The organism is Aliiroseovarius sp. S2029 (genome assembly GCF_023195575.1).
Classification (GTDB): Bacteria; Pseudomonadota; Alphaproteobacteria; order Rhodobacterales; family Rhodobacteraceae; genus Aliiroseovarius; species Aliiroseovarius zhejiangensis.
This window is the reverse complement of the sequence record NZ_JALPQE010000005.1, coordinates 1-57671: the sequence shown is the minus strand read 5'-3', so window position 1 is coordinate 57671 and position 57671 is coordinate 1. Positions and strand designations below refer to the sequence as shown.

Below are 57671 nucleotides of genomic sequence, written 5' to 3'. Positions count from 1 at the left end.
GCAGGCCCGCTTTGCTGGTACGCGAGACTGACCGACCCGGCATATTCATACCGGATGTGGCGGGTGCCATGCGCATCCGCACCACATATGGCTTTTCTCTTTCCTTTCCGTCCAAACGGGCTATCTTGACGTTAGCAGAACAATAACCGGGTGTTTTCACCGGAAAGATGGGTATCAAGGGCAGCAACAAAGTGACGATCGCTAAGGGTAAGCCACGGCCGATACGGCTTTCGCTTGGGGACAAGCGGTCCGTGCGCACACAGTTCGGTGCCCTTCCCTATCGAGTGAAAGACGGCAAGGTCGAAGTGCTGCTGATCACAACGCGCGGGTCGGGCCGTTGGATCCTGCCCAAGGGCTGGCCGATGGATGGGGAAACCCCTGCCGGCTCGGCAGCCAAGGAGGCCTTCGAAGAAGCCGGTGTCGAAGGCAAGTTGAGCCACGAGGTGCTGGGCTTTTACTCCTATACGAAATCGCATGAGGGCGAACGCCTGCCCTGTGTCGTCGCGGTATTTCCGCTGAAGGTGCGCAAGCAGCACAAAACCTTCCCCGAACACGGGCAAAGGCGGCGCAAATGGGTGTCGCAGAAGAAAGCTGCCCAACTGGTGTGGGAGCCGGAACTGCGCCGCATCATCCGTGGCTTTGACCCGTCCACGGTCAAGCGCGGCTTGTAAAAACAGCGGCTTCGCCTGCGATGGCTTGCACCCGCCCTTGCGCATCGCCATATATATTCGGTCAGGAAACTTCGGAAAAGACGATGATCCGCTATGCCTTGAAATGCGACCGGAACCATACATTCGAAAGCTGGTTCCAGAACGCCGCAGCCTATGACGGGTTGCGCGCGGCGGGCCATGTTATCTGCCCGGATTGCGGGTCGACCAAGGTGGAAAAAAGCCTGATGGCCCCCAAAGTACGCCCGGCCCGAACCGCGGCCACCTCACCCGGGTCGACAGCCCCTGACAAGCCCACCCCCCTCGCCGCCCCCAATTCCGAGATCGAGGCCGAGATCGCGCGGCTGCGCGCCAAGATCGAAGCCGAAAGCGAATATGTGGGGGGGTCATTTGCCCGCGAAGCGCGCGCCATGCATCTGGGCGATGCACCCGAACGGTCCATCTATGGCGAAGCCAAACTGGCCGACGCGCGCGAATTGCTGGAAGATGGGGTGCCGGTGATGCCCCTGCCGTTTACACCGACGCGCAAGGCAAACTGAACCGCAGGCTGCCTGCCCCGTCACGCGCAGCCTTGCGCTTTTGCGCCCCACGCCCTAAACACGCGCAAACACAGGAAAACGGACGGGATTTGGGGCCAAGATGCCAATTCTGGTGATGAAATTCGGCGGCACTTCGGTCGCCACGCTGGACCGGATTCACCGGGCCTCGAAACGGGTCGCACGCGAAGTGGCGAATGGCTATGACGTGATTGTCATTGTCTCGGCCATGTCCGGGCGGACGAACGAACTGGTGGGCTGGGTCGAAGAAACCTCGCCGCTGTTCGATGCCCGTGAATATGACGCGGTGGTCAGTTCGGGCGAGAACGTGACCGCGGGTCTGATGGCCCTGCGGCTGCAGGAAATGGACGTGCCTGCGCGCAGTTGGCAAGGCTGGCAGGTGCCGGTCAAGACCACGGGCGTTCATTCCGCCGCGCGGATCGAGGAAATCCCAAGCGAAAACATCATGGCGAAGTTCGGCGAAGGCATGCGCGTGGCCGTGGTCGCCGGTTTTCAGGGCATTGCCGATGATGGCCGGATCACGACGCTGGGCCGGGGTGGATCAGACACCACCGCCGTGGCCTTCGCCGCAGCCTTCGGGGCGGAACGCTGCGACATTTATACCGATGTGGACGGGGTTTACACCACCGATCCGCGCATTTCGGACAAGGCGCGCAAGCTGGACCGGATCGCGTTTGAAGAGATGCTGGAGCTTGCCTCGCTGGGGGCCAAGGTGCTGCAAACCCGATCGGTCGAGCTGGCCATGCGCTACAAGGTAAAGCTGCGGGTGCTCTCGAGCTTCGAGGAATACGACCCCAATGCAGGCACTCTGGTCTGCGACGAGGAGGATATCATGGAAAGTAAAGTTGTTGCCGGTGTCGCCTATCAACGCGACGAAGCCAAGATGACGCTGATCTCGGTCGCCGACCGCCCCGGCATCGCCTCGGCGATTTTCACACCTCTGGCCGAAGCGGGCGTGAATGTGGACATGATCGTTCAGAACATCTCGGAAGAGGGTCGCACGGACATGACGTTTTCGTGCCCCGTCGATCAGGTCGCCCGCGCCGAGAAGGCAATGACCGACGCCAAAGCGCGCGGTGACATCAATTTCCACGACATCGTGGCCGACAAGGATGTGGCCAAGATCTCGGTCGTCGGCATCGGGATGCGCAGCCACACAGGCATCGCCGCCAAGATGTTCGACGTGCTGTCAAATGAAGGCATCAACATCAAGGTGATCACCACATCCGAGATCAAGATCTCGGTCCTGATCGACCGCAAATACATGGAACTTGCCGTGCAGGCCCTGCATGATGCGTTCGAGCTGGAAAAAGCGTAACGGTTTACGTTTCGTTGCGCGGTCGCGCCGGGTGGGTGGGCCGTGCGTGTGTGTGTGAGGAAAGTCCGGTTTGAGCCCATACTACCGAATGCTGCGCAGCGCTCGAATGTCTGCTTCTGACGCAAGCGATGCAAGTTGCGAACGGTGGTCTTATCCTTTCTTTACAAATTGTAAGTAGAACCTGTCTCGCACGTACTCGGAGATTCCATGCAACACGGTTTCAGCGATTTTCTCCGGCATGGCGGTGACAGCCAGTACAGAATAGAGCAGCGACATGGTCGTCTGGTTGGCTACCGCGTGGGATTGTCGCTCAAATCCACTTTCCCAAACTATTCCGCTTTACGAGCCGATTTCAGCGAACGCCTCGACAAGGTGACTTCCGAAAACACTTGGATGCTCCTGAACGCGCTGACACCGCCTGACACAGTGCCAACTGTTTCGGTATCCGATTTGCGAGATGTTTCAGACGCCAAAGAGGAAGCCCTCAATGCTAGGGATGCGCGACTTAAGAGCATATTCAGCCAGTATCAAAACCACCCGCAACGGCTTCGACCGCTTCGAACGGCCATGGAAGAACGCCTTTTGCGGGCCTTCGCCGGGCTGATCAACCAGCTTCGGCAGGAAGACCTCGGGATTAAGCATCATATCTGGCGCTCGTAAGATGATGCCAAGGTACGTGATGGCCACGCCGCATATGATGACCGCGTTTTCCGATGGGATAATCCCCCAGAAGGCGGGCATCCCGGCACTGCACACAATTGCCGATGCTATGCCGAACCTGTTTGCCGGGAGTTCAGAGCAATGTGGTGCTCGCCGATTTTGCACCCACGGCAAATGGTGCCCCTGCTCTCGACCTAACTGACGTGATACGTGGCATGCGCGCTCTGACTGGTGTTGGCGCGGCGCTCCTTGCATCTAATGCGTTACTGGATTGGACGGAGGCCATGCGTGATCGGCGTGTGCATGATGCAGGCGCACGACTAGGGGTCGATCTGACAGCTGTCGAAGGCCGTCTGGCCGCGACCGCGTATGCCCTCGTGCAGGAAGGGATCAGTAGCGGCGGGTATCCAGTCTTGCCCAAGAACCCCGAATTTGCGCGCATCGGAGCTGAGGCAGCAGCGCTTTACGAGTTGATGAACCCTGGCACCATTCTCGAAACGGGCGTGGGCGGCGATCCCGCAAAGCAGCGCGCTTTACAGGAATTCATCGAGGCTGCTGGAGCAGCGTTCGCGCGCGGGGATTTACGGTTTCAGGAGGGTGAACTGGCGCAAGGCTGGGTCGAGATCTTCCCCGAATTGACGGAGGATGAGCGCCGTTTAGGAGAGCTCCGAGGTTTCACCCCGGAAAGGATCGAACAATGGTTAGAAAGCTATCCCATTGAAGAGCTGGGCCCGCCGAACAATACCGGCACACCAATTCCCGGTGATCCGACCGACAACGTCATTTCAACCCCGATACCTGACGAAACTGGGCCAAATATTGTTGCAATGGAAAACCCGCATTCGATTGAAAGCATATCCATTCCGGAGGATCGCGCACGGCATATTCTGGACGGAGATGGTCGCAGTGGTGGCCACAGGTTTGGGACCGGAACACCCGGTAAAACTGAATTTCCCGAAAGCTGGTCAGATGATGACATTCTGGACGCAATCAGGGAAGTTGCGGGGAATGGCACGGTGGACCGTCCTGCACATCGTCCAGGTGATCTCGTTATCGTTGGCGAGGTAGACGGAGTGACAATCAAAGTCATCGTCCGACCGAACGGTGAAGTGCGAACAGGATATCCTGTTTCCGGTGACGGCGTTTTAGACAACCTGAGGCGATTCATGAATGACAAAGAAGCAATTGACCTATTAGAAAAGCAACTCGATGCGCTTGAGAAGGCAGAGAAAATCATACCTGGAGATAGAGAATTCTTTGATGTCGGGGAATATGATCTTGCATTGGAAGGTGTGTATGTCGCTCACAAACGACATCCCGGCGTCCTCGATGATGCGGAAGTTCGGGCGCTTGTCGATGATTTCGGAATGGATACGGCCGAGTTTGACCGATAAACATGAACGCGCGATTTGAAAAGCTCATAGAGCAGGCTCAGACGGGCGCTGGCACAGAGTGGCTTTCCGAGGCTGAACTTCTGGAATTCAACGAATATCTTGCTGCGCGCGGTTTTGGCGTCTCGCGCATGGAAGTTGCGCGGGCCAAAGGCGGAACCAAGCCGCCAAATTTCGGCTACGGTGTGACCCCACAACCTTTTCCCGGCGATGATGAACACTGGATGCACCACTTAGACCCCGCTCGCTCTGCCATTTATGTCCGCGAGCAAGTTCAATACGCTAAGGCCGATGGCGCATTGTTCGACTACAAGGTCTGGGCGGAGCAACCCTAGAAACAACGAAGAGCTTGGTCAAAACCACATGGTTTCTGTCCGACCGACCGAAATCAGCCATTGGTGCAGCCGCAGCGAAAGCTCACAAGTCCCGCACTACGGACCTTTCGCCAGCACCGCTTTTCAAGTGCTTACACCGCTTTACCTGAGCACAGGATATCAAGGCCATTCCCGTTTGGAAGTCGCCCATATTCTGCTCCATATGCGCAATTCCCCGCCACCAAACCCAATATCCCCAAAAAGAATGTAAGGAGTTTCTGGAAAACAGATTGCGCAGACATTACGGTAGGGTTCGTCCAAGTGGTTCGCCGCTCTGCCCGATATCGGATGGATCGGCAACACCCGCAGGAACAGGGAAAGGTATGTATGGCAGAAAGCCAGCAAAGTGACAGTCGCAAACTTCTGGTCAAACTGCGTGAAACGCTTGCGTCGGCGTCGCAGGGGCAAGAGCGGCTGGACAGGATCACCTCTCTGATCGCGGAAAGCCTGGGGGTCGAGGTCTGCTCGATCTATCTGTTTCGGGACAGCGAAACTCTGGAACTGTGCGCGACCGAGGGGCTGAGAGCAGAGGCCGTTCACCAAACGCGCCTGCGCGTGGGTGAGGGTCTGGTCGGACGCGTTGCCCGCCGTGGCCGCCCGATCAATACCAAGAATGCCCCGTCTGAGCGCGGGTTCCGCTACATGCCCGAAACGGGCGAGGAAATCTACTCCAGCTTCCTGGGTGTGCCGATCCAGCGTCTGGGCGAAAACCTTGGTGTTCTGGTCATCCAATCCAGGGATGAACGTGAGTATTCGGCCGACGAACTCTACGGGTTGGAAGTCGTCGCGATGGTGCTGGCCGAAATGACCGAGCTGGGCGCCTTTGTCGGCGAAGGCGAGGCCATGGGGGCGCTGCACCAGCGTCCAACCACCTTTACCGGAGGCGTCGGGCAGGAAGGGGCGGCCGAAGGCCATGTCTGGCTGCATGATCCGCGCGTTGTCGTCACCAATCCCGTGGCCGATGACCCCGAGGCGGAAAAGATACGCCTGCATGAAGGAATTGAACAATTACGGGTGTCCGTGGACGAGCTTCTGGCCAACACGCTGACCAAGGACAAGGACCAGATGCAAGTCCTTGAAGCCTATCGGATGTTTGCCAACTCCAAGGGCTGGCTGCGGCGCATGGAAGAGGACATAGATCGCGGCCTGTCCGCCGAAGCCGCAGTTGAAAAAGAACAATCCGCCGCCCGCGCCCGGATGAGCCAGGTGCCCGACGCATACCTGCGCGAGCGTCTGCATGATCTGGACGACCTGTCCAACCGTCTGCTGCGGATCCTGACCGGTCAGGGCAAGGAAACCGGCGCGGAAATGCCCGAAAACCCGATCCTGATCGCCACCAATATCGGGCCAGGCGAGTTGCTGGAATACGGGCGCGGATTGCGCGGGATCGTGCTGGAAGAAGGCTCGATCGCCAGCCATGCCGCGATTGTGGCCCGCGCACTGGCCATCCCGCTGATCGTGCAGGCCGGTCGCATCTCGACCGAGGCGCTGAATGGCGATCACATTCTGGTCGATGGCGAACACGGCATTGTGCATCTGCGACCGGAGGAAACCATCGTCAACGCCTTCCGCGACAAGATGGCGATGGAGGCCGCGCAACAGGAACGCTATCGCAGCCTGCGGGACAAGCCGGCCATGGGCCTGTGTGGCACCGAGGTAAAGCTGCATATGAACGCGGGGCTGATGGCCGACCTGCCCTCGCTTGAAAACTCAGGTGCGGCCGGGGTGGGCCTGTTCCGGACCGAGCTTCAGTTCCTGACCGTTGATCGCGTGCCACGGCGCGGAGATCTGGCGGCCACCTATGCCCGTGTGTTGGATGCCGCAAAGGGCAAGAAAGTAGTGTTTCGCACGCTGGATATCGGGTCAGACAAGGTGCTGCCCTACATGAACCCTCTAGACGAGCCGAACCCGGCACTGGGGTGGCGTGCGATCCGGGTCGGGCTGGACAAGCCCGGCGTCATGCGAATGCAGTTGCAGGCGTTGATCCGGGCGGCCGCCGGTCGCGATCTCAGCGTGATGTTCCCGTTCATCGCCCAGACCGACGAGTTTCGGGATGCCCGTGAAATGGTGCTGGCCGAATTGGAGCGCGAACGCGCTCTGGGCCATATTCTGCCCGAGAAAACCGAGATTGGCGCGATGCTGGAAACCCCGTCCATGGTGTTTGCGCCGCAGCATTTTTATGAGTTGGCGGATTTCATTTCGATCGGTGGCAACGATCTGAAACAGTTTTTCTTTGCCGCCGACCGCGAAAATGAACGTGTGCGGCGGCGCTATGACACTTTGAACGTGTCATTTCTGAACCTGATCGAAGAAATCGTGACGCGCTGCGACGCCGCCCGAACGCCGCTTAGCTTTTGCGGCGAAGATGCGGGTCGCCCCATCGAAGCGGTCTGCTTTGCGGCGCTTGGCGTGCGTCATCTGTCCATGCGGCCAGCGTCGATTGGACCGGTCAAGCATTTGATACGGCGTACAAATATTCTGGAACTGCGCGATGTCATCGACGAAGCACGGCTGTCCGGTGCCCAGTCGGTTCGCCCTGCTGTGCTGGAAATGCTGACCCGCAGAAAACCCGCGCAATCGTCGGTCGCCGTGTAGGGATTGATGAAAATTTTCGGCAGTTATCACTTTGTTCACCAGTTTGGAACAAAACTGGAACGAAACAAGGAGACCCCTCATGCCGATCAGTTTCATCATCACCGGAATCTTCACGGGAACCGCAGCCGCCGCGCTGGCCCTCAGCTTTGACATCGGCGCTATCTGGGCGTTTCTGTCCTATGCCCTGTCCGGCGCCCTCGCCATTCTGGGCGCTGCGGCGATTACGTCGATCCGACACAATTTCTGGCCGCGCAAGGGCTGGCATGACCGGCTGAGCCAGATGGCCAGCCAGTCGGGCGGTGCGCCGCAGGTCGGCCTGTTCGGGGGCGTCAAGCGGGGGCGTCAGGTGCGGATGTAACCCGTGAGACCTTGCCGGTGACACCCTCCCATCCGCCATCCTGAAGCCGATAGGCCAACACGCGGTCCGGGTTGGTGGGTGGCGGCATTTCCACACCATCCAGTCTGGAAAACCCAAAGCGCGCATAATACGGGGCATCACCCACCAGCATCACCCGCTGCCCGCCCAGATCCTGCGCCACCAACAGGCTTTCGCGGATCAGGTGCCCCCCAAGTCCTTCACCCTGCCGGGTAGGGTGGACGGCAACGGGGCCAAGCAACAGCGCGTCATGTGACCCATACTTGCCGCAGATCACGACCGGCCAATACCGGATCGCCCCGGCCATGATCCCGGCATCGTCCCGCGCGACCAGTGACAGGCGCGCCACCGGGTCGACGCCATCGCGCAATCGATACGAAGACAGGGCCTCGCGCCCCGGCGCAAAGCACAGATCGTAAAGCGCTTCGACCTCCCACCAGTCCTTGTCGGTTTCTTGTGTCAGGTGATACACCTGCCGCCCCTCGCCATTTGCCGTTCTTTGCTGCTATCACGTCAACACGCAGAAAAGAAAGGGAGAAGCAGGTGTTCTATGAACCGAAAAACGGGCACCGGCTGCCCCATAATCCGTTCAACGCGCTGATCGTCCCGCGCCCCATCGCGTGGATTTCAACGCGGGGGTCTGACGGGACGGACAACCTTGCGCCCTATTCTTTTTTCAACGGCGCCGCCTATGACCCGCCACAGGTGATGTTTGCCTCGACCTCAGGCAAGGGTGATCGCGAACTGGGCAAGGACACGTTGGACAACATCAACGCCACCGGGGTGTTCTGCATTCACATGGTCGGGGACACGCTGACGGATGCGATGAACCTTACCTCGGGCAGCTATCCCCGCGATGTGGACGAAATTGCCTTGGCAGATCTGGAGCGAGTGGAGTGCAATACCATCGCCGCCGCGCGCCTGCCCGCCGCCCCGGCCGCGCTTGAATGCAAGCTGACCCAGATAACCCGCCTGCCCGGCGACGAGAATCTTGTCTGCTTTGGCGAGGTGACGGGCATCCACATGCGCGATGACTGCATGGTTGACGGCGTGTTTGACATCACCCTCGCCCGCCCCTTGGCGCGGCTGGGCTATCGTGATTACACGATCGTCACCAACAAATTCACCCTGAACCGACCGGGTGAATAGACGCGGGGCCATCCGCCTGCTAATCTGGCTTCGCAACCATGGAGGGTGACATGAACAATTCGGCCTGATGTCTTCAATGCTGTTATTTCAGGAGGTCACATGCCGTTTTCCATGCCCGACGCCGCGCGCGTCCACCCCGTCACCCTGCCCGATGGTTCGATCCACGAAGGCACGGTGTTCCTGTCCAACGTCATAGATCAGCCCAATATCGACGCGGGCGACTATACCTATGCTTCGGATTTCGATCCTCCGCCCGCCGAAGGCTGGGCCGCGCGGCTTGCGCCCTATCATTTCCCGATGTCCGAGGGGCAGTTGATCATCGGCAAATTCTGTCAGATCGCCCATGGTGTGCGGTTCATCACCGCCGCAGCAAACCATGAGTTTGCCGGGCTGACCAGCTTTCCTTTCGGCATCTTCGCCCTGAATCAAGAGGTCATGGGCCAACCCGACAGTCGCGACACGATGATTGGTCACGATGTCTGGCTGGGCTTTGGCGCGATTGTCTGCCCCGGCGTAACCATCGGGAATGGCGCGATTATCGGCGCAGGCGCGGTGGTGCGTTCGGACGTGCCGGATTACGCCATCGTCGTGGGCAACCCGGCGCAGGTGGTCAAGATGCGCCTGCCGCCCGACGACATTGCGCGGATGAACCGGCTGGCCTGGTGGGACTGGCCGGTCGACCTGATCGCCCGCGCGCGGGTTGCGCTGGAAACGGGCGATCTGGATGGGTTGGAGGCGTTGGCCCCCGGCGCCTAGTGGCTGCCCAGGATCCCCGTGCGAACGGAGTAATCGGCCGCGACCTCGTAATCGGGGTCGTCGTCACTGTCGACCATCAGGTGGCCGGCTTTGGTCAGCAACCGGTGGCAATCGCGGCTCAGATGACGCAATTGGACTTTCTTTCCAACAGCCTCGTATTTGGAGGCAACGGCTTCGATCGCTTGCAAGGCCGATTGGTCGACCACGCGCGAGCGGGCAAACTCGATGATCACCAGATCGGGGTCGTTCTTCACGTCAAACAGTTCGACAAACCCGTCGGTCGAGCCAAAGAACAACGGACCTTCGACGTCATAGACCTTGGCCCCGTTTTCTTCGCGCGTGACCGCGTGAATGCGCGCCGCCGCGTTCCACGCATAGGCCAGCGCCGAGACGATCACGCCCACGACAACCGCAACCGCAAGGTCTTCGTAAACCGTCACGGCCGTGACCAGCAGGATGACGAACGCGTCGGTCTTGGGCACCCGGCGCAGGATGGTCAGCGAGTTCCAGGCAAACGTGCCGATCACGACCATGAACATGACACCGACAAGGGCCGCGAGCGGGATCATCTCGATCCACGACGAGGCTACGACGATGAACAGAAGCAGAAACAGCGCCGCCGCGATCCCCGCAATCCGTGTGCGTCCGCCGGATTTCACGTTGATCATCGACTGCCCGATCATCGCGCAGCCCCCCATGCCACCGAAGAACCCGGTGACGACATTGGCCGTGCCCTGCGCGATACATTCCTGCGAGGCACCGCCACGATGACCGGTCATCTCGCCCACGAGGTTCAGCGTCAGCAGGCTTTCGATCAGGCCGATGGCCGCCAGAATGATCGCATAGGGCAGGATGATCCACAAGGTCTCAAGCGTGAAAGGGGCCATCATTGCGGGGGGGTAAATCCCTTCACCCGTGCCGAAGGGGTTGTGGAAACTGGGCAGCCCGCCTTTGATCGAGGCCAGGTCCCCCACCGTGGGCACGTCGATGCCAAAGGCAATGACAATGCCCGCGACAATCCCGATTCCGGCCAGAGGGGCCGGAATGATCCGGGTCAGTTTGGGCATCCCCCAGATGATCAGCATCGTCAGCCCCACAAGGCCCAACATGCTGTAAAGCGGCAGGCCGGACAGCCATTGATCCGTATTGTCCGGGTTCTTGAACTGTGTCAGCTGCGCCAGGAAAATCACGATTGCCAGCCCATTCACGAAGCCCAGCATCACCGGATGCGGCACCAGCCGGATGAACTTGCCCCAATGCATCACGCCCGCGAACACCTGCAAAAGCCCCATCAGGATCACGGTCGCAAACAGATATTCGACGCCGTGCTTGGCCACCAGTGACACCATGACCACCGCCAGCGCCCCCGTCGCACCCGAGATCATGCCGGGCCGCCCCCCGATCACCGCCGTGATCAGACCGACCATGAACGCCGCATAAAGGCCAACCAGCGGGTGAACCCCGGCCACGAACGCAAACGCCACGGCTTCGGGCACCAACGCAAGGGCGACGGTCAGACCGGACAGAATTTCGATCTTCAGCCGGTTCGGCGTCAGCTCTTCCGATTGCGACAGGCGCAGATCAGGGCGTTCGATACGGGCGGCATAGCGTGCCAGAAGGGCTCGGGGCATGGGGTCACCTTGCAGGAGGGGTTGTTCGCGATGGGGGTGTCTAACGGGTATCCGCGCGGAATGAAAGAAGCATGCGACATGGTTCACCCCGTTTTTCCGTCGCCGCTTCGTGATTGGACCGTGAGGCATGTTGCCCGGCATGGTCAGACCATCAGCAAAACCGGAGATCTCATGTTCAAGCCTGTGCTGGCCGCATTGATCATTGCCGCAAGCCCTGCCGCTGCGCAGGATGCTGACGGCAACGACCGCCCGTCAAACTGGCGCGTCACCCATCAATCGAAATCCGGGATCTGGACAACCGCCTGTGATGAGCGCGGGGCGGGAGAGGCGTTGGAACAACGCTGCTATATCCGCTGGGTCGATGTGTTTTCGCCCAAGCCCAAATTCGCCGCGCTGTTCGTGTTCATCACGAATGCAGACAACCGTCCCGAAGTGGCATTCGGCACCGAGGCCGGCACGCTGTTCTCACCCGGCGGTTTCCGGATCGAGAACGGTGGCAGGCGGGTCTGGAACACGCTGCGCCCGGGGTGCCTGACCGGGCTGAGGTGCACGTTTACTGGTGACGATGCCCTGAAGCTGATCGGCGTCATGCAATCCGAAGGGGAGTTTGCCTTCGAGTTCCGTGACCGACACGGCACATCGCAATCCCTGCGCTGGCCCCTTTCAGGCTTTGCCGACGCGTTGGAACGCTTCAACGCCCAGTCCGGCTTGCGCGGGCTGCCCACCTTGCCGATTGCGCCCTAATACCACCTTGCCACCCGCTGATTGATTGCCCAAAGTCGCCACAACTATCACGGCAGGAGGCTTGCATGGACACGGTCATTGGCATCATCGGTGGGTCGGGTGTTTACGAATTTGACGGGTTGGAGGAGGCGCAGTGGCAGGACGTTTCCTCGCCCTGGGGCACCCCATCCGATCAGGTTCTGACCGGGCGATTGGGCGGCGTGAACATGGCGTTTCTGCCCCGCCATGGGCGCGGGCATGTGCATGCGCCCTCGGACGTGCCGTATCGCGCCAATATCGACGCGCTGAAACGCTTGGGCGTCACGGACGTGATCAGCGTGTCGGCCTGCGGATCGTTTCGCGAGGATATGGCACCGGGCGATTTCGTCATCGTGGACCAGTTCATCGACCGCACGTTCGCGCGGCCCAAAAGCTTTTTCGGATCGGGCTGCGTGGCGCATGTGGGCTTTGCCCACCCGACCTGCCTACGCCTGTCCGCCGCCTGCACTCAATCGGCCCGCGCGGCGGGTGTCACGGTGCATGAGGGCGGCACCTATCTGGCGATGGAAGGCCCGCAGTTTTCCACGTTGGCCGAAAGCCGGATGTACCGGGACCAATGGGGGGCGGACGTGATCGGCATGACCAACATGCCCGAAGCGAAGCTCGCCCGTGAGGCCGAGCTTTGCTATGCCTCGGTCGCGATGGTCACCGATTACGACTGCTGGCACCCCGACCATGACGAGGTCGACGTGGCACAGGTCATCGCAACGCTCACCGGCAATGGCGACAAGGCAAGACGCATGGTGGCGGGGCTGCCGGCCCTGTTGGGGGCCAACCGCGCGCCCTGCCCGCATGGCTGCGACCGGGCGCTGGACATGGCGATCATGACGGCAGCGGACAAGCGCGACCCCACCCTTTTGGGCAAACTGGACGCCGTGGCCGGGCGGGTGCTGTGACCACGCGCCACTTGCGTCAGTGACCGGATTGCGCCACACAAATGCCGACCCATTCTGCGAAAGGCGTTCCCATGAACAAGGGCAAGACCGTCAAGGACTACATCCGCACCATCGTTGATTTTCCGCACGAAGGCATCCTGTTTCGCGATGTGACCACCCTGTTTGCCGACCCGCGCGGGTTTCGCATGGCGATCGACCAGATGCTGCATCCTTACGCGGGCGAGCAGATCGACAAGGTTGTCGGGCTTGAGGCGCGCGGTTTCATTCTGGGCGGCGCGATTGCCCACCAATTGACCCTTGGCTTCGTGCCGATCCGCAAGAAGGGCAAACTGCCCGGCGCCACGCTGTCACAATCCTATACGCTGGAATATGGCGAGGCAGTGGTGGAAATCCATGACGACGCGATCCAGCCCGGCGAAAAGATCCTGCTGGTCGATGACCTTCTGGCGACGGGCGGCACCGCCGAAGCGGGGATCAAGCTGATCGAACGGCTGGGCGGCGAGATCGTCGGCTGCGCCTTCATCGTTGACCTGCCGGAACTGGGCGGGCGCAAGCTGCTTGAGGGGATGGGCATGGATGTCCATGTCCTGTGCGATTTCGAAGGGCTGTGAACCTCTTGTTAACGACGTGCCGCTAAACCTGTCCCTGCCTGACGGGAGTTCAGGCGCTGCTTGCTGGCATGACATATCGTGCAACGCCCCGCCTCACCCCGGCGGGGCGTTTTCTTTTGCTATTTATCTGTTGCTTTTTGCAACAATTCACGCCGAGCTAAAGATCACGCCAGGATTCATGATGCCGCAAGGGTCCAGCGCATCCTTGATCGCGCGCATCGCGACCAGCCGCGCCGGATCGCCATAGCGGTTCAACTCCTCAGGTTTCAGGCGACCGATCCCGTGCTCCGCGCTGAACGATCCTGCATAAGATTGCACCAAATCATAGACGATGCTGCGCACCCGTTGGCGCCTATCAGCATATGCCGCCACCGTCTGCCCTTCGGGCGGAAATACGTTGTAATGCAGGTTGCCATCACCCAAATGACCGAACGCATTGACCCGAAACGGACCGAGTTGCGCAAGGGCGGAATCAGCTTCGCTCAGAAATGTGGGGATGGCCGACAGCGGCAAGGATATGTCATGCGAACTGATCACACCGATGGCACGGTTGGCCAGCGGAATGTCCTCGCGCAGTTTCCAAAAGGCGGCGCGCTGGCCTTCGCTTTGGGCTATCACGCCATCGTCGGTTAGCCCGGCACGTGCGGCGTCCGCAAACAGGGTAGCCAGTTCGGCCTCGGGGTCTTGGCCCGCACCCAGTCCCAGGTCGATCAGCACCGACCAGTCCGGGCGCGCGGCAAAAGGCTGCGCGCCGCCCAAATCGGCGATCCGCAGGAAATCCAGCCCGGTCCCCTTGATCAGCTCAAACGCGCTGATTCCCTGCCCAAGCCGCGCTTGCGCCATCGCCAGCATATCCAGCGCCGCCGATGGATTGCGGACCGTCAAAAGTGCGGTGCCTTGCCGGGCCGGTTGCGGAAACAGTCGCAGGCTGGCGGCGGTGATCACGCCCAGTGTTCCCTCGGCCCCGCACAGAAGCGCGCGCAGGTCGAAGCCCGTGTTGTCCTTGCGCAATCGTTTCAGCCCATGATGGATCGACCCATCAGGCAAAACCGCCTCGACCCCGAGGCAAAGATCGCGCGCCGAGCCATAGCGCAGCACGTTCACCCCGCCCGCGTTGGTGGACAGGCATCCACCGATCCGGCACGATCCTTCGGACGCCAGCGACAGGGGAAACAGTCGATCCACCTCATCCGCGGCGGCCTGAATGTCGGCCAACACCGCTCCGGCCTCGGCGATAAGCACGTTCTCGGACGGGTGAACGGCGCGAATTTTTGCCATCCGCTCCAGGCTCAGGATCACCGGGGCAGCGTCCGGCATGACCTGCCCCCCCACCAGACCAGTGCCGCCGCCAAAGGGCACCACCGGCACGCGCGACGCAGCACATTCGCGGATGATCGTCGCGACCTCGTCGACAGAGGATGGCGCCAGCACCAGACCCCCGGCCCCACGAAACAGTCCACGCGGTTCTTCCTGATAGGCGGGGGTCAGGGGGCGAAACACCGGATCGGGCAACACGGCACGCAGCCGTGTTTCAAACGCAACGTCCACTGGTTTCAGATCGCCCATGACCGCCCCGCCTCTGACCTATCCGGCCTGCGTGCGCCCGCGCCGGTCGGACCGAAGGTTGGCATAAAGCACGTGATTACGCCAGCGCCCGTTGATCTGCAAATAGCTTTGCGCGACGCCCTCGTATTTATAGCCGACCTTTTCCAGCACCCCGCGCGACGCGGCATTTTCGGGCAGGCATCCGGCCTCGAGCCGTGACAGGTCAAGCTCGTTGAACGCGTAATGGACCACGGCCTCCAGCCCTTCGCGCATATATCCTTGGCGCGCAAACCGTTCCCCGATCCAGTATCCGGTCGTGCCCGCCTGAGACGGGCCGCGCCTTATATGGTCCAGCGTCACCGCGCCCACAAGCGCCTTGTCCGCCCGTCGAAACATGAAAAGTGGAAGCGCGGTGCCCCCCTGAATCGAACGATTGGCCCAATAAACACGATTTGTGAAACTCTTGCGGCTCAGATGATCCTGTGCCCAGGTCGGCTCCCACGGGGTCAGGAAGTCGCGGCTGGCGGCGCGCAACGCCGCCCAACCGCGAAAGTCGCCATGTGCGGGAGGACGCATGGTCAGACGTTCGGTTTCGATCCTGACCTTCTTGGACCGACCCAGCATCAGGCCACACGCCTCTCTTGCAGGGCCTTAAGGCTCAACGCCTGCTCTGCGGGTCCATAGACCGCCATCGCCATTTCGCCATGGATCAGCCCGGCACCGAAATCACGCAGATCGGCCAGCGTCACGGCGTCGATCTTGTCAACCGTTTCCGATAACGGCGGCACGCGGCCCCAGATCGCAACCAGCCGCGCCATCCGTTCAGCCCGCGACGACGGGCTTTCCAGCCCCATCAGCAGCCCTGCCTTCATCTGCACCCGCGCCCGGTCCAGCTCCCGCTCCGTGATATCCGTTCCGGCGCGCTTCATCTCGTCGATGCACAGCCGCGACAGATCGGCAATATCGTCGCCTGATGTCCCGGCATAGATCGTCATCATTCCCGTGTCGTCATAGGCGCCGAGCTGCGAGAAGATCGAATAGCACAGCCCCCGCTTTTCGCGCACCTCCTGAAACAGACGCGAGGACATGCCGCCGCCCAGGGCCGAACTGAACAGTTGCGCCGCATAAAACGCATCGTCACGATAGCTGGGGGCTTCAAACCCCAATGTGAAATGCACCTGTTCCAGCCCCGGCCGCTGTTCGATGCGCGACCCGCTTGCCCAGCGTGCCGGGTCGGTCACACGGGGATTGCGGGGCTTCAGATGCCCAAAGGCTGCTTCGGCAAGGCGTAGTATCTGGTCATGATCGACCGCCCCCGCTGCCGACAGGATCAACTGCTCCGGCCCGTAATGCTGCCCCACGAACGCCGAGAGGTCATCTCTTGCGAACGAACGCACACGCTCCACCGGCCCCAGGATCGTGCGCCCCATCGGTTGATTGGGAAACGCGGCTTCCTGCAACCAGTCGAAAATCACATCGTCCGGCGTATCCAGCGCCTGTCCGATTTCCTGCAAGATCACGCCGCGCTCGATCTCGATCTCGCTGTCGTCGAACACCGGGTTCAGCACGATGTCCGAGATCACATCAAGCCCCAGCGCCACATCATCTTTCAGCACGCGCACGTAGTAAGCCGTCACCTCGCGCGAGGTGTAGGCATTGATATAGCCCCCCACATCTTCGATCTCCTCGGCGATTTCGAGGGCGGACCGTTTTTCGGTGCCTTTGAACGCCATATGCTCAAGAAAATGGGCAATGCCGTTCTGGGCGGGGGTTTCATGCCGCCCGCCCGCCGTCACCCACACCCCGACCGAGGCGCTTTCCAGCCCCGGCATATGCTCGGTCACGACGCTGACGCCGTTGGGCAGCCTGTCCAGACATACGCTCATGCAGAGATGACCTTTCCGGTTCGTTCGCAGATCATGCTTTTCAGCGCCTCAAGGTCATTGGCCACGCGGGTTACACGCTCGTCCCGGTCAAACAGGCCTGCCATATGCGGCGGCAAGGACGCGTCCTGCCCGCAGGCCTCCTTGACGGCAGCAGGAAATTTGGCCGGGTGTGCGGTGGCCAGCGTGATCATGGGGCTTGCGCCCAGATGCTCGTTTGCGACCTTCACGCCAACGGCGGAATGGGGGCAGAGGACTTCGCCCGTCTGCGCGAACGCGGCGCGAATCTGCGCCATGGTTTCATCCTCGGAGGCGCGTCCGCTGTCGAACGTGTCGCGCAGGAACTCCATCGCGCCCTGACTGATCTTGAAGCCACCTTCTGACAGGTCGGCCATCTGATCGGCCACCACCTTGCCATCGCGCCCATAGGCGTCAAACAGCACACGTTCAAAGTTGGACGATACCTGAATATCCATCGACGGGCTGATCGAGGGCGCCACCCCCGCCTTGGTATAGGCGCCCGTTTCCATGGTGCGGTGCAGGATGTCGTTCTGGTTCGTGGCAATCACCAGTTGATCAATCGGCAGCCCCATTTTCTTGGCGATATAGCCTGCGAATATGTCTCCGAAATTCCCGGTGGGCACCGTGAAGCTGACCGTGCGATGCGGCGCACCCAACGCAACCGCCGAGGTAAAATAATACACCACCTGCGCCAGCACTCGCGCCCAGTTGATCGAGTTCACGCCGGCCAGTTTCACCGCGTCGCGAAAGGCGAAATCGTTGAACATATCCTTGAGGCGCGCCTGACAATCGTCGAAATCACCATCCACGGCCAGCGCGTGAACGTTCGCCTCGTTGGGGGTTGTCATCTGGCGGCGCTGCACATCCGAGACCCGGCCATGTGGAAACAGGATGAACACGTCGACCGCATCCAACCCCTTGAACGCCTCGATCGCCGCGGACCCGGTGTCGCCAGAGGTCGCGCCGACGATGGTTACATGCTCGCCGCGACGGCTCAGCGCCACCTGGAACAGTTGCCCGATCAGTTGCATGGCAAAGTCCTTGAAGGCCAGCGTGGGACCGTGGAACAGTTCCAGCAGAAAGTGGTTCGGGCCAAGCTGCACCAGCGGCGCGCGGGCGTCGTGGTTGAAGCCGGCATAGGCTTTGGCGATGATCTCGGCGAACTCTTCATCCGTGAACGTGTCACCCACGAACGGGCGCATCACGCGAAACGCGACCTCTTCATAGGGCAGCCCGGCCAGGGCGGCGATATCGCCCGCGCTCATGGTCGGCACGGTTTCGGGCACATAAAGGCCGCCATCACGGGCCAGACCCGTCAGCATGGCATCTTCAAAGCTCAGAACCGGGGCGTCGCCACGGGTGGAAATATAGCGCATTTCAGTCGCTCCTTGGGGCGAGGGTGTCACGTGTCCGGCGTTTCATACGCCAAAGCGCAAAGACTGTCATCACCACCCATGTCGCCGCCATCAAAAACCATGTGACGGCATATTCAAGGTGGTCGTTGGGAATGCCAACACTGGTGACGGGCATCGGCAGGATACCCGACTCGGGGGGCGTGGTTTGCCGGGCGATGACCAGCAAAGGGCGGGTGTTCAGAACATCGGCCATCTGGTCGATATCGCGGGCAAACCATGTGTTGGTGTCGATTTCATTTTCGGGTGTCGCGCTATTTCGGTCATCCGGCCAGTGCAGGTTGCCGATGACGGTCACCGGACCATCCGGCGTCGGGGGCATGGGATCAGACACGCGGATGAACCCCCGGTCCACAAGGATCGCGCCGTCTTCCATCGCAAGCGGAGAAATCAGCCGATAACCCGCACCCGCGTCCCGGCTGCTGACCAGCACGCGCAGCGTGTCAGACCCCATCGTTCCCATCACCTTCACCGGCAGGAATTTGTCATGGTCCGGATTGGGCTGCGCGGGCAGATCAACAGGGGTCGCCGCGATTCGACGGTCAATCTCGTCCAGCACGCCTTCTTTCCAATGCAACCGATCCAGTTGCCATTTTCCAAGCCCCAGAAACACGCCCAGAACGGCGAAGCTGAGAACGGTGGTCAGGATCAGGCGAAGGCTCATATGCGGGTCCGGCAAATCAAGTGAAAGGGGCGCGAAGGTTTCCCCTCGCGCCCCGAATAGGACTATTTTCGGGTCAGGTTCAACTGCCCCAGATATAGATGCTGGCAAACAGGAACAGCCAGACAACGTCGACGAAGTGCCAGTACCAGGCGGCGGCTTCAAAACCGACATGGCTTTCCGGGGTGAAATGCCCACGCATCGCACGCAGAAGGCAGACGAACAGGAAGATCGTCCCCACAATCACGTGGAAGCCGTGAAAGCCCGTCGCCATGAAGAAGTTCACACCATAGATGTTGCCTGCGAAATCGAAGGCGGCGTGGCTGTATTCATAAGCCTGGAAGATGGTGAAGAGCACACCCAGGATCACCGCCAGCGCCAGGCCGGTGACCAGATCCTTGCGGTTGTTTTCATGCGCGATCGCATGGTGGGCCCAGGTGACGGCCGCGCCTGACAGAAGCAGGATCAGCGTGTTGATCAGCGGCAGGTGCCAAGGGTCGAACGTCTCGATCCCTTCGGGCGGCCAGACGCCGTCAATCGCGGGCGAGCCTTCGGTCATGGGATACAGCGCGTGTTTGAAGAAGCTCCAGAACCAGGCGACGAAGAACATGACTTCGGACATGATGAACAGGATCACGCCATAGCGCAGGCCGATCTTCACCACAGAGGTATGATCGCCGGTTTCGCCTTCGTGCACGACATCGGTCCACCACGCATACATGACGTAAAGCACACCAGCCAGACCGATGAAGAAGATCCATGGCACGCCATTGGCCATCCACTGAACCGCACCGAACAACATGATGAACCCCGCCACGGCCCCGAGGAACGGGTTCACCGAGGGCGGCAGGATGTGATAGTCGTGATTTTTTGCATGTGCCATAAGCGTATAGTCCCTGTTCTTCTGGCTCAGTTTTGCACTGCCGGGGCGTCTGGCGCAAGTTGTGCGACCTCGTCCGGCAGTTCTGTTTCGTGGAATGTGTATGACAGCGTGATGGCTTTTAGGTATTTGGCTTCGCGGTCCTCAAGAATGTCCGGGTCGACATAGAAGGTTACCGGCATGGTCACGCGTTCGCCCGGTTGCAGCACCTGCTGTTCAAAGCAGAAACAGTCGATCTTGGTGAAATAGCCACCGGCCGAGAACGGGGCGACGTTGTAGCTGGCGGTGCCGGCGACGGGGCGGTCGGTTGGGTTGTAAGCTTCGTAGAAGGCCAGCCCGGTTTCACCCAGATTGATCTCCATCTCGTGCTGCATGGGCTTGAATTCCCACGGCATACCGCGTTCTTTCGAGGCATCAAAACGGACCAGCACCTTCTGATCCAGCACCACATCCGACCCGCGCTGCGCCACCGCGGTTTCCCCGCCAAAGCCCGTCACGCGGCAGAACCAGTCATAAAACGGCACTGCAGCCCATGACAAAGACCCCATCAGGATCACCACGCCCACCATCTTGGCGGCTGTTTTCTGCGGGCGGGTCAAGCTCATTTGCTGACCTCCGACGCGGCGGGATCGGGTTGATAGATGTCGCTGACCTTGGCAACGGTCAGGCCATAGACCAGCCCGACGAACAGGATCAGCGCGACACCGACGCCAATATTGCGGCTCAGGCGGCGTTTGTGCAGTTCGTGATCAACCTTGATCGCCATCAGCCCCAACCCCCAAGCCCAAAGGGTTTCAGCGAAGCTTCGACCAGCAGCGCGCCGTAATGCAGGAACAGATAAGCCAGCGACAGCTTGAACAGCCCGCGTTCGGCCTTGTGGCGGTCGGCGTCTGACGCCGCATCGTCGCGGCGGAACACGTCCCATGCACCCTTGATAAACATACCGTTCAGGATCAGGGCCACCGCCATATAGACCGGCCCGCCGATGGAGGTCAGGCCCAGCGCGATGGCCACAACAGCCAACACCAGCGAATAGCCGAGGATATGCGCGCGGGTCGCCCGGCGCCCATGCGTCACGGTCAGCATCGGCACGCCCGCATTGGCATAGTCACCCTTGGTAAACAGCGCCAGCGCCCAGAAATGCGGTGGGGTCCAGGCGAAGGTCAGGGCGAACATCAGCACGCTTTCGATCGAGATGCCGCCCGTGGCCACAGCCCAGCCGATCATCGGCGGGAAGGCCCCGGCGGCACCACCAATAACGATGTTCTGCGGCGTCCAGCGCTTCAGCCACATGGTATAGATCACCACATAGAAGAAGATGGTGAACGCCAACAACGCCGCCGCCATCAGGTTTGCGGCAAGGCCCAGCATCACCACGGCCATGGCAGACAGGGCCATGCCGATGGCGAACGCCTCGCCCTCGGTCACTTTACCCGACGGGATGGGGCGCGACTGCGTGCGGCGCATCTTGCGGTCGATATCCGCGTCCCACCACATATTGAGCGCGCCCGAGGCGCCTCCGCCAACGGCAATGAACAGGATCGAGGCCAGACAGACCACGGGATTCACGCCGACCGGGGCGACCAGCAGCCCCACCAATGCTGTGAACACGACCAGCGACATCACACGCGGCTTCAACAGCGCGAAATAGTCGCCAAACCCGGCCTCGCCGGTGTCGGTGTTGGTCTGGATGCTCGCGTCGCTCATGGGATCCTATGCGATCTGAATTTGACTGTCGGTTTCGGTTTGCGAAAGCCGCCCCGAACAGGACGGCCTGATAAGGGCGCAGGCACAGGGCCGCGCCCTTGACACGGGTTATTCGGCGGTTGCGACCTGCACGGTCGGCAGGGAATTGACGTTGCCTGCGTATTCCTCAACCGCGCCCTTGAGCCAGGTGTCGTATTCAGCCTGGGTGACGGCTTTGACGGTGATCGGCATATAGGCGTGGTCCTTGCCGCACAGTTCAGAACACTGGCCGAAATAGATGCCTTCCTTGCCCTCGTCGACCTCGAACCACAGTTCGGCCAGACGACCAGGAACGGCGTCCTGTTTCACACCGAAGGCCGGGATGGTCCAGGAATGGATCACGTCTGCACCTGTGACCTGAATGACGACCTTCTTGCCGGTGGGCACGACAACGGCGGTGTCGGTGGCCAGCAGGTATTCGCTATCGCTATAGCCGTATTCTTCCAGCTCTTCCTTCGCCAGAAGGAAGCTGTCGAAGCCGAATTCATGCTGGGGATATTCGTATCCCCAATACCACTGATAGCCGGTCGCCTTGATCACCACGTCGCCTTTCGGGATCACCTGCTGCTGGAACAGCACCGGCAGGGAAAACGCCCCGATGAACACCAGGATGACCACCGGTACAAGGGTCCAGACAATCTCGATCGGGGTGTTGTGGGTGAAGGTTGCGGGCTCAGGATTCGCGCGGCGGTTGAAGCGCACGATCACGATGGCCAGCAACAGGGTCACAAAAATCGTGATGGCGATGATGATATAGTTGATCATCCCATCCAGCCCATGCGTTGCCTGTGCGACACTGGTAGCCGAGGGCTGGAACCCCATCGCGCCATCAACCGGCGCGCCAATGATTTCCAGTTTATCCTGTGCCATCGCCTGACCCGCGGTCAGGATGGCAGTTGCAGTGGCGAAAAGGCTGCTGACACGCATCATGTTCGTCTTTCTCTTCCCTGTGCGGCGTGATCCGAATGCCACCCTTTCAGGCGGCGCGGCAATCGCTCGCTCATACCTCTCCCGGGCCCTTGCGCGGGATTCCTTGTTTCTCTTTGACGAGAAACCATATTACAAAGCTGGGAACAAGGAAAAACCTTCTCAGGTTAAGCAACAAATCCACCATTCGCGCTATTTCGAGGCCCCCATGACAGACGCCACACCGTTTCGCCCGTTTGAGACCCACCTGGATGCCGACCGCGCCCGTGCCCTTCTGACCGAAGTGACGCATGGTGCCGATGATGGCGAGCTGTTTCTGGAGCGGATGCGGTCCGAGGCGCTGGTGTTTGACGACGGGCGGCTGCGCACCGCCAGCTATGACGCATCCGAAGGCTTCGGGCTGCGTGCGGTCAAGGGCGATACGACGGGTTATGCCCATTCCTCCGAGATCAGCGAGGCCGCCCTGCGCCGCGCAGCGGCCACTGCGCGTCTGGCTGTGGGCGACGGGGGCGGCACCTGGGTAGACGCCCCTGCCCGCACCAATCAGAAGCTCTATACCGATGCCGACCCGATGGCCGATGCGGGCTTTGGCCTGAAGATCGAAACCCTGCGCGACATCGACGCCTTCACCCGCGACCTTGACCCGCGCGTGGTTCAGGTGTCGGCCACCTTGGCCGCCAGTTTGCAAGAGGTTCATATCCTGCGCCCGGATGGTGTTCTGGTTTCGGACACACGCCCAATGACGCGGCTGAATGTCTCGGTCATTGTCGAACAGGACGGGCGGCGCGAAAGCGGCTCGTCCGGCGGGGGCGGTCGGACAGGTCTGACCGGGTTGATGACCCCCGACACATGGCAGGCGTCGGCCCGCGAAGCCTTGCGCATCGCGCTGGTCAATCTGGACGCGGTCCCTGCCCCTGCGGGCGTGATGGACGTGGTCTTGGGCAATGGCTGGCCCGGCATCCTGTTGCACGAAGCTGTGGGGCATGGCCTGGAAGGCGATTTCAACCGCAAGGGCACCTCGGCCTTCTCGGGCCTTGTCGGCACGCAGGTCGCCGCCAGGGGCGTGACCGTGGTCGATGACGGCACTCTGCCCGACCGGCGCGGGTCGCTGTCAGTGGATGACGAGGGCACGCCCACGGGTCGTGCGGTCTTGATCGAAGACGGCGTGCTGGTCGGGTATATGCAAGACCGCCAGAACGCCCGCCTGATGGGCGTTGCCCCCACCGGCAACGGGCGGCGGCAAAGCTATGCCCACGCCCCGATGCCGCGCATGACCAACACGATCATGGAAAGCGGCGCCGCCACGCCCGAAGAGGTGCTGGGCGAGTTGAAAGACGGGATCTATGCCGTCGGCTTCGGCGGTGGCCAGGTGGATATCACCAACGGCAAATTCGTGTTCTCCTGCACCGAGGCATACCGCGTTGAAGGCGGCAAGATCGGCGCGCCCGTCAAGGGGGCGACGCTGATTGGCGACGGCCCGGCCGCGATGAAACAGATCCGCGCGATTGGCAATGACATGGCGATGGACCCGGGCATCGGCACCTGCGGTAAGGCGGGCCAATCGGTGCCGGTGGGCGTGGGCCAGCCGTCGCTGCTGATCGGCGGGCTGACCGTGGGCGGATCGGCGGCGTGACCCCCCTGCGCGCGCGGATCCTAACGATTTGCGGCGCGGCGTTGATCCTGATGTTCTTTTCCGAGCTGTTCTTCGTCAACGAAGGGCCGTCGCAAACGGTTCGTGACCTGTTGTCCCGGCCGGCTGAGGCTGGCCTCGAACTTCTGGAACTGACGGCATACTATGCTTTTTTCGCCTGGATTCTGCTGCTGTTGCTGCCCTATGCCGAACGGTTCGGGCTGGCGGGCTTGCTGCTGGCTGGTTGCCTGTTCGGCTGGGTGACCGAAGGCACGGTCATTCCGCTGGTTCACGAAGCGCCGCCGGTGTCCTGGGTCTGGCCCTCGATCAGTTGGCACGCGCTCATCGACGTATTGCTGGGGTTGTTCGCGCTGCGATGGGCAATGCGCCGTCTTGGCCTGACCGCGCAGTGCTGTCTGTTTGCCGGGCTGGGCCTGATCTGGGCGATCTGGGCAACCTGGACATGGGGCGGGCCCGGCATGGATCGCACCACCCCCGGCGCGTTCGTGTTCTATGCCTTTGCCAGCTCCGCCTTTTGGCTGACGGGCCTTGTGCTTCTGGATCATGGCGGGTGTTGGAGCGCGACCAAGACGGAACACTGGGTGCTTGGCGCTGCGGCCGCGGTTTTGGGCGGGGCAATGGCCACCATGGCCCTTCCCATGTCAGCGGGCATCTTGACGATTGCGGTGACAACGTGGTGGCTGCTGATCCGCAACGCACCGCGCACCCCCGCCAAAAGGTGGCGCCTTCCATCCGGTGGGCTGGTCGCACACCGCTATCTGGTGGTTGTGATCACCCCGGTGACCGCCAGTCTAGGCTATTGGTTTTTATGGGATAATGGCTGGCGCATTCCAACCGAAGAGATCACCGCGCTCGCCCTGCTTCTGGGGGTGGCGATTTATTTCTGGGCGATCTGGCATGTGTTCACCACCCGTTAACCATTGGTGGCGCATGGTTAACCCGCAAGAGACGGAATCAACACGCCCATGGACCTTTCAGCTTCCCTGCTTCACCCCACCCCCACCCCTCAGTCTGAGGAAGATGAACTGGCGTGGATCCGTCTCTTGCGCTCGCGTCGTGTCGGGGTTGCAACCTTCTTTCGACTGCTGACGGAACACGGCTCCGCTCAGGCCGCGCTTGAGGCGTTGCCCGAAGTCGCCGCCCAAGCGGGCGTCAAGGATTACACCCCCTGCCCGCCCGAAGTGGCGGAAGCCGAACACCGCCGCGCGCGCTTTGCCGGGGCCAAAATGGTCACGTGGGGCACGCCGAACTACCCTGAACTGTTGTCAGAAATCGCGGACCCGCCGCCATTTTTCTGGGCCATGGGCGACATTGCGTTGCTGCACCGCCCGATGGTCGCCCTGATCGGGGCGCGCAACGCATCCTCGATCGGGCTGCGCATGACGCGAAAACTGTCCCAAGACCTGAGCGACGCGGGCTTCACCATCGTCTCCGGGCTGGCGCGTGGTGTGGACACAGTGGCGCATCAGGTGGCGCTTGAGGCCGGGCACACCATCGCGGTCATGGCCGGTGGCGTTGATGTCATCTATCCCAAAGAAAACACCGTCCTGGCCGAAGACATCGGGCGCAAGGGGTTGCGTCTGTCCGAACAACCGCCCGGCTTGACCCCGCAAGCCCGTCATTTTCCTCGTCGCAATCGCCTGATCTCGGGCCTTGCCCGCGCCGTTGTCGTGGTCGAGGCGGCTGCCAAGTCTGGGTCGCTCATCACCGCACGCAACGCGTTGGATCAGGGGCGTGATGTGCTGGCCGTGCCCGGCCATCCGTTTGACGCCCGTGCCTCGGGCTGCAATTTCCTGATCCGTGACGGGGCGGCCTTGGTGCGCGGGGCGCAGGATGTGATCGACGCCATCGGTCCGGCCATCGCGGCGGACACGAACGAGGACGCGAACGCTTCCGCGCAAGCGACACCTCCGCAGGTCGAAGAAAATGCACGACCCAAGGACAAAAGAACGCTGGCACAAACTGCCGCGTTGCACAGCCAGATCCTGGCGCGGCTTGGCCCCAGCCCGCTGGCCGAGGATCAGTTGATCCGCGATCTGGGTGATCAGACAGGTGCGGGATCAGGTGACATCCTTCCCGAACTGGTCAATCTGGAGCTTGAGGGCCGAATCACACGCCAGCCAGGCGGATTGCTATCCCGCGCGCAATAGGTCAGTGCAGGACTTGTGATTAATTGGTAAAGTAAAATTACCAATTTGGCCAGAATCCTTACCAAATCCTTACAAACCCTATTGCGCTGCAATGCAGCACGCCCTACCACTTTTCCCAAACCGGCCCGTTGCGCCATGTTTAGGGGGAGAGTGAGATGCGGGACTTTCAGAAAATCCTGATTGCCAACCGGGGCGAGATCGCCATTCGTGTGATGCGCGCCGCCAACGAGATGGGCAAGAAAACCGTCGCCGTCTATGCCGAAGAGGACAAGCTGGGCCTGCATCGTTTCAAGGCAGACGAAGCCTATCGCATCGGCGAGGGTCTGGGGCCGGTTGCGGCCTATCTCTCGATTGACGAGATTATCCGCGTGGCGCGCGACTGTGGGGCCGATGCGATCCATCCGGGCTATGGCCTGTTGTCAGAAAACCCCGATTTCGTGGACGCCTGCACGGCCGCCGGCATCACCTTCATCGGCCCCAAGGCCGCCACCATGCGCGCGCTTGGTGACAAGGCCTCGGCCCGCAAGGTGGCCATCGAGGCCGGTGTGCCGGTTATCCCTGCGACCGAGGTGCTGGGCGACGACATGGATGCGATCCGCGCCGAGGCCGCCGAAATCGGCTATCCCCTGATGCTGAAGGCCAGTTGGGGCGGCGGCGGCCGGGGCATGCGCCCGATCCACGGCCCGGACGAGTTGGAAGAAAAAGTGCTGGAAGGCCGGCGCGAAGCGGAAGCCGCCTTCGGCAATGGCGAAGGCTATCTGGAAAAGATGATCACCCGCGCCCGCCACGTCGAGGTGCAGATCCTGGGTGATAGTCACGGCAGCATCTATCATTTGTATGAGCGCGACTGCTCGGTCCAGCGCCGCAACCAAAAGGTCGTCGAACGCGCGCCTGCTCCCTATTTGTCCGAAGCCCAGCGCGAAGAGCTGTGCGAACTTGGCCGCAAGATCTGCGCCCATGTGAATTACGAATGCGCGGGCACGGTCGAATTCCTGATGGATATGGAAACCGGCAAGTTCTATTTCATCGAGGTGAACCCACGCGTGCAGGTCGAACACACCGTGACCGAGGAAGTCACCGGGATCGACATCGTGCAGGCGCAAATCCTGATTGCCGAGGGTAAATCGCTGGCGGAAGCGACCGGCAAGGCCAGCCAGTATGATATCCGTCTGAACGGTCACGCTCTGCAAACCCGTGTGACCACGGAAGACCCGCAAAACAACTTCATCCCGGATTACGGCCGCATCACTGCCTATCGCTCGGCGACCGGCATGGGCATCCGGCTGGATGGCGGCACGGCCTATGCGGGCGGCGTCATCACGCGCTACTACGACAGTCTTTTGACGAAGGTGACGGCCTGGGCGCCGACGCCCGAAAAAGCCATCGCACGGATGGACCGTGCGCTGCGCGAGTTTCGGGTGCGCGGGGTGTCGACCAATATCGCCTTTGTCGAGAACCTGCTGAAGCACCCGACTTTTCTGAACAACCAGTATACGACCAAGTTCATCGACGAGACGCCGGAGCTGTTCCAGTTCAAGAAACGTCGCGATCGGGGCACGAAGGTTCTGACCTATATAGCGGATATCACGGTAAACGGACATCCCGAAACGCAAGGCCGCGCCGCGCCGCCCGCCGATCTGAAGCCATCCAAACCCCCGGCATTGCGCGCAGATCCCGCCCCCGGCACCCGCCAGTTGCTGGAGGACGGCGGGCCGAACGCCGTGGCCGACTGGATGAAGGCGCAGAAGAAACTCCTGATCACCGACACAACCATGCGCGACGGACACCAGTCGCTTCTGGCGACCCGCATGCGCTCGATCGACATGATCAAGGTCGCGCCCGCTTATGCCGCCAACCTGCCGGACCTGTTCTCGGTCGAATGCTGGGGCGGGGCTACCTTTGACGTGGCCTATCGCTTCTTGCAGGAATGCCCATGGCAGCGCCTGCGCAATCTGCGCGAAGCCATGCCCAACCTGTTGACGCAGATGCTGTTGCGGGCCTCGAACGGGGTGGGATACACGAACTATCCCGACAATGTGGTGCAGGCGTTTGTCAAACAGGCCGCGCTGACCGGCGTGGACGTTTTCCGCGTGTTCGACAGCCTGAACTGGGTCGAAAACATGCGCGTTGCTATGGATGCGGTGATCGACACGGGCAAGATTTGCGAAGGCACGATCTGTTACACGGGCGACATCCTTGACCCGGATCGCGCCAAGTATGACCTGAACTACTACGTGGGCATGGCGAAAGAGCTTGAAGCCGCGGGCGCCCATGTTCTGGGCCTGAAAGACATGGCGGGTCTTTTGAAACCTGCCGCCGCGCGGGTGCTTATCAAGGCACTGAAGGACGAGGTCGGGTTGCCGATCCATTTCCACACTCATGACACGTCTGGTATCGCGGGCGCGACGATCCTTGCGGCGGCCGATGCGGGTGTCGATGCTGTTGATGCCGCTATGGATGCCTTTTCGGGCGGCACATCGCAAGCATGCCTTGGCTCGATTGTTGAAGCTCTGGACAACACCGAGCGTGATACCGGGCTGGATATCGGGGCCATCCGCGAAATCTCGAACTATTGGGAAGGCGTTCGCGCGCAATATACAGCCTTTGAAAGTGGGTTGGCCGCGCCCGCGTCCGAAGTGTATTTGCACGAGATGCCCGGCGGGCAATTTACGAACCTTAAGGCCCAGGCGCGGTCTCTGGGGTTGGAAGAACGCTGGCACGAGGTGGCGCAGACCTATGCCGATGTGAACCAGATGTTCGGTGACATCGTGAAGGTCACGCCGTCCTCGAAAGTGGTGGGCGACATGGCGTTGATGATGGTCAGTCAAGGCCTGACCCGCGCCGAGGTCGAAGACCCAAAGACCGACGTCGCCTTTCCCGACAGTGTCATCGACATGATGCGCGGCAATCTGGGCCAGCCCCCGGGTGGCTTCCCTGCGGCGATCGTCAAGAAAGTGTTGAAAGCTGAAAAGCCAAACACCGAACGCCCCGGCAAGCATCTGGATCCTGTCGATCTGGAAGCCACCCGTGCCAGCCTGTCGAAAGAGCTTGAAGGGTTGGCGATCGACGATGAAGACCTGAATGGGTATTTGATGTATCCAAAGGTCTTTCTGGATTATATGGGACGCCACCGCCAATACGGCCCGGTGCGCACCCTGCCCACCAAAACGTTCTTTTATGGGATGGAGCCGGGCGAGGAAATCTCGACCGAGATCGACCCCGGAAAAACGTTGGAAATCCGCCTTCAAGCGGTCGGTGAAACCAACGAGGACGGCGAGGTTAAGGTGTTCTTTGAGCTGAACGGTCAACCCCGCGTCATTCGCGTCGCGAACCGGCTGGTCAAAGCAACGACCACAAAGCGCCCCAAGGCAGAGGAAGGAAACGCGGCTCATGTGGGCGCCCCTATGCCCGGCGTGGTGGCAACGGTTGCAGTTGTCGCGGGACAGCCTGTGCGCGAAGGCGATCTTCTGTTGACCATCGAAGCGATGAAGATGGAAACCGGCATCCATGCCGAACGCGATGCCACCGTAAAGGCCGTGCATGTCCAGCCCGGCGGGCAAATCGACGCCAAGGATCTGATGATCGAACTGGAATAAGCGCCACGATGGGTGCTGACAGGGGTCGCCCGCGTGGCGGTCCTTGTTCTTTGTCGCGCAACCGGGCGGCGTTTGCGTGCAGGCAAATTGCGGCAAGAACCCCCATCCGTGTCGAATTTCGCGGTTTCATGCGTTTTTCCCCTTGCAGCCCTGCGTTGGATTTCATATCTCACGGCTCACCGAAGGATGCGGGCGTAGCTCAGGGGTAGAGCATAACCTTGCCAAGGTTAGGGTCGGGCGTTCGAATCGCCTCGCCCGCTCCAATCGGTTCCCCGGTTCGGCCAATGGCTGAACATACCCATCAGGATGCGGGCGTAGCTCAGGGGTAGAGCATAACCTTGCCAAGGTTAGGGTCGGGCGTTCGAATCGCCTCGCCCGCTCCAATGGGACTTCTCGGATAGATGTGACAGCACATGGTGGCGGGTCTTCCGACGCCTGTGGCGGAAGTTCAAAAGAAAAAGGGACGCGCATTGCACGCCCCCCTTCCACCACATCCCTTCCCCCTCAGAAAGGTCGTGCTTTTGCTCAGGCGCTCAACGACTGGCGGTTTGCCAGCTCGTGGATCATGGATTGGATCTGGTTGCGCACCTTGACGTCCTGGATTGATGACAGCGCCTGCGCGGCTTTCGCCGTGCGTTCATCCATGGCTTCGTCTTCCGATGTGCCGGCCTCGGCCAGCCCTTCGAAGAAATAACCCGGCTGAACGTTCAGAAGCTGTGCAATCTCGAACATCTTGCTGGCCGAGACACGGTTGTATCCCGTTTCGTACTTTTGAAGCTGTTGGAACGAAAGCCCCAATTGCTCCGCCACTTTTACCTGAGTCAGACCGCGCAGCAGACGGACTTCTCTGATTTTCTTACCCACATGGACATCGACTGGATGGACCATTTTCTCACCACTTAATTGCTTCCCGTTAAAAGAGAATGTCAGGTTTCGCCCGCGGACCCAAGTGATGAGTCATGCACGATTTGGTTATAAAAATGTAACCTGTATGGATGATTTTTTTACCCGATAGACTAAACATCTATTTCAAAACGATATTTTCTGCGATATATTGGCGGGATCATGACAAAGTCCACAGCGGAAACAGTTTGGTGAAGCCGGCTCGGGTGCAAGAATGACCAATCGAAGCAGCCCCGCGCTTCTGTTCGAGATGCTGCGTTCTTTTGCATCCTTGGCGCGCACGTTGAATCTGTCCGAATCCGTGCGCGAACTGGACAGCACGCGCCAGACCATCCGCCGTCACATTGCATCGCTGGAAGCCCACAAGGGCCGGAAACTGTTCAGCTTTCACAACCGGCAATATCAGTTGACCGAAGATGGCCGGAACGCCCTGCGGGAAGCCGAGGAATTGATCGCGCGCGGCGAGGCCTGGCTGCATGGCGAAAGCAAGCATGTGAACGAGCTGTTTTATCTGGGCAAGCAGATCGGCGACGTGCCCTATTACCTGCAACAGCACCCGCTGACCGCGATCTGGGACATGGGATCGCCGCTGATCCAGTTCGGCTTTCACGCCTGGGCCAGATCCGAAGGCGCGCTGGAAAGCCCGGCCTTTGCCCTGCTGCGCCCTTATCTGATGGTGTTTCGCTTCAACGACGACACGGGGGACTGGATCTGCACCGAAGTGGGAGAGGCATCATCCTATGCCACCTGGTTCGGGTGGAAAAAGTACCGGTCCTCGGTGGGCAAGGGCATTGCCAACCTTCCCGGTGGTCCGGGCTTTGCCAACCTGCTGGCGATACCATTTCACGACGTCGCCACCACGCGCGGCATCCGTCTGGATCACATCCACACGCGCATCGGTCACGGCGATGATAACGAACTGAAGGCGATCAGCTATCAGCGGCTGGCGATGGCCTGCCGGTTTGCCGATGGCGAATTTGCTTTGGCAACCTTGATCGACCGGACCCGCAACGTGGTGATCGCCAATCTGAGTGACACGGAGCGCGACGCCATGGACGCCGAGTTCACAATGAATGTTATCCCGCCGCAGTTCGATTAGGCCCCAGCCCGGGCGCGGGTCGCCAAATGGCCGCGAAATGGTCCGAAAAGTGCCAGAAACCGCGCATAAATCTGCCTGATTTCCCGTTTCTCGCGAAAATACGCAAATCGATTCGAAAAGTTTCCCGCATAGGTTAAGATTCCCATGAACCACGAGCATGGGAGATCCAAATGACCATTCATGACAGTTTTGAAGGGGTGCGCTTCGTGGGCTCAATCCTGGATATGGCCCGTGAACACGGTATGGAGATTGAGATCGGCTCGGATTTCGATCTGTATGACCGCCTTATCACCACGCACCGCCCCCATCAGCCGATCGGCGCGCCTTTTGATCCCAAACGGCACCGGATGAGCGACCGGAACGGCTTCTGGATTCTGGGCTGGACCCCACAGGGCGCGTTGGTCCACACCCAGGCCATGCGCCGGTTCGACCTGGGTGGTCTGGCGCTGTCAGATTACCTTGGACAGAATTTCAGGGATTTCCCCCCCGTCGGGCTGGATCTGGATATGCAGCGCAGTTGCTATCAGCCCGGCCCCGGGGCACGGCGCATCAGGGGCCATGTCTGTTATCACGGCGAGCTTTGGGTGAAGGGCGATGATCGCTATCGCGGCACCGGTCTGCCGGGGCTGCTGGCCCGGTTCGCACTGGCCACCTGCCTCTTGCGCTGGTCGCCCGATCACGTCTTCGGCTTCATGCCCGAACGCTATGCCTTTCGCGGGCTGGCCGAACGCGAAGGGTACATGCACACCGATCCCGGTGCGTTGGCGTGGTATCCCAAGGGCAGCAATACCCCGCTGAAAGGGTTCATGACCTATATGGGCCGCGATGATCTGAACCATCTGATCTCGCTCTGCCCGCGCGATTTCATGCAGGCGCAGGCCGCCTGATTGCCACACCCGGAGAGCGACGGCATTTGACGCCTTCCCCGCGCCGCACCTGCCCCCTATAAGGGGCGCAGACGGAAGAAGGACGACCCGATGCGGCGCGCAAAGATCACCCGCAAGACTGCGGAAACCGAGATTTCTGTCGAGGTGAACCTCGACGGAACCGGCACGTATGACAACCAGACAGGCGTGGGGTTCTTCGATCACATGCTGGACCAGTTGTCGCGCCATTCGCTGATCGACATGACGATCCGTGCCGAAGGCGATTTGCACATCGACGACCATCACACGGTCGAAGACACCGGCATCGCGCTGGGGCAGGCCCTGACCGAAGCCCTTGGCGACAAGAAGGGCATCCGACGTTATGGTGAATGCCACCTGCCGATGGATGACGCGCAGGTGCGGGCCGCGCTTGATCTGTCAGGCCGCCCTTATCTGGTGTGGAACATGGAGTTCACCGCTCCCAAAATCGGCACGTTCGACACCGAACTGGTGCGCGAGTTCTTTCAGGCGCTGGCGACCAATGGCGGCATCACGCTGCATGTGGATCAGTTGCACGGCTTCAACGCCCACCACGTGGCCGAAGCGGGGTTCAAAGCCGTCGCGCGCGCGCTGCGCTTGGCCGTTGAAACCGACCCGCGCAAGGCGGACGCGATTCCATCGACCAAGGGCGCGCTGTAACGCAACCCCACTCGGAGACCCTTAATGCTGACCGTGATCATCGACTATGACAGCGGCAACTTGCACTCGGCCGAAAAAGCGTTTCAACGCATGGCGGCGGAAACCGACGCGGGCAAGGTGATCGTCACCACCCGGCCAGAGGACGTGGCCCGTGCCGACCGCATCGTGCTGCCCGGTGATGGGGCATTTCCGGCATGTCGTCAGCAGCTCTCCGACCATCGCGGCATCTATGAGGCGCTGGAAGAGGCCGTAATCCGTCAGGCTCGCCCGTTCATGGGGATTTGTGTGGGGATGCAGATGCTGGCCACCATGAGCCATGAATACCAGGACACCCCCGGCTTCGACTGGATCAAGGGCCATGTGCGCAAGATCACCCCGTCAGATCCGGCGCTGAAAGTCCCGCATATGGGCTGGAACGATCTGGTGATTGACCACGCCCACCCGGTGCTGGACGGGGTTGCGACAGGCGATCATGCCTATTTCGTACACTCATATCACTTCGTGGTGGACGCCGCCGCGCACCGGCTCGCCCATTGCGACTATGCTGGCGACATCACGGCCATTGTCGGGCGTGACAACATGATCGGCATGCAGTTCCACCCGGAAAAAAGTCAGGCTGCGGGGCTTCGGATGATCGCCAATTTCCTGAGCTGGACGCCGTGAAAGAAAGGGCGCTGAAACAGCGCCCTCCCGATCGTCCTGTTTCGTTCCGCTTATTTCACCCGTGACCACGTTTGTTTCTTGCAGAACACCGCAACGCAGCCTTCCACCTTCAGGCTGTTGCCCGAGAGCGTCATCTTGGATTTGAAGACCTTGCCGGTCGAGGGCTGCCAGATCTTGCCACCTGAATACTTGCCGCCACCATTCGGCTGCATGTCCCAGACCAGCCGCTTGCCGATATTCTCGGACTTGATCGGCCCGTCTGCGTTGAAGGCCTTGGAAATCACACCACAGATCGCAGACCCGCATTTCGACATCGTGACATGGGCGTAATTCCCGTCATCCACCTGCGTTTTCCACACGCCTTCCACAGCATCCGCGAAGGCGGGTGCTGCCATACCAACACTCAGCGCAAGCGCCATAACCAAACGTTTCATTCATTCCTCCCTGAATCTGGAAATATCCTGACCCCGAGACACCGATTATGGCAAGTGTGACGTGACGGGAGGCGTGGCTTGGCAAGCGGCAACTTCCGTGCAAAAAGCACCAAAAGCACCAAGCATCGGAGCCTGCCATGATCCTCTATCCCGCCATCGACCTGAAAGACGGCCAATGCGTGCGCCTCCTGCGCGGTGAGATGGAGGCGGCCACCGTCTTCAACGACGACCCGGCGGCTCAGGCGCGGGCGTTTCAGGATGCAGGTTGCGAGTGGATTCACCTTGTTGACCTGAACGGCGCTTTTGCAGGCGAACCGGTGAACGGCGCTGCGGTCGAGGCGATCCTTGCCGCCATCGACGTTCCCGCCCAGTTGGGTGGCGGCATCCGCGACATGGCGACCATCGAAGGCTGGATCGAAAAGGGCCTGTCGCGCGTGATCCTTGGGACAGTTGCTGTCGAGAACCCCGATCTGGTGCGCGAAGCCGCCCGCGCCTTCCCCGGCAAGGTGGCCGTGGGGATCGACGCCCGCAATGGCCGCGTCGCCACCAAAGGCTGGGCCGTGGAAACCGACGTGATGGTCACCGACCTTGCCAAGTCGTTTGAAGACGCTGGCGTCTCCGCCATCATCTACACCGACATCAACCGCGACGGCGCAATGCAAGGCCCGAATGTCGAAGCGACAGCCGCCCTCGCCCGTGCCGTGTCAATCCCGGTGATCGCATCGGGTGGCGTCAGTTCTCTGGACGACCTTATTGCGCTGCGCGATTGCGGCGCATCCCTGAACGGTGCCATTTCGGGCCGGGCGCTTTATGATGGGGCGATTGATCTGAAAGCGGCGTTGGCGGCGCTTTAGCCCCCAGCCGCCGCGGCCGTCAACTTGTCCAGCGCGCCAGTCATCATGCCGACATAAGGCGCGTCATTTGCGATGCCGAACTCCCCCAGCATGTCGGCGGGCGCTTCATAGGCAAGCCAGACCGCGCCATCGCCATCCTCATACACCAGAACCCGCAGAGGCAGCATCAACCCGGCCAACGGATCATCCTGCATGGCAGGTGTGCCCAGCTTGGGGTTGCCAAAGACCAGCAACTGCGAGGGCGCAAGCTCCATCTCCACCGACGCAGCCCCGCCAGCATGATCGACACGCGCGAACACGGTTGCGCCCGCGTTCCCAACAGCGGCCTCCAAAGCATCCATTGTGTCAGGAACAGAACCGGATGCGGGCACTTTCACTATTTCAGCCATCGCTGGCAGAGCAACCATCGACACAAGCGTTGCAAGGGTAAGTTTCATCATCAGCCCATTCCTTTTATCCAAGTTTGAATGCGACAATGCTCTGGTCAGTCACGGCTTGAACAAATAAAACAAACCGTGATCAGCCAAGGACCGCGCAGAAATGCTGAAAACCCGCATCATACCTTGCCTTGACGTGGCCGAGGGTCGCACCGTCAAAGGCGTCAACTTCGTCGACCTGATCGACGCGGGCGACCCGGTGGAACAGGCGCGCGCCTATGACGCCGCCGGCGCCGACGAGCTTTGCTTTCTCGACATCAAGGCCACGCATGAAAACCGCGGCACCATGTATGATCTGGCAACGCGCACGGCGGAACAGTGCTTCATGCCGCTGACCATCGGCGGCGGCGTACGCACGCCCGAAGACGTCCGCGACCTGCTGCTTGCAGGGGCCGACAAGGTCAGCTTCAACTCTGCCGCCGTCGCCGACCCGGACGTGATTGCGCGCTCGGCTGATCGGTTCGGCAGCCAGTGCATCGTGGTGGCCATCGACGCCAAGACCATCTCCCCCGGAAAATGGGGCATCTTCACCCATGGGGGCCGCAAACCCGCACTTGATGAAAGCGGCGATCCCATCGACGCGGTCGAATTTGCCAAACTGATGGTGAGCAAAGGCGCGGGTGAAATCCTGCTGACCTCAATGGATCGCGACGGCACCCGCGCAGGTTTCAACCTGCCGCTCACCCGCGCCATTTCGGACGCTGTGCACGTGCCCGTCATCGCCTCCGGCGGCGTCGGCACACTTGATCACCTTGTCGAAGGCGTCACCGAAGGCGGCGCCAGTGCCGTGCTTGCCGCCTCGATCTTCCATTTCGGCGACTACACCATCCGCGAAGCCAAGGAACACATGGCCGCCGCCGGCATCCCGATGAGGCTGACATGAGCATTCTCGACCACCTCGCCGCCACCATCGACGCCCGCAAAACGGCCGATCCCGGCACTTCCTGGACCGCAAAACTCCTATCGAAAGGCCCGGAAAAATGCGCCGAGAAATTCGGCGAAGAAGCGATCGAGGCCATCATCGCCGCCACCAAAGGCGACCGCGACAACCTGACCGCCGAAGCCGCCGACGTGCTCTACCACCTGCTGGTCATGCTGGCAGCGCGCGACATACCCTTGGCAGACGTGCTGGCCGAACTCGAACGTCGCGAGGGCACCTCGGGCATTGCCGAGAAAGCCGCCCGCAAAGACTGAGCTTCGTTTCTTCTGGCCGAAAATATCCCGGGGTGAGCGGCATCGCCGCGAGGGGCTGGCCCCTCAGGCTCACGATGTGAGCCTAGCCGACCAGTTCCTCCAGCGCGGCATCGCCAAAGAGGCGCGGATACTCGATCTTCGGGCAACGATTCTCCACCACGGTGACACCCTTTGCCTCGGCCTGCGCGCGGGCCTCGGCATTCTCGACCCCCAGCTGCATCCAGACCGTCTTCAGACCCGGCAGCGCATTCAACGCCTCGTCCACAATGGGGGCGACAGCGTCCGAGCGGCGGAACAGGTCGATCATATCGGTTTCGGGCGGCAGATCACTGACCGAAGCGACAACGGTTTCGCCGAATATCTCCTGCCCGGCCAGTCCGGGATTGACCCCGATCACGCGGTATCCCTTCCGATTTAGAAATCCCGCAACCTCATGGCTTGCACGTTCCGGTTTGTGGGACAGCCCGACCAGCCCGATCACGCGGGTCGAGGTCAGGATGGATGTCAGGCGGGCATTTGTATCGTCATGTGTCATGCGCGACAGATAGGCTGATGCGGGTCCGTTTCCAATCCCCCAACCCTGCCCGTGAAAAGAAAAATGCGCCCGAAACCAGATGGTCGGGCGCAAGTTGGTGGAACGAGGGACAGTGAAATGAGATATCGGGCGTTCCACAGCCCGCTCTCGATCAACAAGTATGTGCAAACCCACGTAGGAAAAGGGGTTGTAAAGAACTTGTGAACACGGCGCGACCACGTCACGGCACCGGGCACGCCGGGTTTTAGCCGCTCAGCACACCAGGCCAGAACCCGTCCGCCTGAGCGATATGGCCATCCATATCTGCGCGCCACAGCTCGCGCACACCAAGGCTGAAATTCAGATATAGACGCCCGTCATGGATCGTCCAGGCCTCGGGCACGGTTGGCGCAATCTGCCCCTTGCTCATCGCATAGGCGCAATAGCCGCCATATTGCGGTGCATAGCGCATCGGATCATCGGCAAACATCGCCCGATGCTCGTCATTGGCAAACAGGACGGTCACGCCGTTGTGGTCAAAGGCAAATTCCGGCAGGCCGGGCAGCGGTCCATCGGTAGTGAAATAGGCGACGGGATCATGCCCGTCCCACGCCACGCCATCTTCGATATACACCGCTGCAGCCGCCGCAGCACGCGCACGCGGCACCACCAAGCCAACCGCAATCGGCGCAGCAAGCAGTCCCGACAGTACCTGTCGGCGTGATCGTTGTGTTGTCTTCATGTGGCCCCCCACGCCCTTATCAGATCACTATCTGCAGAAAAATCCACCCCCCTCAAGGGGAAGTGATCAGCGGGACGCGCGTGTGCGGGAAAGCGCCACTGCAGCCGCGTTCGAGACATTGAGCGACCCGAAATCGCGCGCAAATGGGATCTTGACCAGGTGATCGCAGGTGGCTTTGGTCTTGTCACGCAGCCCCGGCCCCTCGGCCCCCAGAACCAGCGCGACAGGGCGGTCGGGATGGGCGTCCAGAGCGGCATCAAGGGTCATGTCGGCCTCGCCATCCAGCCCCAGCACCACAAATCCCATCTCGCGCAGCTCGACCATCGTGTCGGAAAGGTTGCGGATTCGTAGGTAAGGCTGACGTTCAAGCGCGCCCGAGGCGGTCTTGGCCAGCGCCCCCGTTTCCGGCGCCGACCCGCGCGCCGTCCCGATGACCGCGCTGGCCCCGAACACTTCGGCCGACCGCAGGATGGCCCCCACATTGTGCGGGTCGGTGACACGGTCCAGAAGCACCACAACGGGCAGCCCCCCAGCCCCGCCCATCACCCGGTCGGCCACACTGCCCCAAGCCAAGGGTTTCACTTCAAGCGCCGCCCCCTGATGCACCGAGTTTGGATCAAGGGGCGCGGGAAATTTCCGTGCATCGGCGATTTCCGGTGTCATGCCGGACGCGTCGATGGCCTCGGCCAATTTGTCTGCCGCGTTTTTTGTCACGATCAGGCGCAACCGTTCCCGATCCGGGTTCATCAGCGCATCGCGCACCGCGTGCAGCCCGAACAGCCACACGGTTTCGGCCGCAGCATCGCGGCGTGCCTTTTCCTTCTGAACCACCCATTTCGGCTTTTTCACCATGCCGCATGCCCTTCTTTTCGCAAGGCCTGGACAATGCGGCGATTGCGTAGGCGAGACAAGGGCCGATCACCGGACAGTGGGCGAAAAATGGACGAATTTTCGTATTGACCCTTCGGCGTGGGCGGGATAATCAGCCCCACATTCGGCGCAACACGCGCCGGGAAAGTGGGCGACAGGCCGCAAGGTGTGGCAGGGGACTGTAACTCCCTCGCGGAGACGCACGCTTGGTTCGATTCCAAGGTCGCCCACCACTTTCCCCCGGCAAGCGCCTCCCCACAAAGGATGAAGGTCTCAGACCATACGCGCCGGGATCAGGCCGCGAAGGGCGTTTCCGATGAAAATCGCCTTTGCATGGCGAAGGTCATCCGCCGATATGATACGCTCCTGGACCCGCCCCTCTGCCAGCAGTTCTTCGCGCAGGATGCCGGGCAACAAGCCGCAAGAGACCGGCGGCGTGACCAGCCCCTGCCCGAAATCAGCAAAGATATTGGTGATCGTCCCTTCGCATAACTCACTTCGTTCATTCAGAAAAACGACTTCATCAACACCGCGGGGCAACGCCGCCCGGGTGTTGTCATAGAGCGCCCGGCGGGTGGATTTGACCGTCAACCACGGGTCATCTGACAGAAGCGTCCGTGACGAAATCTGCACGGACCAGATCGTGTCAGGGACCAGCGGCTGATGCGGTGTCGTCGACAGATCAAGCGTACCGTGACGGTTCAGTGTCAGCCGCAACCGGCGCGGAGATGGGGCCGCAACCCCGTCCAGCACCGCATTTGCCTTCGGCAGAACAAATCCCAGCCGCGCCGCCGAACCCGCCAGCCGGGCCAAGTGTCGTTCCCGCCTGTGAACCCCGCCCTCGGGCGTCCACAGCATCGTTTCGATCAGCCTTGCGTCGTCATCAATTGCGTCGCGAAACGTGCTTTCCATAGGGCTTCCTCGTATTCCGACGGCGCGGTGCTGTCAAAGACGACGCCGCCGCCGACATTCAGCGTCACCGCGCCATCCTCGACCATCAGGGTGCGGATGGCGACGTTGAACTCCGACCGCCCGTCCGGCGCGGCCCAACCGATGGTGCCGCAATAGATCTCGCGCGGGCTGTCCTCAAGCTCGGCGATGACCTCCATCGCGCGCAGTTTCGGCGCCCCGGTGATCGAGCCACAAGGAAACAGTGCCTGGAATATGTCGCCCAGCCCGGTGCCTTCCTGCATCTGGCCGCGCACGAGCGAAACCATCTGATGCACGGTCTCATAGCTTTCCACAGTGAACAGCTCGGGCACACAAACGCTGCCTGCTGTGCAGATCCGCGAAATGTCATTGCGCAAGAGGTCAACGATCATCAGGTTTTCCGCCAGGTTCTTTTCGTCGTTGCGCAGGAAATCGACTCGGTGGGCGTCTTCAATCGGATCGGCGCTGCGCGGTTGCGTGCCTTTCATCGGGCGCGTTTCGATCTGGCCCGTGGCAGAGGTGCGGAAGAACAGTTCGGGCGAGCGGGACAGAATTGCGGGCAGACCCGCGGCCTGCACATGCGCACCGAACCGCACAGGCTGGATGCGGGCCAGCGCGCCATAAAGAGCGTGATGCGGTCCGGGCGCGTGACCGCGGATCGGAAAGGTCAGGTTTACCTGATAGGTATCGCCCGCACAGATATAGTCATGCGCCCGTTGGAACGCGCGGTCATAACGATCGCGGGTCCAATCCGGTGACAGTCCGGCCAACGCAGCGGGACCATCGGCAAACACGTCGGGTGTGCAGGGGTCGTCATAAACGCCAAACTGCAACAGCGGCAGGCGCCGGGTCGAAGGCATCAGGGGCACAAGGCGCGGCTCCAGCGCGTATCCCAGTTCATAGCTGGCAAACCCGGCCACCCAGGCACCTCGCGCACGGGCGTGATCCAACTCGGCCAGCGCGGGGGCAACATCCTGCACTTCGCGCGCCACGATCAGCCGCCGGGGCGTGTCGAACTGGCAGGGCGTCTGGTCTGAGCCGTGATCAAAGCGCAGCTTCACGCGGGGTCTCCGTCTGGATGGACCCCGGTTCTATCAAACAGTTTGCGAAGGCGTGCAACCATTTGCGCCCCAGCGACGCGCGATTGCGGCGCAGACCCCATGCCGACCATCAGGCAAAATGAATACCGACAGCGCCGAACGGGCCAAAATCGGCATGAATGTCGGTGCCGGGCGGGCATTCCACTGGGCGGATGAAACTGCCCGACAAGATGATCTGCCCTGGTTCGATGCGCTGGCCATATTGGGTCATGCGCCGGGCCAGCCAGGCGACGCTTTCAACGGGATCGTTCAGAACGCCCGCCCCCAGCCCGGTTTCCTCGACCTCGCCATCGCGGAAGGTGATTGCGCCCACCCAGCGCAGATCATGCGCATCGATGGCGTGGCGATCCTCGCCCAAAACGACGCCTGCATTGGCCGCATTATCGCTGATCGTATCAAATACGGTCCGCGTCTGCCCGGTCTCCGGGTCAACCCGGCATATGCGCGTATCGAGGATTTCAAGCGACGGGCTGACGTAATCTGTGGCGGCAATCACATCTTCCCGCGTCACGTCAGCACCGCTCAGCGAAGATTTCATCACGAACGCAATCTCGGCCTCGATCCGGGGTTGGATAAAGCGCCCGGCGGGCACCGTCGCACCGGAGTCAAACAGCATGTCATCGAACAGGATGCCGCTGTCGGGAATGTCGATATCCAGCGCATATTGCATGGCCTTCGAGGTCAGGCCGATCTTCCAGCCAATCACCCGGCGCCCGTCGGCCTGCTTCTGGTCGCAGAGCGCCTTTTGCACGGCATAGGCATCGTCCATCCCCATTTCAGGGTGGCGCAGTGTAAGCAAACCGATTTGCTTGCCTGCCCGCTCAGCGTCCAGCAAATCGGCAGCCGCTGCGGTGTGATCGTCCGGGGTCATGGCGCTTCGTCCGCGACGGTGTTGTGCAGGGTGCCGATGCCCACGACCGAGACCTCGACCACGTCACCGGGCACCAGATAGCGTGGCGGATCGAACCGTGCGCCTGCCCCGGTTGGCGTGCCGGTGACAATGATGTCACCGGGCTGAAGCGTCATGAAGGTCGAAATATAGGCGATCTCTTCGCGGATCGGGAACATCATGTTGCGCAAGTGATCGTCCTGCCGCAGCTCACCGTTCACGCGGGTCTGGAGGCGCGCGTCATCCAGTTGTGCAGGATCGGTGAACGGCACGAGCCATGGCCCCATCGCACCGGAGCGATCCCAATTCTTGCCCTGCGTGACGTTGAACTTGGCGTGCCGCACCCAGTCGCGGATGGTCCCTTCGTTGCAAAGCGTCAGGGCGGCGATGTGATCATAGGCATCCTTGGCCGCGATCCGGCGTCCGGCCGTGCCGATGACAATGGCAACCTCGCCTTCATAGTCCAACGTATGGTTTTCCGGTGGGCGGATCAGCGGTTGATCGTGCCCGGTAAATCCGCTGGCGAAGCGTGGAAACAGCGACATGTGTTCGGGTTGCGCGCTGCCATCCTTGTATTCCGCGTTACGATCCGGGAAGTTGACGCCGACGCACAGGATGCGCCGCGCATCGGGCATCACCATGTCAAAGGTGAAATCCGTGTGCGTGACGGCCCGGCCCCGCCCCGCTTCGACAAGCCTGCCAAAGCCCCCCGCCGCAATGGCGTCATACAGCGTCGGCCATTGGGGAAACTCTGTCGACAGGGCGACCGCCCCGGCTTCGGTGATCGCGCCATAGAGGGCCTTGCCCCCGGCGGTGAAACTGGAAATCCGCATGCAGGCCCCGTCAGACCGAGAAACTGATATTGGCCTGCCCGGTGCCGGAGCTGCCGAAATAGGGCGTGTAGATGTCGATACGGCCCTCGTAATCCTTCCAGCCCAGCGCCCCGAACAGAAGCGCGGTGTCATTCATCGCGCATTCGCCGGTGCATTTGACGGCATAGTCGGGCAGGAGGTCGAGAAACTCGGCCCATTTGCCGTTCTGCCACAGATCGAGCACGCGCAGGTCCATCTGGCGGTTGAACTCGCCATTGACCGAGTTCAGCCCGTCGACCGAGCGTTCGTTCGGCGTGAAGTCATGGCTGAGCGACCCGGATGCCAGCACCGAGACCTTGCGATCCGACCGCCGGATGCCTTCGGCGATGGCTGCGCCCCAGCGGCGGTTTTCCTCAATGGACGAGAATTGGTTCACGGCGACGGGCAGGACGCGGGCATTCACGCCCTCGTTGATGAAATGCATTGGCAAAAGTGTGCCATACTCCATTCCCAGATCGGGTTGCGCGTGACCCATGGCGCGTTCGCCACGTTCTTCAAGCACATTCAGGATGCTGTGGGCCAGAGCACTGTCGCCCCGGTAGTCAAACTCCATATCCGCCAGCATATGCGGCAGTTCATGGCTGATGAAGCGTCCGTTGTGATGATCTTTGGCGTTCAGGTGAAATCCCTGGTTGGTGATCCAATGGGTGTCGAATACGATGAAGGTTTCGACGCCCCTGTCAATCGCATCCCGCCTGAGCCTTGCATAGCCATCCAGCGCGGGTTGGCGGATGCCTTTGTATTTTTCCATCGTGTGCGACATCCAGATGCTGGGCACATGGGTGATTTTCGCGGCCTGAACGATCTGTCCCATCGGATTTCCTTTGGCGTCTGTCGGAACGAGGGGCTAGCCCCTCGTGCTCCCCGGGATATTTATAACAAGAAAAAGACCAGCTACGCACCCAATCGCATGATTTTGTGTTGGCCGGTGGCAAAGCCGATATGTTTCTGCTCCATATAGAAATCGAAAGACCAGTCACCGCCATCGCGTCCGATGCCCGAGGCTTTGGTGCCGCCAAATGGCGTCGGCAGGTGGCGCACGTTTTCGGAGTTCACCCAGATCATCCCGGCGTCCAGCTTGTCTGTGAAGCGCAGCGCGCGGGTCAGATCGTTGGTCCAGAGATAGCCGGTCAGCCCATAAGGTGTGTCATTGGCCATGGCGAGCGCTTCGTTTTCGGTTGTGAAGGGAATCGAGGTGAGGACGGGGCCGAAGATTTCTTCCCGCGCGATGCGCATGTCGTTGGTGGCATTGGTGAACAAGGTGGGACGGATGAAATAGCCCTGGTCCCCGACCGTCATCCCGCCGGCGGCAATCGTTGCACCGTCCTGTTTCGCAATGTCGAAATACGACGTCACCTTGTTGAAATGCTCTTGCGTGACGAGCGGGCCAATTTCCGTCGCGGGGTCAAGCGGGTGGCCAACTTTGATGTTGTTCACCCGTTCGATCAGTTTCGCTTCGAACGCGTCACGGATCGTGTCCTGCACGATGAGGCGGGAGGACGAAGTGCAGCGTTCGCCGTTGATTGAGAAGATCATGAAAATCACGGCATCAAGCGCCCGGTCGAGATCGGCATCATCGAAGACGATGACCGGGTTCTTGCCGCCCAACTCCAGATGGTTGCGTTTCAGCGTGTCCGCCCCCTGTCTGATGATTCGTGTCCCTGTTCGGCTTTCCCCCACGAAGGCGATGGCGCGAATTTTCGGGTGTTCACATAGCGCCTTGCCCGCGTCTTCGCCAAAGCCGTTGACGGTGTTCAGCACGCCGGGAGGCAGGCCGGCCTCTTCTGCGATCTCGACCAGGAGCCGCGCGGTCAGGGGGCTGGCTTCGGCGGGTTTGTGCACGACGGTACAACCCGCCGCCAGGGCGGGCGTGATCTTCCAGGTTGACAGCATGAATGGCGTGTTCCACGGCGTGATGACGCCCACCGGGCCGATCGGCACCCGGGTGGTGATATTCATCAGGGTTGGCGATTTCAGATGCTGTCCATCCCTTGCCTGCACCACCTGATCCGCGAAATAGCGAAAATTCTCGGCCCCGCGCAGCGCGGCCTTTGACATGAAGCGGATGGTTTGCCCGGTATCCCAGCATTCGCACAGGGCAATTTCTTCGGCCCGTGCCTCGATCGCATTGGCAAGATGGATCAGGATCTTTCGCCGCTCGGTCGCGGCCATGTCACGCCAGTCGGCAAACGCATCATGAGCAGCTTGTGCGGCGGTGTCGATGTCTTTGGCGGTGCCGAGGGCCACGTTGCAGATCAGGCTTTCGTCGACGGGCGTGTGGTTTGCGAACACCCCCCCTGCCCCGGCCCTGTCCTTGCCTCCGATGCGGTTCGGAACACCTTTTTCGCGAAACCTTGCCAAATATCCTTCCAGTTTGGTCATGTTCTCAGTCAAACTGTTCATTCCGCCCCCTTACGTTGCAGGCAAACTGCTGCGCATATTTATTTCACTTGTTAACTAATTTTACCTGATGCTGTCAAGCTGAAGGGGGGCTTGTACGGAAAGATGCCGATGGAAGGGCGCTAATTGGCAAATTTGAGAGAAGCGAATGGTGCCCGGGGGCGGAATCGAACCACCGACACGAGGATTTTCAATCCATCCAGAAGATTTGATTGGTGCAGAATCCATACATTTACGTTGCAGCTACTTTAACCGAACAATGCGCAAAGAACCGTGGGCTGCTGTTCTCGACTGGAGCGAGCCGCCGCGGTAAAATGCATCGTAACCCGGTGACGGCAGACTTCAGTCACGTCGTCGCCCAGTCGTTAACTGAGACGCCGATGTTCCGTTTGCACAGAAGCTTGTTGATTTGCCTTTTGCTGGGACTTGCCGGTCCGGTTTTGGCCCAGCGCGAGATACACGTCGTGGCGGTCGGCAAAGGGTACCAGACGGAGGATTACTATGCCTTGCCCGAGGCCCGGGTCTTGGTGGATCGACCAGGTCGAGAAATCGGTCTTGTGTTGCTGGACGATGGGGAACTGCACTGGAAGGTCGAGGCAACGGAAGGGACCAGTATCGGCGAGATCATAAGGAGTGGTCCAAGCCCGAGAAACAGCAAGGTCACTCTCTTTGGGATTCCGATGGCCGGATTTCAGGTCTCTGGGCTGCCCCTTGTTTTTCGCCCATTGGGGCGGAAATTCCGAACGCTCATCGACACTTTGGCCGACAGTATGGAAACAGAGCGGATCAGCAGCTTTCGGGGGATACACAAAGCCACCGACGTGCCTGTGAAGATAGATCAAGCTGATACGAGAACCGCCGGTTTCGCGCGTGACTACCTTTCGCAGCTGGTCGTCGCGTCCGATGATCTGCCGCCGGAAATCCGCGACTGGTTCGACAACAGGGGCAGCAACTCACAGTTCACCCTGGTATTCGATGAGAAGGGGATTGACCTTACTGGCCCAACAGGCACGCGCCGGTTTGCGGCAACACCCAATGTCCCTGACATCTTCCTGCCGGCAGCGGCCGTTTATGACCCAGACTCGCAGACGATCTATTGCATCACCTATGGCGCGGAAGGCTATCTTTACTCTATCGATGTACAGACCGGGGCGTGGGCAGTTGTGACCAGCCTGGACGAGTATGACGCAGCCGGGTTGCTCTATGATCCCAAGAGTCGCTTGCTCATTACAACTGGCGCCTTTTCCCGAACAGGCGAGATCAAGGTTTTCGGTTTGGACGGAAGCCGTTCTTCAATCTTCATCCTTACCACAGCCTTTCCCGGGCTGACCGATCTGTTCGACTATGGAAACGAACATGGGCCACCGCTGACACCCCACGCCTATCGTAACGGGTGGCTGCTTCTCGAAGCTGTGGCGCGCCGCGACAGCGCCCATTCAGACGCTGGGGCGTATCGTATCTATGCTGTCCAAATCACCACCGGCGAAGTGCGCCTGCTGCACTTTGGTAATGAATGAGGCCGAGAGTTTAGTTCGCGAACAACAATGAGATTTGGCGAGCGTTCCAGGTGTTTCGCACGCATCGGTTTACCATGACCCCAGAGCAGTCACTGAACAACGATCCCGCACGACGCGTGGTTCCAGTCATAGCCAGTTGCCGACAGTCCTTCTCGGTCTCCGAGTTGGCGATTTCGCGCATAGTTGTCCCGCCCATCGGGTCATCCACGCGGGACCAGATCGAGGAGATCCAAAGGCCGGATCGCTGCATATTGAACATTTGTTGACGAAGGTTCGTACGAGGAAGCATCATGTACAAATGAAAGAAGAAAGGTCTGGCGCCCCTCAGATTGTCCTTCTGCTGCATGGCATACGAACTCGTGCCTGGTGGCAGGGGCCGCTTTCGATTTTGCTGGAGGAAGAGACCGGCACGACCGTTATTCCAGTTAAATACGGACGGTTTGATCTTCTGAGGTTCCTGCTTCCATTTAGGTTTCTGAAGACACCTACAATAAGAAAGATTGAAAGACGGATTGAAGAAACACTGCATCGTTATCCGGATCACGAAGTTACTATAATCGCGCATAGCTTCGGAACCTACGCGCTCTCAAGAGTACTACTTTCCAATCCGCGTATCCGCTTGAAGCGGATCATCTTGTGTGGCTCCATCATCGCTCAAGATTTCCCCTGGGATCGTTTGGCCTCGCAATTCCCCGAGGCGGAGCAGCGCAATACGATAGTCAACGAATGCGGCATGCGTGATGTCTGGCCTCTGGCGGCCAAATCCCTGACTTGGGGCTATGGCACGTCAGGCGTCGATGGCTTCGGAGCAGTCGCGGTCCGTGACCGCTTTCATGACCTCGGGCACAGCGAATTTCTATCGCTGGAGTTTGCCCGCGAGTTCTGGGTTCCGCTGATCAGGGAGGACAGGTTTGTTGTCTCGAAGGTCGAAGCCTCCGGCGTAAGGCCCAACTGGGCACTCGGAATGCTGCGGCTTCCTTATCGCTATGTGGTCATTGCAGCTTTGATCGGTGCCTTGGCGCTATCATACACATCCTGGGTCGGAACAAACCGATACGATGGTACTGAGAAATTCGGCACGATGGGCTTGGCTGGGTTTGACGCACCCACGCGATCACTCGTGATGTACGCAACTGCACCGGGAAAGGTGGCGTTCGATGTGAACACGATTGATGGAAAGACCTCTCCGTTCAGCTATGCGCTCAGTGAGGCACTTAGGGATGGCGCTACCGATGTCGACTACATCGCGCCGAAGGTCAAGGCCGCCGTTTCAACGCAGACGAGTGGAGATCAGGTTCCAGATTTTCAGAATGAACTGGGTGTCAGTCTAAATCTGGCAGATCGCAGTTTTCGAAAGATCGCGCTTATTGTCGGTAATGCGGACTATATAAATGCACCCGACCTACAAACTCCGATCTCGGACGTTGTTTCAGTCTCCAGTTCCTTCCGTGACCTGGGCTTCATGACATTGATAGCGACGGATGTATCACTGGAAGAGCTAAACTATACGTTGGATGGAGTTGTTGACTTGATCGAAGCTTCCGAGGCGCCGACCATTGTTGCGTTCTACTATTCCGGTCATGGAGTGCAGGTCGACAATGAGAATTACATGCTTCCTGTTGATGCAGACATACAAAACAAGCGAGACCTCGAAGCGGGCGCAATGACTATCCGCAGTGTCATCCGCGCGATCCGTGAGTCGACCGTGGAATACACGTTGATCTTACTGGACGCTTGCCGTGACAATCCTTTCATTCAAACTGCTGCGCTCGATCTTCGACCGGCGCCTGTCAATCCAATTGAGAGTGGCGTCGACGGATTTACCGTTCTGATGTCAGACTCAGAGCTGGCAACCGGCGTTCACGACCTGCTGCTCGACAAGTGTGCGGGTTGCCACAACTCGTCAGGTATGAGCCCTAATCTCGAGACACTGGAGCGGATAGCGGGAAACAGCTCACTCATTACAGCAGGCAATCCTGCGGAATCCGGTATTTTGCGGGCTATGCCGACGGTTTCCGAACACGACAACATCGCGCTATCCGAGTCCGATTTTGAGTTGCTCGAGTGTTGGATATCTCGTGGGGCAATTGTACCCGATGAGGTGGGAACCAACACAAGAGGCCTTGTTTTGGCGCCGGAGTATTCGACCTGCTGATCTCTGCGCGATGATCTTGCGCAGGGCGGTATCGACCGTAAGGTGCGTTTCTCGTGACAAATCCAATCATTTGATCATCGATATTCTGTGAGGAATTCGTAAGAAATCTTAGCAACTCCTTCTCCGGAGGGCCGCACCGCAGAAGTCGAGGCTAGCGGGTAGCTCTAGGGTCGAACACCACAGACCTCATGGATTAGCCGAGAGTCTTTAAAGTGCGTCTGGTGCAAAAAAGGGGGGGGGCGCAGATTGCCCACAATCTTGCCGTTTGTCGCTTCTACAAAATACGCGCAAAGAAACTTGTCACACGAAGCGGGCTCAGGTTCCAACAAAGGTTCAAACTGTGTGTACAGGAGTGAAGATCTGCCTCGCGCCACCTTGGAAATTGTCGAGATGCAGCTCCCACCGGGCCTTGGGCCAATGGATGTCGAGCTTCCGTTTCCTGGGCCTGTAGACAGCCGTGTAAAGCGTGCCGAAGCCCTGAGTGAATGCAGTGGAATAGAGCGGCGGTCGCAGGAATGAGTTGATGAACTTCTCTTGCGGTTCGACATGGAGCGTCAGTCGTTGCAAAAGGAACCGTTCGCGTTCGACAGTGGCGGTAAACCTGGCGTGGCTGGCCCACTCTACACGCTCTTGGTGATTGGTGGCGACTGCCGCAGTCGTGAGTATGGTCTCGCGGTCCGGGGCCATCAGGGCGGTCAGATACTTCCGTTTGGCATCGACAACCGTCACATTGTAGCTCATATGCGTGGGCACTCGTTTCAGCACTTCGCCCGCCTCTTTCGCGGTTTCGCAGGTCTGAAGCACATAGCGCAGGATCAGCGGCACGCCAAACCCGTCACCCACCACCCTGCGGCCACCGAAGGTCAGCGACACCGCCAGCCCGGCATCGTTCATACCGTCCACAAGGCCCCACATGCCATCGCTTGTGCCCATCACCGTGCGGCCCTGCCAGGAAGTGTGCAGGATCAGGCTGTCAAAGGCGTGCGGGCTGTAATCATAATTTCGCACCAGAACCGGCTCAGCTCCGGGCCAGATCGCCTGACTGCACCCCGACAGATAGGGGGGCGGGCAATAGAGAGACAAAAACCGCGCGGCGTGATCTGAACCGCCGGCAAGCGCGCACAGCTGTTCGAAGAGCGGCACCAGTTCGGGCATGTACTCGTGCAGGGCCTTTACACTGTCCAAATAACCTGGGCGCGCCTCGGCCCCATCGCGCAGCCACCAGCGGTGATAGTCCGGCCAGTATTCGCCGAATAGCTCGGCCCAGACAGGACCAGGCTCCGCCTCAGATATGGCCCGCCAGTTCAGCTGCATCCGGTCTGACACTACATGATCTTGAACGCGGGATCGGCCAAGGCAGGCCCCGCCTCGGCCATGGGCAACGGTCGCCCGGCGACACCCTGTTTGATTCCGTGGATCCAACGCTTGCCGCGCTCGTTTAGCTTGAAGCCCTGCGTCATCGATCGGCCGCGAGTGACAATTATGCCGATATCGGCCCCTTCATATCGATAGTCACCCGGCTGGAGTATGCGCAGGAAGAACGCCTCGTTCTCGCTTTCCACCGCGCGGCGGTGATAGTCGAAACGGTCAAAACTGATGCTGCCATCCTCGTTCATTTTGTAGATACCAGTTTCGGGCACCTGCGATGCGATATCAACCGTGTCTTCGGTATGCTTGATCACCATCTGCGACCAGCTGTCAATCATTGCAGGATCAGCCCAGCGTTCGTTCAACTCCTCCACATCCAGATTGAACTTCTTCCTCGAAAACTCAAGCAGGTGAAACAGAAACAGGGGCGCATCCGCATGGGCGAAAGCCGCATGGTTGGTCATGGAAGATGCACCAGTGATGCGTGGATTCAGTTCCCCCAGCCAGATCTCATTAGTTTTCTTGTCGATCAGGAAATCCAGCTCAAAATAGCCGCGATACCCTTCCTTGCGCAGCTGCTCGCCGAATTTGAAAGTCAGTTCGCGGGCTTGTTGGCGCACCTTCGGGGGAAAGGCGGTCGAGAAAATCTCGTTCCCGCACCAGCCGCCACGATAGGGGGTGAGTTCCTTGAAACCCACAAGCTCGGTCATCAGCGGGCCCACAATGGTGCCTTCCTTGGTCGCGCAGGCCTCGATCGCCGAGCCACGACAGTCGATCCGCTTCATGATCTTAATCTCGCCTTCGCCAACGATCTCGTGCTCGTGACGCCGGAAATCAGCTTCGGATTTGACAAAGAAGGTCGTGTGCCCGCTATCGCCAAAGGCCGATTGCAAAACCAGATCATGTCCGATCCCGGCTTTCTCGCAGGTCTTGCGCAAGTCCTCGTAGGATTTCACCTCGGCCAGCACATTGGGCACCGACGGCACGCCCGCCTTGTTGCCGATGCGAACGGTTTCGATCTTGTTGTCCATGCTGGTACGCAGCTTGGCCTTGGGGAACCAGACCTCGGCGCCCAGCTCCTTGCTCAGCCGCTCGGTTTCTTCGTCGAACATCAGGAAGACGAATTTCGGTTTCCCCCCGCGCCGCTTGATCAGGTCAATCACTTCCTTGTGCTGCAGAAGGTAGTTGTTGATATCCTCGATCGACTGAAACTCGGCATGGGGCTGCTCAGACGGGCAGAAGACATTGGGATGCCTGCCATCATAGCAGTCAATGTAGCATATATATTTGAAATTCTTGCACCATTCGTCCAAGCCCAGCAGATTGAAGTTGGTCGCGGAGATGAAATAAATCGGATCCTCGTTTCGGTGGAAGTGACGGCGGATTTCCGAGATATTCTTCAAGACGGCCTTTGGCATTGGGTCCTCCCATCATTATCATTTATGGCGCGCATCGTTCAGTTTCAGCCGGGCGGCGTTGGTCTTGGCCAGTTGCTTCAGTGCCTCTTGCGTGAACACCCTTAGCCCTAGATCATCGCGATAGCCGTGGATTTCACTCACATCCAAAGCCCGCATGAAACCCAGGATTTCCTTACTCACCACCTGGCCAGGGACAAGGATCGGAAACCCTGGCGGATACGGAATAATGAACGAAGCCGAAACCAGATCCTCACCGCTTTCGAGCGCCTCGTTAATTGATCCGTCGAGTTCGAGATAATCACAATTCTTCTCATCGTAGCTCAGAAAGAAGGCTGAACGGATATCCCCCTCTCCGGTGATCTGATCTGTTCGGAATGCATCGTGGAAACGGCTGAAATCCGGCAATGGAGGCAAATCATGCATCAGGTTGGCGACGCGCTTTTCAAACCCGCGCCGCTCCATAATCGAAGCGTCGTCAAGCAATTCATCGAGTTCCTTGGCGATCTCGACCAGCACCTCGATCAGGTAGGCCACCGACGATCGCGTCGTTCCGATATTGGTCATGAACAGCACAGTATTGCGCGAGGTTTTGTTGATCTGGATGCCGTACTTGTCCATCAGGATATCGGTTTTGAAGGTGTCGCCGTCCCAGCCCGTGCCACCGACTGCCAGCGTCACGCGCGTGGCATCCAAGACAAACTCGTCCTTCTCCCAGCAATCCCAGATATCGGTCCAGCCCTGCTCGGGGTCGTAATAGGTTTGCACCCCGCTTTCGCGGTGCTGTTCGGGAATCATGTCGCCGGCGGTCAAAACCTTAAAGTATTTCTGAAGCAAGGGGTGAGTTGCGATGGCGCGGCGCATCGACATGGCCGCTTCGACCTGCCGCTGGACAAATTCGAACCCTTCCAGCTCGACCTGACGCCGCCCCACATCAAGGCTGGCGATAATCTGGTAATTGGGCGACGTTGATGTGTGCGTCATGTAGGCTTCTTGGAAACTCGCTTCGACCTCACCTTTGAAGTCCTGATCGTTCACATGGATCATCGAGCCCTGCCGAAGCGACGTCAGCGTTTTGTGGGTGGATTGCGTTGCATATATGCGCACACGTGCTGCAGGTGGCGGAAGAAGTCGCGTGTTGAGCAGTGTTTCCTCGTCAGCGCCTTCCAACTCTGTCTTCTGCTGTTCGTAAGCACGGGCATGGTCCGCGGTGCGTAACCTTTCCCGCAGGTTGTTCGCCGCGTTCATACCGGTGCGTTGCCGGTAAGTTGGGCCAAACCGGGCAAATCCGAACCATGCCTCATCCCAGAGGAATACGAGATCGGGCTTGATCGCGAGGCATTCCTCCATCACCCGCTCGACGTTGTAGACAACCCCGTCAAATGTGCAGTTGGTCAGCAGAAGCATGCGCACCCGATCAAGCTTGCCCGCTGCTTTGAGCCGCAAGAGCTGATGCTTGATTTCGCGCAGTGGAACCGCGCCATACATCGAGTATTCATTGAGTGGGTAACTGTCGAGATAGACTACCTGCGCGCCAGCCAGAACCATGCCGTAATGGTGCGACTTGTGGCAATCGCGGTCGACCAGAACGATATCGCCGGGTCGGACCAGCGCCTGCACGACGATCTTGTTGCACGTCGAGGTGCCGTTGGTGGCAAAATAGGTTTGCTTCGATCCAAAGGCCCGGCTGGCCAGTTCCTGCGCTTCCTTGATGGGGCCATGCGGCTCCAGCAGGCTGTCAAGCCCGCCAGACGTGGCCGAGGTCTCCGCAAGGAAGATGTTGGGTCCATAGAACGCACCCATATCCTGAATCCAGTGGCTGCGCGAAATCGACTTGCCCCGGCTGATCGGCATGGCGTGAAAGACGCCGGTTGGTTGCTTGGAGTATTCGACGAGCGCGGTAAAGAACGGGGTCTTGTAGCGCGCCTGAACACCGCGCAGGATATTCAAGTGAAGCTCCAGGAAGTCTTCCTGATTATAGAAAACTCGCCTGCATATCCCCAGATCAAGCCCGGCGATATCTTCAACGGAACGATCCGTCACCAGATAGGCATCCAGCTCGGGGCGCACCTTGGCGATCAAACGGCAAAGCTCGGGACCATAATCCTCGGGCAACAGCGCCTCGATTGAATCAATCCCTCCCGCACGGTTCAAGTAGCGGGTCAGAATAGACAGCTCAACCTTGGATTCCATGATCAGGCCCGGCCGAACCACGATGGCCTGAATATTGTGATTGAAGAGAATCCCGATCAGCGCGTCCTGCAGGCTGGGAACCACAACCGTTTCATAGTGGAAGGGGTCTTCAAACCGCCGCATCCTAGAAAAGTTGCTCTTCAGCCAGCGCTCCTGATGCTCGTTCACATCATCGACGATCATCACCTCGAAATACGGCTTTGCCAGAGCACGAGCTTCGATGGATTGGATCACCTCGTCTTCATGTTCCTCGGCATCTGCGCTGTCGCGTTCCAGTGGAATGTGTCGCCGTCGATATGCACCCGTCGTAAGTGCCCGGGTGATCCGCTGCACGGCGAATGCAACGTCCTCATAGTTCTTGTGTTCGAACTGCCGTCGAATGTGATCGAAGGCCTGCACGCCTGGAAAAGCCCAATACGCCTCGATCAGAGCGAGCGACTCGAACAGCTGGTTAATCTTCTCGATCTGCTTGTCGGAGCGTGTTCCACCAGGGTCGCGGGCAAGTGCTGCTGTCGCCTCGCGCATGGCGCTCCATCGATCCGATCGAAGCTGGATCGCCGAGTAGTAGTCACTCATGGACTGCATGGCAGGATCCCCGCGTTGTAAAAACGGACGAGCCTCCCATACTGACTGTTTATCGCTTCACGTCAACTACTCGAGGATTTTACCGGATCGAACAGTTCCTGATGATCCTTCGGATGGGTGCGGCGCGCGAAGGGCTTGACCGGCATGGCCGCCCTGCCCTCCTCGTCCAAAAGGATACCTGCGCGAGAGCCTTGCTTGGGCGTCTCAAGCGGCCCCAGCTGATGCAGGTAGGCGTCGGTGCCACTGCTGCGGTCATAGATCGGAAAGTCGACCGAACGGTCGCGGAAGCTCTTGAGCACCTGGCCCAGTCCCTTCATCCCGGTTTCGCGCTGTCTGCGCACCTGGTTCAGGTCCAACTCCAGCGGGAACATGTCCTCTTGCCCTGCCGATTGGTGCAGAACGGTCGCCGACGGGTCAATGACGCAGGATCGGCCAACCCCGCCAGCGCCCAACCCATTGACATCAACGACATAACACTGGAACTGTGCGGCGGTGGCCCTCGCAATCGCCAGTTCGGCATCGCGATCGGTGGTGCCGGTCAGGACGGGGTGCAACAACACCTCCACGCCCTGGCTGGTCAGTTGGCGCGTGGTCTCGGGAAACCATATATCATAGCAAATCGACAAGCCGAACCGACCAACCTCGGGCACGTCGAACACGCAAAACCCGGTTCCAGCCGCCACCCCCGCTTCATACGGGCGGAAGGGGAACATCTTTCGGTAGACCGCCACCGTCTCACCCTGCGGGTTCAACACCGTAGAGGAGTTGTAGATCTGTCCATCCTCAGTACGCTCGAACATCGAGCCAGGGATCAGCCAGATATTGTGCTTCACCGCAGCCTCGCGGAACCGGTCAATCGCCTCATTCTGCAATGGCAGCGCGGTTTTGGTCAACGGCCCAAAGGGCGCAAGCTCGCTGAACAGCACCATTTGCGTCCACGGAAACCGTGCCATGAGCACATCCAGTCGATGGATCATGCCGTCTACGTTCGGCTGCAATGCATTCACGTACATTTGCACACCGGCAACTGCGAATGGCGTCATCTAGTCGATCTCCGTAAGAGCTCAGAAGTCGGGATGAGGCTACTCTCTTTCGAGATGGAAGAACAAGAAAGCATCTGCACACCCGGAACGTGGTACATAGAGACAGTTCAGAACCGCTGCAATCCTAAAGGAACCAATCTTTCTTTTCTGGTTCGGTCTTCGAAGCACGTCCTGATGGGTGTTTAACATCAGCGCCTGCGGGACAGATTTGAGGTTTTCGTAACGAAGGATTTCTGGTTCACCGCAGCGACCAAGGAGCGAAACTATTGACACCCCTCGCGCAAAGTGTGTTTCGTGATCATGACGGCGGCATTGGATGCGTGACGCATTTTTGCGCTGTATCTACGCGGCCAACAGATCTCGCTCCAACTTCTCAAACATAGATACATCTTCTTCCGCATTCTCGAAGAGGTGCCCATAGACATCCATTGTCATGGTGATCGAAGCGTGCCCAAGAAGCGTCTGAATCTTCTTCGGCGTCCAGCCTTGCTCAATGAACAGCGATGCGGCGGCATGTCGGAGTGCATGAATGCCAAACTTTGCATTTCCTTCGTGATCGACAATCTCGTTCTCAACCAACATTGGTTTGAACACGCGGTTGTAGATATTTGAGTAATTCTGCACTTTGCCAACCGTATTTGGGAAGACCAGATTCTGATCGCTCTTCAGCCTTAGCGCCTGCCAATCGCCTAGTGTGTTGAGTACCATCGGAGCCATCGGGATCTCACGGGCCCCTGCCCTGCTCTTTGGCAAGCCGATCTCGCAATACTCATCTGCGCGCTGGAATACGCGTATTACTTTACGATCGAAGTCCACAGCTTCCCAGGTCAGTCCCCTCAATTCGGAAATCCGCATACCCGTGAAGATAGCCGTGATGAACATGGCCCGATGTGTCTTTGGGGCATTGTTGATGATCTTCCGGATCTCTTCCTTGGTGGGAATTTCAGCGCGCTTCGCATCGCGACGTGAGCTTCGTTTGACTTTCACTTCAGCAGCAGCATTATGGGTCGCCCATTCGCGTTCCACGGCTTCCGAAAGAATGGCTCGCAGGCTGATCATGATCTTCTTTACCAGCGCACGGGATACGTCGTCGTCAAGCAGTTCATCCATGAAATCTCGGACTTCACTGCGCGACAGATCACTGACCAGAAGATGTCCTATCCTCGGTTCAATATGGATCTTGGCATGACTTCGATAAGCCTTCAGCGTAGAGCGTTCGAGCTCATTACGCAGACAGGTTTTCAACCAGCTATCGCAGGCATCTGAGACGGTTTTCTTGGGCTTACCCATATGCAGTTTTCCTTTTCGATTGTTCTGAACATATTATAGCGAGGGTGGATTAAGCCGTCGGGTGTTTTCCCATCAAGATTCTAAGAAATCTCACCAAATTACAGGTGGTTAAGATCGACCACCTTGCGATCACGCCATCACACCCAAATTCTATTGGATCTCCATTTGTGACGGCAGCACTCTAGCCGGAAGCACACTTGGCAGAAGGCAAGCCGTGCAGATAATTTACGTTGTGGCTACATAGATAAATTATCCGCAATGGTATCTCGTCTTGCTCTCTGACATCTCAGCTGGCCTATCTGCTTGCCGAAGCCACCTCAGCCATTTCCATCAAGCCTTCCAGCGCCTTCTTGAACGGCCCTTCGAGTTCGATATCGCCGCGCATGCATGCCATGCGAAACA

56 protein-coding genes and 3 tRNA genes (1 of these 59 running past the window's edge) are annotated in these 57671 nt (G+C 59.8%); 30 read left to right on the top strand and 29 right to left on the bottom strand.

Translation table 11 applies throughout. The features are described 5' to 3' along the window. The 9 genes from metG to MUY21_RS11190 form a co-directional block, all read left to right on the top strand. Positions 1-31 carry the 3' portion of a methionine--tRNA ligase gene (gene metG, locus MUY21_RS11230; protein ID WP_248410474.1) on the top strand. The gene continues 1688 nt to the left of window position 1, outside the view, so only the last 31 of its 1719 coding nucleotides appear in the window; the start codon falls outside the window, past its left edge; its stop codon occupies positions 29-31. A 220-nt stretch (positions 32-251) separates the two neighbouring features. Continuing rightward, on the top strand, positions 252-671 hold the full coding sequence (locus tag MUY21_RS11225; RefSeq protein ID WP_248410473.1) for an NUDIX hydrolase: 420 nt from the start codon (positions 252-254) through the stop codon (positions 669-671). A gap of 83 nt (positions 672-754) precedes the next feature. Beyond that, positions 755-1207 carry a DUF1178 family protein gene (locus MUY21_RS11220; protein ID WP_248410472.1) on the top strand — a complete coding sequence of 151 codons (453 nt, stop codon included), beginning with the start codon at positions 755-757 and terminating at the stop codon, positions 1205-1207. Between the two features lie 100 nt (positions 1208-1307). Next, positions 1308-2543 carry an aspartate kinase gene (locus MUY21_RS11215; RefSeq protein WP_248410471.1) on the top strand — a complete coding sequence of 412 codons (1236 nt, stop codon included), beginning with the start codon at positions 1308-1310 and terminating at the stop codon, positions 2541-2543. Between the two features lie 207 nt (positions 2544-2750). Continuing rightward, complete coding sequence (locus MUY21_RS11210; protein ID WP_248410470.1) at positions 2751-3203, top strand: hypothetical protein; 453 nt, start codon at positions 2751-2753, stop codon at positions 3201-3203. Positions 3204-3418: 215 nt separating this feature from the next. Further along, complete coding sequence (locus MUY21_RS11205; RefSeq protein WP_248410469.1) at positions 3419-4597, top strand: EndoU domain-containing protein; 1179 nt, start codon at positions 3419-3421, stop codon at positions 4595-4597. A gap of 2 nt (positions 4598-4599) precedes the next feature. Continuing rightward, a complete protein-coding gene (locus MUY21_RS11200) occupies positions 4600-4929 on the top strand; it encodes a hypothetical protein (RefSeq protein ID WP_248410468.1) in 330 nt (109 codons plus the stop codon). Between the two features lie 366 nt (positions 4930-5295). Next, positions 5296-7563, top strand: coding sequence for a phosphoenolpyruvate--protein phosphotransferase (ptsP, locus tag MUY21_RS11195; RefSeq protein ID WP_248410467.1), 2268 nt, complete (start codon positions 5296-5298; stop codon positions 7561-7563). A 79-nt stretch (positions 7564-7642) separates the two neighbouring features. Beyond that, entirely contained in the window at positions 7643-7921 is a 279-nt protein-coding gene (locus MUY21_RS11190; protein WP_248410466.1) for a hypothetical protein, read from the top strand. Here the strand turns inward: MUY21_RS11190 and MUY21_RS11185 are convergent. After that, a complete protein-coding gene (locus MUY21_RS11185; protein ID WP_248410465.1) occupies positions 7893-8411 on the bottom strand; it encodes an N-acetyltransferase in 519 nt (172 codons plus the stop codon). The genes MUY21_RS11190 and MUY21_RS11185 overlap by 29 nt on opposite strands. A 71-nt stretch (positions 8412-8482) precedes the next feature. Between MUY21_RS11185 and MUY21_RS11180 the strand changes: the two genes are divergently transcribed. After that, positions 8483-9088, top strand: a complete 606-nt coding sequence (locus MUY21_RS11180; protein ID WP_248410464.1) for a flavin reductase family protein — start codon at positions 8483-8485, stop codon at positions 9086-9088. Positions 9089-9187: 99 nt separating this feature from the next. Then, entirely contained in the window at positions 9188-9844 is a 657-nt protein-coding gene (locus MUY21_RS11175) for a CatB-related O-acetyltransferase (protein ID WP_248410463.1), read from the top strand. Here the strand turns inward: MUY21_RS11175 and MUY21_RS11170 are convergent. Next, positions 9841-11475, bottom strand: a complete 1635-nt coding sequence (locus MUY21_RS11170; RefSeq protein WP_248410462.1) for a SulP family inorganic anion transporter — start codon at positions 11473-11475, stop codon at positions 9841-9843. The genes MUY21_RS11175 and MUY21_RS11170 overlap by 4 nt on opposite strands. Before the next feature lie 171 nt (positions 11476-11646). On the opposite strand from MUY21_RS11170, the gene MUY21_RS11165 reads away from it, so the two are divergent. From MUY21_RS11165 to MUY21_RS11155, 3 genes are all read left to right on the top strand, one after another. Further along, positions 11647-12219 carry a hypothetical protein gene (locus MUY21_RS11165; protein WP_248410461.1) on the top strand — a complete coding sequence of 191 codons (573 nt, stop codon included), beginning with the start codon at positions 11647-11649 and terminating at the stop codon, positions 12217-12219. A 65-nt stretch (positions 12220-12284) separates the two neighbouring features. Continuing rightward, positions 12285-13154: an S-methyl-5'-thioadenosine phosphorylase gene (locus MUY21_RS11160; RefSeq protein ID WP_248410460.1), complete on the top strand. Its 870-nt coding sequence runs from the start codon at positions 12285-12287 to the stop codon at positions 13152-13154. A 71-nt stretch (positions 13155-13225) separates the two neighbouring features. Next, positions 13226-13765, top strand: a complete 540-nt coding sequence (locus MUY21_RS11155) for an adenine phosphoribosyltransferase (protein WP_248410459.1) — start codon at positions 13226-13228, stop codon at positions 13763-13765. 147 nt (positions 13766-13912) lie between these two features. Here MUY21_RS11155 and MUY21_RS11150 read toward each other — a convergent pair whose 3' ends face one another. From MUY21_RS11150 to coxB, 10 genes are all read right to left on the bottom strand, one after another. Continuing rightward, positions 13913-15331 (bottom strand): FAD-binding oxidoreductase, encoded by a 1419-nt coding sequence (locus MUY21_RS11150; protein WP_248410458.1) that lies wholly within the window; start codon positions 15329-15331, stop codon positions 13913-13915. An 18-nt stretch (positions 15332-15349) separates the two neighbouring features. Beyond that, positions 15350-15934, bottom strand: coding sequence for a GNAT family protein (locus MUY21_RS11145; RefSeq protein WP_248410457.1), 585 nt, complete (start codon positions 15932-15934; stop codon positions 15350-15352). After that, complete coding sequence (locus MUY21_RS11140; protein ID WP_248410456.1) at positions 15934-17196, bottom strand: pitrilysin family protein; 1263 nt, start codon at positions 17194-17196, stop codon at positions 15934-15936. Before MUY21_RS11140 ends, MUY21_RS11145 begins: the two co-directional genes overlap by 1 nt. Further along, a complete protein-coding gene (thrC, locus tag MUY21_RS11135) occupies positions 17193-18590 on the bottom strand; it encodes a threonine synthase (RefSeq protein WP_248410455.1) in 1398 nt (465 codons plus the stop codon). The genes MUY21_RS11140 and thrC overlap by 4 nt, the downstream gene beginning before the upstream one ends. A 1-nt stretch (position 18591) precedes the next feature. Beyond that, a complete protein-coding gene (locus tag MUY21_RS11130; protein ID WP_248410454.1) occupies positions 18592-19290 on the bottom strand; it encodes an SURF1 family protein in 699 nt (232 codons plus the stop codon). 79 nt (positions 19291-19369) lie between these two features. Next, entirely contained in the window at positions 19370-20170 is an 801-nt protein-coding gene (locus MUY21_RS11125; protein ID WP_248410453.1) for a cytochrome c oxidase subunit 3, read from the bottom strand. A 26-nt stretch (positions 20171-20196) separates the two neighbouring features. Then, positions 20197-20772 (bottom strand): cytochrome c oxidase assembly protein, encoded by a 576-nt coding sequence (locus tag MUY21_RS11120; RefSeq protein ID WP_248410452.1) that lies wholly within the window; start codon positions 20770-20772, stop codon positions 20197-20199. After that, entirely contained in the window at positions 20769-20933 is a 165-nt protein-coding gene (locus MUY21_RS11115) for a hypothetical protein (protein ID WP_191285360.1), read from the bottom strand. Before MUY21_RS11115 ends, MUY21_RS11120 begins: the two co-directional genes overlap by 4 nt. Next, positions 20933-21874 (bottom strand): heme o synthase, encoded by a 942-nt coding sequence (gene cyoE / locus MUY21_RS11110; RefSeq protein ID WP_248410451.1) that lies wholly within the window; start codon positions 21872-21874, stop codon positions 20933-20935. Before cyoE ends, MUY21_RS11115 begins: the two co-directional genes overlap by 1 nt. Positions 21875-21982: 108 nt before the next feature. Next, positions 21983-22840, bottom strand: a complete 858-nt coding sequence (gene coxB, locus MUY21_RS11105) for a cytochrome c oxidase subunit II (RefSeq protein ID WP_248410732.1) — start codon at positions 22838-22840, stop codon at positions 21983-21985. Positions 22841-23048: 208 nt separating this feature from the next. On the opposite strand from coxB, the gene tldD reads away from it, so the two are divergent. The 6 genes from tldD (at position 23049) to MUY21_RS11075 (ending at position 30620) form a co-directional block, all read left to right on the top strand. Beyond that, on the top strand, positions 23049-24473 hold the full coding sequence (gene tldD / locus MUY21_RS11100) for a metalloprotease TldD (protein ID WP_248410450.1): 1425 nt from the start codon (positions 23049-23051) through the stop codon (positions 24471-24473). Further along, positions 24470-25408, top strand: coding sequence for a hypothetical protein (locus MUY21_RS11095; protein WP_248410449.1), 939 nt, complete (start codon positions 24470-24472; stop codon positions 25406-25408). Before tldD ends, MUY21_RS11095 begins: the two co-directional genes overlap by 4 nt. A gap of 48 nt (positions 25409-25456) precedes the next feature. Then, positions 25457-26641 (top strand): DNA-processing protein DprA, encoded by a 1185-nt coding sequence (dprA, locus tag MUY21_RS11090; protein WP_248410448.1) that lies wholly within the window; start codon positions 25457-25459, stop codon positions 26639-26641. 155 nt (positions 26642-26796) lie between these two features. After that, a complete protein-coding gene (locus MUY21_RS11085) occupies positions 26797-30237 on the top strand; it encodes a pyruvate carboxylase (protein WP_248410447.1) in 3441 nt (1146 codons plus the stop codon). A gap of 188 nt (positions 30238-30425) precedes the next feature. Next, positions 30426-30500, top strand: a tRNA-Gly gene (locus MUY21_RS11080). Between the two features lie 45 nt (positions 30501-30545). After that, a tRNA-Gly gene (locus MUY21_RS11075) sits at positions 30546-30620 on the top strand. A gap of 142 nt (positions 30621-30762) precedes the next feature. On the opposite strand, the gene MUY21_RS11070 is transcribed toward MUY21_RS11075, so the two are convergent. Next, the gene (locus MUY21_RS11070; RefSeq protein ID WP_191285353.1) at positions 30763-31125 is read right to left on the bottom strand and encodes a helix-turn-helix transcriptional regulator; all 363 of its coding nucleotides are present in this window, start codon (positions 31123-31125) and stop codon (positions 30763-30765) included. A 229-nt stretch (positions 31126-31354) separates the two neighbouring features. On the opposite strand from MUY21_RS11070, the gene MUY21_RS11065 reads away from it, so the two are divergent. From MUY21_RS11065 to hisH, 4 genes are all read left to right on the top strand, one after another. Continuing rightward, a complete protein-coding gene (locus tag MUY21_RS11065) occupies positions 31355-32239 on the top strand; it encodes a LysR family transcriptional regulator (protein WP_248410446.1) in 885 nt (294 codons plus the stop codon). Positions 32240-32409: 170 nt separating this feature from the next. Continuing rightward, the gene (locus tag MUY21_RS11060) at positions 32410-33126 is read left to right on the top strand and encodes a hypothetical protein (RefSeq protein ID WP_248410445.1); all 717 of its coding nucleotides are present in this window, start codon (positions 32410-32412) and stop codon (positions 33124-33126) included. A gap of 90 nt (positions 33127-33216) precedes the next feature. Then, complete coding sequence (gene hisB / locus MUY21_RS11055; RefSeq protein ID WP_248410444.1) at positions 33217-33804, top strand: imidazoleglycerol-phosphate dehydratase HisB; 588 nt, start codon at positions 33217-33219, stop codon at positions 33802-33804. A gap of 24 nt (positions 33805-33828) precedes the next feature. Beyond that, a complete protein-coding gene (gene hisH / locus MUY21_RS11050; protein WP_248410443.1) occupies positions 33829-34467 on the top strand; it encodes an imidazole glycerol phosphate synthase subunit HisH in 639 nt (212 codons plus the stop codon). A 50-nt stretch (positions 34468-34517) separates the two neighbouring features. On the opposite strand, the gene MUY21_RS11045 is transcribed toward hisH, so the two are convergent. Further along, positions 34518-34901 (bottom strand): DUF2147 domain-containing protein, encoded by a 384-nt coding sequence (locus MUY21_RS11045; protein WP_248410442.1) that lies wholly within the window; start codon positions 34899-34901, stop codon positions 34518-34520. A 137-nt stretch (positions 34902-35038) separates the two neighbouring features. On the opposite strand from MUY21_RS11045, the gene hisA reads away from it, so the two are divergent. Further along, a complete protein-coding gene (gene hisA / locus MUY21_RS11040) occupies positions 35039-35755 on the top strand; it encodes a 1-(5-phosphoribosyl)-5-[(5-phosphoribosylamino)methylideneamino]imidazole-4-carboxamide isomerase (RefSeq protein ID WP_248410441.1) in 717 nt (238 codons plus the stop codon). Here the strand turns inward: hisA and MUY21_RS11035 are convergent. Next, positions 35752-36195, bottom strand: a complete 444-nt coding sequence (locus tag MUY21_RS11035) for a DUF302 domain-containing protein (RefSeq protein WP_191285346.1) — start codon at positions 36193-36195, stop codon at positions 35752-35754. The two genes, hisA and MUY21_RS11035, sit on opposite strands and share 4 nt — an antisense overlap. Positions 36196-36295: 100 nt before the next feature. On the opposite strand from MUY21_RS11035, the gene hisF reads away from it, so the two are divergent. Together hisF and MUY21_RS11025 are read left to right on the top strand one after the other, a co-directional pair. Continuing rightward, positions 36296-37075: an imidazole glycerol phosphate synthase subunit HisF gene (gene hisF, locus MUY21_RS11030; protein WP_248410440.1), complete on the top strand. Its 780-nt coding sequence runs from the start codon at positions 36296-36298 to the stop codon at positions 37073-37075. Beyond that, positions 37072-37386, top strand: coding sequence for a phosphoribosyl-ATP diphosphatase (locus MUY21_RS11025; RefSeq protein ID WP_248410439.1), 315 nt, complete (start codon positions 37072-37074; stop codon positions 37384-37386). The genes hisF and MUY21_RS11025 overlap by 4 nt, the downstream gene beginning before the upstream one ends. Positions 37387-37468: 82 nt before the next feature. Here MUY21_RS11025 and MUY21_RS11020 read toward each other — a convergent pair whose 3' ends face one another. The 3 genes from MUY21_RS11020 to rlmB form a co-directional block, all read right to left on the bottom strand. Continuing rightward, a complete protein-coding gene (locus MUY21_RS11020; protein WP_248410438.1) occupies positions 37469-37921 on the bottom strand; it encodes a CoA-binding protein in 453 nt (150 codons plus the stop codon). A 244-nt stretch (positions 37922-38165) separates the two neighbouring features. Next, positions 38166-38642 (bottom strand): YHS domain-containing (seleno)protein, encoded by a 477-nt coding sequence (locus MUY21_RS11015; protein WP_248410437.1) that lies wholly within the window; start codon positions 38640-38642, stop codon positions 38166-38168. A gap of 66 nt (positions 38643-38708) precedes the next feature. Then, positions 38709-39491, bottom strand: a complete 783-nt coding sequence (rlmB, locus tag MUY21_RS11010; RefSeq protein WP_248410731.1) for a 23S rRNA (guanosine(2251)-2'-O)-methyltransferase RlmB — start codon at positions 39489-39491, stop codon at positions 38709-38711. A gap of 170 nt (positions 39492-39661) precedes the next feature. On the opposite strand from rlmB, the gene MUY21_RS11005 reads away from it, so the two are divergent. Then, a tRNA-Tyr gene (locus tag MUY21_RS11005) sits at positions 39662-39745 on the top strand. A gap of 40 nt (positions 39746-39785) precedes the next feature. On the opposite strand, the gene MUY21_RS11000 is transcribed toward MUY21_RS11005, so the two are convergent. The 6 genes from MUY21_RS11000 to hpaE form a co-directional block, all read right to left on the bottom strand. Further along, positions 39786-40424: an aminotransferase class IV family protein gene (locus tag MUY21_RS11000; RefSeq protein ID WP_248410436.1), complete on the bottom strand. Its 639-nt coding sequence runs from the start codon at positions 40422-40424 to the stop codon at positions 39786-39788. Further along, positions 40379-41503: an aminodeoxychorismate synthase component I gene (locus MUY21_RS10995; RefSeq protein ID WP_248410435.1), complete on the bottom strand. Its 1125-nt coding sequence runs from the start codon at positions 41501-41503 to the stop codon at positions 40379-40381. Before MUY21_RS10995 ends, MUY21_RS11000 begins: the two co-directional genes overlap by 46 nt. A 109-nt stretch (positions 41504-41612) precedes the next feature. Continuing rightward, the gene (hpaH, locus tag MUY21_RS10990; RefSeq protein ID WP_248410434.1) at positions 41613-42413 is read right to left on the bottom strand and encodes a 2-oxo-hept-4-ene-1,7-dioate hydratase; all 801 of its coding nucleotides are present in this window, start codon (positions 42411-42413) and stop codon (positions 41613-41615) included. Beyond that, positions 42410-43264, bottom strand: coding sequence for a fumarylacetoacetate hydrolase family protein (locus MUY21_RS10985; protein ID WP_248410433.1), 855 nt, complete (start codon positions 43262-43264; stop codon positions 42410-42412). Before MUY21_RS10985 ends, hpaH begins: the two co-directional genes overlap by 4 nt. A 10-nt stretch (positions 43265-43274) precedes the next feature. Then, the gene (hpaD, locus tag MUY21_RS10980; RefSeq protein WP_248410432.1) at positions 43275-44117 is read right to left on the bottom strand and encodes a 3,4-dihydroxyphenylacetate 2,3-dioxygenase; all 843 of its coding nucleotides are present in this window, start codon (positions 44115-44117) and stop codon (positions 43275-43277) included. An 80-nt stretch (positions 44118-44197) separates the two neighbouring features. Beyond that, positions 44198-45706 carry a 5-carboxymethyl-2-hydroxymuconate semialdehyde dehydrogenase gene (hpaE, locus tag MUY21_RS10975; RefSeq protein WP_248410431.1) on the bottom strand — a complete coding sequence of 503 codons (1509 nt, stop codon included), beginning with the start codon at positions 45704-45706 and terminating at the stop codon, positions 44198-44200. 212 nt (positions 45707-45918) lie between these two features. Here hpaE and MUY21_RS10970 point away from each other — a divergent pair, with 212 nt between their 5' ends. Then, positions 45919-47220, top strand: a complete 1302-nt coding sequence (locus MUY21_RS10970) for a hypothetical protein (protein ID WP_248410730.1) — start codon at positions 45919-45921, stop codon at positions 47218-47220. 298 nt (positions 47221-47518) lie between these two features. Beyond that, positions 47519-49375 carry a caspase family protein gene (locus tag MUY21_RS10965; RefSeq protein ID WP_248410430.1) on the top strand — a complete coding sequence of 619 codons (1857 nt, stop codon included), beginning with the start codon at positions 47519-47521 and terminating at the stop codon, positions 49373-49375. 333 nt (positions 49376-49708) lie between these two features. On the opposite strand, the gene MUY21_RS10960 is transcribed toward MUY21_RS10965, so the two are convergent. From MUY21_RS10960 to MUY21_RS10940, 5 genes are all read right to left on the bottom strand, one after another. Continuing rightward, the gene (locus MUY21_RS10960; protein ID WP_248410729.1) at positions 49709-50689 is read right to left on the bottom strand and encodes a C45 family peptidase; all 981 of its coding nucleotides are present in this window, start codon (positions 50687-50689) and stop codon (positions 49709-49711) included. Between the two features lie 11 nt (positions 50690-50700). Next, entirely contained in the window at positions 50701-52161 is a 1461-nt protein-coding gene (locus MUY21_RS10955; protein WP_248410429.1) for a biotin carboxylase, read from the bottom strand. Positions 52162-52179: 18 nt separating this feature from the next. Further along, positions 52180-54936 carry an aminotransferase class I/II-fold pyridoxal phosphate-dependent enzyme gene (locus MUY21_RS10950; protein WP_248410428.1) on the bottom strand — a complete coding sequence of 919 codons (2757 nt, stop codon included), beginning with the start codon at positions 54934-54936 and terminating at the stop codon, positions 52180-52182. Positions 54937-54998: 62 nt separating this feature from the next. Beyond that, positions 54999-55979, bottom strand: a complete 981-nt coding sequence (locus MUY21_RS10945) for a carbon-nitrogen hydrolase family protein (protein WP_191285332.1) — start codon at positions 55977-55979, stop codon at positions 54999-55001. Between the two features lie 342 nt (positions 55980-56321). Next, entirely contained in the window at positions 56322-57269 is a 948-nt protein-coding gene (locus MUY21_RS10940) for a site-specific integrase (RefSeq protein ID WP_248410427.1), read from the bottom strand. Positions 57270-57671 lie beyond the last annotated feature (402 nt).

Coding starts and splice junctions, on each gene's coding strand:
- MUY21_RS11220 (WP_248410472.1), top strand. CDS start 755: ATGATCCGCTATGCCTTGAAATGCGACCGGAACCATACATTCGAAAGC.
- MUY21_RS11215 (WP_248410471.1), top strand. CDS start 1,308: ATGCCAATTCTGGTGATGAAATTCGGCGGCACTTCGGTCGCCACGCTG.
- MUY21_RS11210 (WP_248410470.1), top strand. CDS start 2,751: ATGCAACACGGTTTCAGCGATTTTCTCCGGCATGGCGGTGACAGCCAG.
- MUY21_RS11205 (WP_248410469.1), top strand. CDS start 3,419: ATGCGCGCTCTGACTGGTGTTGGCGCGGCGCTCCTTGCATCTAATGCG.
- MUY21_RS11200 (WP_248410468.1), top strand. CDS start 4,600: ATGAACGCGCGATTTGAAAAGCTCATAGAGCAGGCTCAGACGGGCGCT.
- ptsP (WP_248410467.1), top strand. CDS start 5,296: ATGGCAGAAAGCCAGCAAAGTGACAGTCGCAAACTTCTGGTCAAACTG.
- MUY21_RS11190 (WP_248410466.1), top strand. CDS start 7,643: ATGCCGATCAGTTTCATCATCACCGGAATCTTCACGGGAACCGCAGCC.
- MUY21_RS11175 (WP_248410463.1), top strand. CDS start 9,188: ATGCCGTTTTCCATGCCCGACGCCGCGCGCGTCCACCCCGTCACCCTG.
- MUY21_RS11170 (WP_248410462.1), bottom strand. CDS start 11,475: ATGCCCCGAGCCCTTCTGGCACGCTATGCCGCCCGTATCGAACGCCCT.
- MUY21_RS11165 (WP_248410461.1), top strand. CDS start 11,647: ATGTTCAAGCCTGTGCTGGCCGCATTGATCATTGCCGCAAGCCCTGCC.
- MUY21_RS11160 (WP_248410460.1), top strand. CDS start 12,285: ATGGACACGGTCATTGGCATCATCGGTGGGTCGGGTGTTTACGAATTT.
- MUY21_RS11155 (WP_248410459.1), top strand. CDS start 13,226: ATGAACAAGGGCAAGACCGTCAAGGACTACATCCGCACCATCGTTGAT.
- MUY21_RS11150 (WP_248410458.1), bottom strand. CDS start 15,331: ATGGGCGATCTGAAACCAGTGGACGTTGCGTTTGAAACACGGCTGCGT.
- MUY21_RS11145 (WP_248410457.1), bottom strand. CDS start 15,934: ATGCTGGGTCGGTCCAAGAAGGTCAGGATCGAAACCGAACGTCTGACC.
- MUY21_RS11140 (WP_248410456.1), bottom strand. CDS start 17,196: ATGAGCGTATGTCTGGACAGGCTGCCCAACGGCGTCAGCGTCGTGACC.
- thrC (WP_248410455.1), bottom strand. CDS start 18,590: ATGCGCTATATTTCCACCCGTGGCGACGCCCCGGTTCTGAGCTTTGAA.
- MUY21_RS11130 (WP_248410454.1), bottom strand. CDS start 19,290: ATGAGCCTTCGCCTGATCCTGACCACCGTTCTCAGCTTCGCCGTTCTG.
- MUY21_RS11125 (WP_248410453.1), bottom strand. CDS start 20,170: ATGGCACATGCAAAAAATCACGACTATCACATCCTGCCGCCCTCGGTG.
- MUY21_RS11120 (WP_248410452.1), bottom strand. CDS start 20,772: ATGAGCTTGACCCGCCCGCAGAAAACAGCCGCCAAGATGGTGGGCGTG.
- MUY21_RS11115 (WP_191285360.1), bottom strand. CDS start 20,933: ATGGCGATCAAGGTTGATCACGAACTGCACAAACGCCGCCTGAGCCGC.
- cyoE (WP_248410451.1), bottom strand. CDS start 21,874: ATGAGCGACGCGAGCATCCAGACCAACACCGACACCGGCGAGGCCGGG.
- coxB (WP_248410732.1), bottom strand. CDS start 22,840: ATGCGTGTCAGCAGCCTTTTCGCCACTGCAACTGCCATCCTGACCGCG.
- tldD (WP_248410450.1), top strand. CDS start 23,049: ATGACAGACGCCACACCGTTTCGCCCGTTTGAGACCCACCTGGATGCC.
- dprA (WP_248410448.1), top strand. CDS start 25,457: ATGGACCTTTCAGCTTCCCTGCTTCACCCCACCCCCACCCCTCAGTCT.
- MUY21_RS11085 (WP_248410447.1), top strand. CDS start 26,797: ATGCGGGACTTTCAGAAAATCCTGATTGCCAACCGGGGCGAGATCGCC.
- MUY21_RS11070 (WP_191285353.1), bottom strand. CDS start 31,125: ATGGTCCATCCAGTCGATGTCCATGTGGGTAAGAAAATCAGAGAAGTC.
- MUY21_RS11065 (WP_248410446.1), top strand. CDS start 31,355: ATGACCAATCGAAGCAGCCCCGCGCTTCTGTTCGAGATGCTGCGTTCT.
- MUY21_RS11060 (WP_248410445.1), top strand. CDS start 32,410: ATGACCATTCATGACAGTTTTGAAGGGGTGCGCTTCGTGGGCTCAATC.
- hisB (WP_248410444.1), top strand. CDS start 33,217: ATGCGGCGCGCAAAGATCACCCGCAAGACTGCGGAAACCGAGATTTCT.
- hisH (WP_248410443.1), top strand. CDS start 33,829: ATGCTGACCGTGATCATCGACTATGACAGCGGCAACTTGCACTCGGCC.
- MUY21_RS11045 (WP_248410442.1), bottom strand. CDS start 34,901: ATGAAACGTTTGGTTATGGCGCTTGCGCTGAGTGTTGGTATGGCAGCA.
- hisA (WP_248410441.1), top strand. CDS start 35,039: ATGATCCTCTATCCCGCCATCGACCTGAAAGACGGCCAATGCGTGCGC.
- MUY21_RS11035 (WP_191285346.1), bottom strand. CDS start 36,195: ATGATGAAACTTACCCTTGCAACGCTTGTGTCGATGGTTGCTCTGCCA.
- hisF (WP_248410440.1), top strand. CDS start 36,296: ATGCTGAAAACCCGCATCATACCTTGCCTTGACGTGGCCGAGGGTCGC.
- MUY21_RS11025 (WP_248410439.1), top strand. CDS start 37,072: ATGAGCATTCTCGACCACCTCGCCGCCACCATCGACGCCCGCAAAACG.
- MUY21_RS11020 (WP_248410438.1), bottom strand. CDS start 37,921: ATGACACATGACGATACAAATGCCCGCCTGACATCCATCCTGACCTCG.
- MUY21_RS11015 (WP_248410437.1), bottom strand. CDS start 38,642: ATGAAGACAACACAACGATCACGCCGACAGGTACTGTCGGGACTGCTT.
- MUY21_RS11000 (WP_248410436.1), bottom strand. CDS start 40,424: ATGGAAAGCACGTTTCGCGACGCAATTGATGACGACGCAAGGCTGATC.
- hpaH (WP_248410434.1), bottom strand. CDS start 42,413: ATGACCCCGGACGATCACACCGCAGCGGCTGCCGATTTGCTGGACGCT.
- MUY21_RS10985 (WP_248410433.1), bottom strand. CDS start 43,264: ATGCGGATTTCCAGTTTCACCGCCGGGGGCAAGGCCCTCTATGGCGCG.
- hpaD (WP_248410432.1), bottom strand. CDS start 44,117: ATGGGACAGATCGTTCAGGCCGCGAAAATCACCCATGTGCCCAGCATC.
- hpaE (WP_248410431.1), bottom strand. CDS start 45,706: ATGAACAGTTTGACTGAGAACATGACCAAACTGGAAGGATATTTGGCA.
- MUY21_RS10965 (WP_248410430.1), top strand. CDS start 47,519: ATGAAAGAAGAAAGGTCTGGCGCCCCTCAGATTGTCCTTCTGCTGCAT.
- MUY21_RS10960 (WP_248410729.1), bottom strand. CDS start 50,689: ATGCAGCTGAACTGGCGGGCCATATCTGAGGCGGAGCCTGGTCCTGTC.
- MUY21_RS10955 (WP_248410429.1), bottom strand. CDS start 52,161: ATGCCAAAGGCCGTCTTGAAGAATATCTCGGAAATCCGCCGTCACTTC.
- MUY21_RS10950 (WP_248410428.1), bottom strand. CDS start 54,936: ATGCAGTCCATGAGTGACTACTACTCGGCGATCCAGCTTCGATCGGAT.
- MUY21_RS10945 (WP_191285332.1), bottom strand. CDS start 55,979: ATGACGCCATTCGCAGTTGCCGGTGTGCAAATGTACGTGAATGCATTG.
- MUY21_RS10940 (WP_248410427.1), bottom strand. CDS start 57,269: ATGGGTAAGCCCAAGAAAACCGTCTCAGATGCCTGCGATAGCTGGTTG.